At 64.3% G+C, this 54408-nt stretch carries 63 protein-coding genes (2 of these 63 cut by a window edge); 23 read left to right on the forward strand and 40 right to left on the reverse strand.

Translation table 11 applies throughout. The features are described 5' to 3' along the window. The 5 genes from gnd to LB566_RS15975 form a co-directional block, all read left to right on the forward strand. Window positions 1-657, forward strand: the 3' portion of a protein-coding gene (gnd, locus tag LB566_RS15955) for a phosphogluconate dehydrogenase (NAD(+)-dependent, decarboxylating) (RefSeq protein ID WP_224625099.1). 357 nt of this gene lie to the left of the window's left edge; only the last 657 of its 1014 coding nucleotides appear in the window; the start codon falls outside the window, past its left edge; it ends in the stop codon at window positions 655-657. Window positions 658-679: 22 nt separating this feature from the next. After that, window positions 680-2056, forward strand: coding sequence for a glucose-6-phosphate dehydrogenase (gene zwf, locus LB566_RS15960; RefSeq protein WP_140550673.1), 1377 nt, complete (start codon window positions 680-682; stop codon window positions 2054-2056). A gap of 16 nt (window positions 2057-2072) precedes the next feature. Continuing rightward, window positions 2073-2777, forward strand: a complete 705-nt coding sequence (locus tag LB566_RS15965) for an ROK family protein (protein WP_224625100.1) — start codon at window positions 2073-2075, stop codon at window positions 2775-2777. A gap of 216 nt (window positions 2778-2993) precedes the next feature. Then, complete coding sequence (locus LB566_RS15970; RefSeq protein ID WP_224625101.1) at window positions 2994-3455, forward strand: MucR family transcriptional regulator; 462 nt, start codon at window positions 2994-2996, stop codon at window positions 3453-3455. A 113-nt stretch (window positions 3456-3568) separates the two neighbouring features. Then, the gene (locus LB566_RS15975; protein ID WP_224625102.1) at window positions 3569-4669 is read left to right on the forward strand and encodes an aminotransferase class I/II-fold pyridoxal phosphate-dependent enzyme; all 1101 of its coding nucleotides are present in this window, start codon (window positions 3569-3571) and stop codon (window positions 4667-4669) included. A 33-nt stretch (window positions 4670-4702) separates the two neighbouring features. Here the strand turns inward: LB566_RS15975 and LB566_RS15980 are convergent, their stop codons facing one another. From LB566_RS15980 to LB566_RS15990, 3 genes are read right to left on the reverse strand one after another with little or no spacing between them, the layout of a single operon-like run. After that, entirely contained in the window at window positions 4703-5110 is a 408-nt protein-coding gene (locus tag LB566_RS15980) for a lysozyme inhibitor LprI family protein (protein ID WP_224625271.1), read from the reverse strand. A gap of 34 nt (window positions 5111-5144) precedes the next feature. After that, window positions 5145-5570 carry a hypothetical protein gene (locus LB566_RS15985; RefSeq protein ID WP_224625103.1) on the reverse strand — a complete coding sequence of 142 codons (426 nt, stop codon included), beginning with the start codon at window positions 5568-5570 and terminating at the stop codon, window positions 5145-5147. Window positions 5571-5604: 34 nt separating this feature from the next. Then, the gene (locus LB566_RS15990) at window positions 5605-5940 is read right to left on the reverse strand and encodes a YgdI/YgdR family lipoprotein (RefSeq protein WP_224625104.1); all 336 of its coding nucleotides are present in this window, start codon (window positions 5938-5940) and stop codon (window positions 5605-5607) included. Between the two features lie 836 nt (window positions 5941-6776). Here LB566_RS15990 and LB566_RS15995 point away from each other — a divergent pair. Then, the gene (locus LB566_RS15995) at window positions 6777-8015 is read left to right on the forward strand and encodes an MFS transporter (RefSeq protein ID WP_224625105.1); all 1239 of its coding nucleotides are present in this window, start codon (window positions 6777-6779) and stop codon (window positions 8013-8015) included. 85 nt (window positions 8016-8100) lie between these two features. Further along, the gene (locus LB566_RS16000) at window positions 8101-8331 is read left to right on the forward strand and encodes a hypothetical protein (protein ID WP_140492627.1); all 231 of its coding nucleotides are present in this window, start codon (window positions 8101-8103) and stop codon (window positions 8329-8331) included. Window positions 8332-8352: 21 nt separating this feature from the next. Here LB566_RS16000 and LB566_RS16005 read toward each other — a convergent pair whose 3' ends face one another. From LB566_RS16005 to hemC, 6 genes are all read right to left on the reverse strand, one after another. Then, window positions 8353-9090 carry a glutamine amidotransferase gene (locus tag LB566_RS16005; protein WP_224625106.1) on the reverse strand — a complete coding sequence of 246 codons (738 nt, stop codon included), beginning with the start codon at window positions 9088-9090 and terminating at the stop codon, window positions 8353-8355. 13 nt (window positions 9091-9103) lie between these two features. Continuing rightward, entirely contained in the window at window positions 9104-9583 is a 480-nt protein-coding gene (locus LB566_RS16010; RefSeq protein WP_140550682.1) for a TerB family tellurite resistance protein, read from the reverse strand. A gap of 36 nt (window positions 9584-9619) precedes the next feature. After that, complete coding sequence (locus LB566_RS16015; protein ID WP_140550683.1) at window positions 9620-11221, reverse strand: heme biosynthesis protein HemY; 1602 nt, start codon at window positions 11219-11221, stop codon at window positions 9620-9622. Window positions 11222-11231: 10 nt separating this feature from the next. Continuing rightward, the gene (locus LB566_RS16020; protein ID WP_224625107.1) at window positions 11232-12719 is read right to left on the reverse strand and encodes a COG4223 family protein; all 1488 of its coding nucleotides are present in this window, start codon (window positions 12717-12719) and stop codon (window positions 11232-11234) included. Between the two features lie 89 nt (window positions 12720-12808). Beyond that, entirely contained in the window at window positions 12809-13525 is a 717-nt protein-coding gene (locus tag LB566_RS16025; RefSeq protein WP_224625108.1) for a uroporphyrinogen-III synthase, read from the reverse strand. Between the two features lie 2 nt (window positions 13526-13527). After that, on the reverse strand, window positions 13528-14454 hold the full coding sequence (hemC, locus tag LB566_RS16030; protein ID WP_224625109.1) for a hydroxymethylbilane synthase: 927 nt from the start codon (window positions 14452-14454) through the stop codon (window positions 13528-13530). A 105-nt stretch (window positions 14455-14559) separates the two neighbouring features. Here hemC and tsaD point away from each other — a divergent pair, with 105 nt between their 5' ends. The 6 genes from tsaD to LB566_RS16060 are packed head-to-tail and all read left to right on the forward strand — an operon-like array spanning window position 14560 to window position 18614. After that, window positions 14560-15645, forward strand: coding sequence for a tRNA (adenosine(37)-N6)-threonylcarbamoyltransferase complex transferase subunit TsaD (tsaD, locus tag LB566_RS16035; protein WP_224625272.1), 1086 nt, complete (start codon window positions 14560-14562; stop codon window positions 15643-15645). Further along, the gene (locus LB566_RS16040; protein ID WP_224625110.1) at window positions 15642-16679 is read left to right on the forward strand and encodes an NAD(P)H-dependent glycerol-3-phosphate dehydrogenase; all 1038 of its coding nucleotides are present in this window, start codon (window positions 15642-15644) and stop codon (window positions 16677-16679) included. Before tsaD ends, LB566_RS16040 begins: the two co-directional genes overlap by 4 nt. A gap of 37 nt (window positions 16680-16716) precedes the next feature. Beyond that, window positions 16717-17013 carry a YciI-like protein gene (locus LB566_RS16045; protein WP_140550688.1) on the forward strand — a complete coding sequence of 99 codons (297 nt, stop codon included), beginning with the start codon at window positions 16717-16719 and terminating at the stop codon, window positions 17011-17013. A 39-nt stretch (window positions 17014-17052) separates the two neighbouring features. Then, window positions 17053-17478: an EVE domain-containing protein gene (locus LB566_RS16050; protein ID WP_140492656.1), complete on the forward strand. Its 426-nt coding sequence runs from the start codon at window positions 17053-17055 to the stop codon at window positions 17476-17478. Further along, entirely contained in the window at window positions 17433-18146 is a 714-nt protein-coding gene (locus LB566_RS16055) for a class I SAM-dependent methyltransferase (RefSeq protein WP_411910483.1), read from the forward strand. Before LB566_RS16050 ends, LB566_RS16055 begins: the two co-directional genes overlap by 46 nt. Before the next feature lie 51 nt (window positions 18147-18197). Beyond that, window positions 18198-18614, forward strand: a complete 417-nt coding sequence (locus LB566_RS16060) for a DUF1761 domain-containing protein (protein WP_140550689.1) — start codon at window positions 18198-18200, stop codon at window positions 18612-18614. A gap of 9 nt (window positions 18615-18623) precedes the next feature. On the opposite strand, the gene gcvA is transcribed toward LB566_RS16060, so the two are convergent. Further along, window positions 18624-19556 (reverse strand): transcriptional regulator GcvA, encoded by a 933-nt coding sequence (gene gcvA / locus LB566_RS16065; protein ID WP_224625112.1) that lies wholly within the window; start codon window positions 19554-19556, stop codon window positions 18624-18626. A gap of 164 nt (window positions 19557-19720) precedes the next feature. Here gcvA and LB566_RS16070 point away from each other — a divergent pair, with 164 nt between their 5' ends. After that, window positions 19721-19978: a hypothetical protein gene (locus tag LB566_RS16070; protein ID WP_224625113.1), complete on the forward strand. Its 258-nt coding sequence runs from the start codon at window positions 19721-19723 to the stop codon at window positions 19976-19978. A gap of 48 nt (window positions 19979-20026) precedes the next feature. On the opposite strand, the gene LB566_RS16075 is transcribed toward LB566_RS16070, so the two are convergent. Continuing rightward, window positions 20027-20542, reverse strand: coding sequence for a L,D-transpeptidase (locus LB566_RS16075; RefSeq protein WP_224625114.1), 516 nt, complete (start codon window positions 20540-20542; stop codon window positions 20027-20029). 165 nt (window positions 20543-20707) lie between these two features. On the opposite strand from LB566_RS16075, the gene LB566_RS16080 reads away from it, so the two are divergent. Both LB566_RS16080 and LB566_RS16085 read left to right on the forward strand, forming a co-directional pair. After that, window positions 20708-21391 carry a response regulator transcription factor gene (locus LB566_RS16080; protein ID WP_091576052.1) on the forward strand — a complete coding sequence of 228 codons (684 nt, stop codon included), beginning with the start codon at window positions 20708-20710 and terminating at the stop codon, window positions 21389-21391. 120 nt (window positions 21392-21511) lie between these two features. Next, entirely contained in the window at window positions 21512-21967 is a 456-nt protein-coding gene (locus tag LB566_RS16085; RefSeq protein WP_140550691.1) for a cyclic nucleotide-binding domain-containing protein, read from the forward strand. 122 nt (window positions 21968-22089) lie between these two features. Here LB566_RS16085 and LB566_RS16090 read toward each other — a convergent pair whose 3' ends face one another. The 7 genes from LB566_RS16090 to tesB form a co-directional block, all read right to left on the reverse strand. Beyond that, entirely contained in the window at window positions 22090-22896 is an 807-nt protein-coding gene (locus LB566_RS16090) for an exodeoxyribonuclease III (RefSeq protein ID WP_224625115.1), read from the reverse strand. 130 nt (window positions 22897-23026) lie between these two features. Then, window positions 23027-23707, reverse strand: a complete 681-nt coding sequence (locus LB566_RS16095) for an outer membrane lipoprotein carrier protein LolA (protein WP_140513951.1) — start codon at window positions 23705-23707, stop codon at window positions 23027-23029. A gap of 136 nt (window positions 23708-23843) precedes the next feature. Continuing rightward, complete coding sequence (locus LB566_RS16100; RefSeq protein WP_224625116.1) at window positions 23844-26513, reverse strand: DNA translocase FtsK; 2670 nt, start codon at window positions 26511-26513, stop codon at window positions 23844-23846. 201 nt (window positions 26514-26714) lie between these two features. Beyond that, on the reverse strand, window positions 26715-26993 hold the full coding sequence (locus tag LB566_RS16105) for a hypothetical protein (RefSeq protein WP_140550695.1): 279 nt from the start codon (window positions 26991-26993) through the stop codon (window positions 26715-26717). 310 nt (window positions 26994-27303) lie between these two features. Then, on the reverse strand, window positions 27304-28485 hold the full coding sequence (locus tag LB566_RS16110; RefSeq protein ID WP_411910484.1) for an ammonium transporter: 1182 nt from the start codon (window positions 28483-28485) through the stop codon (window positions 27304-27306). Window positions 28486-28688: 203 nt separating this feature from the next. Next, window positions 28689-29027: a P-II family nitrogen regulator gene (locus tag LB566_RS16115; RefSeq protein WP_013528889.1), complete on the reverse strand. Its 339-nt coding sequence runs from the start codon at window positions 29025-29027 to the stop codon at window positions 28689-28691. 249 nt (window positions 29028-29276) lie between these two features. Beyond that, window positions 29277-30137 carry an acyl-CoA thioesterase II gene (gene tesB, locus LB566_RS16120; RefSeq protein ID WP_224625118.1) on the reverse strand — a complete coding sequence of 287 codons (861 nt, stop codon included), beginning with the start codon at window positions 30135-30137 and terminating at the stop codon, window positions 29277-29279. A gap of 99 nt (window positions 30138-30236) precedes the next feature. Between tesB and LB566_RS16125 the strand changes: the two genes are divergently transcribed. Then, window positions 30237-31496, forward strand: a complete 1260-nt coding sequence (locus LB566_RS16125) for a ubiquinone biosynthesis hydroxylase (RefSeq protein ID WP_224625119.1) — start codon at window positions 30237-30239, stop codon at window positions 31494-31496. A gap of 13 nt (window positions 31497-31509) precedes the next feature. Here the strand turns inward: LB566_RS16125 and LB566_RS16130 are convergent, their stop codons facing one another. Both LB566_RS16130 and LB566_RS16135 read right to left on the reverse strand, forming a co-directional pair. After that, a complete protein-coding gene (locus tag LB566_RS16130; RefSeq protein ID WP_140550698.1) occupies window positions 31510-31866 on the reverse strand; it encodes a YciI family protein in 357 nt (118 codons plus the stop codon). Continuing rightward, window positions 31863-32090, reverse strand: coding sequence for a hypothetical protein (locus tag LB566_RS16135; RefSeq protein ID WP_224625120.1), 228 nt, complete (start codon window positions 32088-32090; stop codon window positions 31863-31865). Before LB566_RS16135 ends, LB566_RS16130 begins: the two co-directional genes overlap by 4 nt. A gap of 212 nt (window positions 32091-32302) precedes the next feature. Here LB566_RS16135 and LB566_RS16140 point away from each other — a divergent pair, with 212 nt between their 5' ends. Further along, window positions 32303-32728 (forward strand): OsmC family protein, encoded by a 426-nt coding sequence (locus LB566_RS16140; protein WP_140492697.1) that lies wholly within the window; start codon window positions 32303-32305, stop codon window positions 32726-32728. A 48-nt stretch (window positions 32729-32776) separates the two neighbouring features. On the opposite strand, the gene LB566_RS16145 is transcribed toward LB566_RS16140, so the two are convergent. The 6 genes from LB566_RS16145 to LB566_RS16170 all read right to left on the reverse strand — a co-directional run bounded on the left by LB566_RS16145 (window position 32777) and on the right by LB566_RS16170 (window position 37610). After that, window positions 32777-33403: a YceH family protein gene (locus tag LB566_RS16145; RefSeq protein ID WP_140559263.1), complete on the reverse strand. Its 627-nt coding sequence runs from the start codon at window positions 33401-33403 to the stop codon at window positions 32777-32779. A gap of 105 nt (window positions 33404-33508) precedes the next feature. Continuing rightward, window positions 33509-34288, reverse strand: a complete 780-nt coding sequence (locus LB566_RS16150; RefSeq protein WP_140518103.1) for a succinate dehydrogenase iron-sulfur subunit — start codon at window positions 34286-34288, stop codon at window positions 33509-33511. Window positions 34289-34327: 39 nt separating this feature from the next. After that, a complete protein-coding gene (gene sdhA, locus LB566_RS16155) occupies window positions 34328-36163 on the reverse strand; it encodes a succinate dehydrogenase flavoprotein subunit (RefSeq protein ID WP_140550702.1) in 1836 nt (611 codons plus the stop codon). A 4-nt stretch (window positions 36164-36167) separates the two neighbouring features. Beyond that, window positions 36168-36563 (reverse strand): succinate dehydrogenase, hydrophobic membrane anchor protein, encoded by a 396-nt coding sequence (gene sdhD, locus LB566_RS16160; RefSeq protein WP_140518101.1) that lies wholly within the window; start codon window positions 36561-36563, stop codon window positions 36168-36170. Window positions 36564-36565: 2 nt separating this feature from the next. Then, window positions 36566-36985: a succinate dehydrogenase, cytochrome b556 subunit gene (gene sdhC / locus LB566_RS16165; protein WP_140550703.1), complete on the reverse strand. Its 420-nt coding sequence runs from the start codon at window positions 36983-36985 to the stop codon at window positions 36566-36568. Window positions 36986-37232: 247 nt separating this feature from the next. Then, complete coding sequence (locus LB566_RS16170; RefSeq protein ID WP_224625121.1) at window positions 37233-37610, reverse strand: hypothetical protein; 378 nt, start codon at window positions 37608-37610, stop codon at window positions 37233-37235. Between the two features lie 231 nt (window positions 37611-37841). Here LB566_RS16170 and LB566_RS16175 point away from each other — a divergent pair, with 231 nt between their 5' ends. After that, window positions 37842-38204: a hypothetical protein gene (locus tag LB566_RS16175; RefSeq protein ID WP_224625122.1), complete on the forward strand. Its 363-nt coding sequence runs from the start codon at window positions 37842-37844 to the stop codon at window positions 38202-38204. Here the strand turns inward: LB566_RS16175 and LB566_RS16180 are convergent. Together LB566_RS16180 and LB566_RS16185 are read right to left on the reverse strand one after the other, a co-directional pair. Next, window positions 38188-39390 (reverse strand): sensor domain-containing diguanylate cyclase, encoded by a 1203-nt coding sequence (locus LB566_RS16180; RefSeq protein ID WP_224625123.1) that lies wholly within the window; start codon window positions 39388-39390, stop codon window positions 38188-38190. The genes LB566_RS16175 and LB566_RS16180 overlap by 17 nt on opposite strands. A 189-nt stretch (window positions 39391-39579) precedes the next feature. Then, on the reverse strand, window positions 39580-40776 hold the full coding sequence (locus LB566_RS16185; RefSeq protein WP_224625124.1) for a GGDEF domain-containing protein: 1197 nt from the start codon (window positions 40774-40776) through the stop codon (window positions 39580-39582). A 160-nt stretch (window positions 40777-40936) separates the two neighbouring features. Here LB566_RS16185 and LB566_RS16190 point away from each other — a divergent pair, with 160 nt between their 5' ends. Then, entirely contained in the window at window positions 40937-41251 is a 315-nt protein-coding gene (locus LB566_RS16190) for a hypothetical protein (RefSeq protein ID WP_140492726.1), read from the forward strand. 87 nt (window positions 41252-41338) lie between these two features. Here LB566_RS16190 and leuC read toward each other — a convergent pair whose 3' ends face one another. The 9 genes from leuC to rplS form a co-directional block, all read right to left on the reverse strand. After that, the gene (leuC, locus tag LB566_RS16195) at window positions 41339-42748 is read right to left on the reverse strand and encodes a 3-isopropylmalate dehydratase large subunit (RefSeq protein ID WP_224625125.1); all 1410 of its coding nucleotides are present in this window, start codon (window positions 42746-42748) and stop codon (window positions 41339-41341) included. 66 nt (window positions 42749-42814) lie between these two features. After that, complete coding sequence (locus tag LB566_RS16200) at window positions 42815-42976, reverse strand: hypothetical protein (protein WP_181172466.1); 162 nt, start codon at window positions 42974-42976, stop codon at window positions 42815-42817. A gap of 47 nt (window positions 42977-43023) precedes the next feature. Next, window positions 43024-43395 (reverse strand): VOC family protein, encoded by a 372-nt coding sequence (locus tag LB566_RS16205; RefSeq protein ID WP_140550707.1) that lies wholly within the window; start codon window positions 43393-43395, stop codon window positions 43024-43026. Window positions 43396-43555: 160 nt separating this feature from the next. Then, window positions 43556-44191, reverse strand: coding sequence for a class I SAM-dependent DNA methyltransferase (locus tag LB566_RS16210; RefSeq protein ID WP_224625126.1), 636 nt, complete (start codon window positions 44189-44191; stop codon window positions 43556-43558). A gap of 68 nt (window positions 44192-44259) precedes the next feature. After that, complete coding sequence (locus LB566_RS16215; RefSeq protein WP_224625127.1) at window positions 44260-45063, reverse strand: amino acid ABC transporter permease; 804 nt, start codon at window positions 45061-45063, stop codon at window positions 44260-44262. A gap of 116 nt (window positions 45064-45179) precedes the next feature. Next, window positions 45180-45977: a transporter substrate-binding domain-containing protein gene (locus LB566_RS16220; protein WP_224625128.1), complete on the reverse strand. Its 798-nt coding sequence runs from the start codon at window positions 45975-45977 to the stop codon at window positions 45180-45182. Window positions 45978-46154: 177 nt separating this feature from the next. After that, entirely contained in the window at window positions 46155-46664 is a 510-nt protein-coding gene (locus LB566_RS16225; RefSeq protein ID WP_140550711.1) for a MarR family winged helix-turn-helix transcriptional regulator, read from the reverse strand. Further along, window positions 46661-47077 carry an organic hydroperoxide resistance protein gene (locus tag LB566_RS16230; RefSeq protein ID WP_224625129.1) on the reverse strand — a complete coding sequence of 139 codons (417 nt, stop codon included), beginning with the start codon at window positions 47075-47077 and terminating at the stop codon, window positions 46661-46663. Before LB566_RS16230 ends, LB566_RS16225 begins: the two co-directional genes overlap by 4 nt. A 155-nt stretch (window positions 47078-47232) precedes the next feature. Then, window positions 47233-47772 carry a 50S ribosomal protein L19 gene (gene rplS, locus LB566_RS16235; protein ID WP_140492749.1) on the reverse strand — a complete coding sequence of 180 codons (540 nt, stop codon included), beginning with the start codon at window positions 47770-47772 and terminating at the stop codon, window positions 47233-47235. A 305-nt stretch (window positions 47773-48077) separates the two neighbouring features. On the opposite strand from rplS, the gene LB566_RS16240 reads away from it, so the two are divergent. Continuing rightward, window positions 48078-48830, forward strand: a complete 753-nt coding sequence (locus LB566_RS16240; protein WP_224625130.1) for a sulfite exporter TauE/SafE family protein — start codon at window positions 48078-48080, stop codon at window positions 48828-48830. Here LB566_RS16240 and trmD read toward each other — a convergent pair. Together trmD and rimM are read right to left on the reverse strand one after the other, a co-directional pair. Continuing rightward, window positions 48812-49513: a tRNA (guanosine(37)-N1)-methyltransferase TrmD gene (gene trmD / locus LB566_RS16245; RefSeq protein WP_140643305.1), complete on the reverse strand. Its 702-nt coding sequence runs from the start codon at window positions 49511-49513 to the stop codon at window positions 48812-48814. The two genes, LB566_RS16240 and trmD, sit on opposite strands and share 19 nt — an antisense overlap. Continuing rightward, entirely contained in the window at window positions 49510-50109 is a 600-nt protein-coding gene (gene rimM, locus LB566_RS16250; protein ID WP_224625131.1) for a ribosome maturation factor RimM, read from the reverse strand. The genes trmD and rimM overlap by 4 nt, the downstream gene beginning before the upstream one ends. A 314-nt stretch (window positions 50110-50423) precedes the next feature. Between rimM and LB566_RS16255 the strand changes: the two genes are divergently transcribed. Further along, entirely contained in the window at window positions 50424-51362 is a 939-nt protein-coding gene (locus tag LB566_RS16255; RefSeq protein WP_224625132.1) for a tyrosine recombinase XerC, read from the forward strand. 169 nt (window positions 51363-51531) lie between these two features. Beyond that, a complete protein-coding gene (locus LB566_RS16260; protein ID WP_224625133.1) occupies window positions 51532-52599 on the forward strand; it encodes a TraB/GumN family protein in 1068 nt (355 codons plus the stop codon). Window positions 52600-53129: 530 nt separating this feature from the next. Here the strand turns inward: LB566_RS16260 and lpdA are convergent. After that, a protein-coding gene (gene lpdA, locus LB566_RS16265) for a dihydrolipoyl dehydrogenase (RefSeq protein ID WP_224625134.1) crosses the window boundary here: on the reverse strand, window positions 53130-54408 show its 3' portion. It continues 125 nt past the right edge of the window; 1279 of the gene's 1404 nt are visible here — the last part of the coding sequence; the start codon falls outside the window, past its right edge — the gene reads right to left on this strand; its stop codon occupies window positions 53130-53132.

Consider the following 54408-nt stretch of genomic DNA (forward strand, 5'->3'; position numbering starts at 1 on the left):
AGCGGTGGCGTCTGGGGGCTGGAGCGCGGCTACTGCCTGATGATCGGCGGCCCAGACGAGGCAGTGCGGCATCTCGATCCGATCTTCGCCACGCTGGCGCCGGGCGCCGACGCCGGCGCCAATCCGGCCAAGGACGCCGGAACCGCGCCCTTCGGCTATCTCCACTGCGGGCCTAGCGGAGCCGGACATTTCGTCAAGATGGTCCATAACGGCATCGAATACGGCGTCATGGCGGCCTATGCGGAGGGCATGAACATCCTGAAGTCGGCCAATGCCGGCAAACGGCAACGTTCGGCCGACGCCGAGACCAGCCCGCTGGAAAACCCGCAATATTACCAGTTCGACATCGACCTCCCCCAGGTCGCCGAAGTCTGGCGGCACGGCAGCGTCATCGGCTCCTGGCTGCTCGACCTCACGGCCGGCGCGCTGAAAGCCGATTCGGCGCTGACCCAGTTCGGCGGCAGGGTCTCGGATTCGGGTGAGGGACGCTGGACGCTGAAGGCAGCCATCGACACCGGCGTGCCGGCCCCGGTGCTGTCCTCGGCCCTGTTCGACCGCTTCTCCTCGCAAGGCGAATCCGAATTCGCCGACAAGCTCCTGTCGGCCATGCGCTATGCCTTCGGCGGCCATGTCGAAAAACCGAAGGCCGGCTCGTGACGGCGACAGGAGAGACGCACTCATGAGCCAGGAACGGTCCGACACGCTGGTGCTCTTCGGGGCAACCGGCGACCTCGCCCACAAGAAGATATTTCCGTCCCTCTACGCCATGGTCGCCAAGGGGACGCTCAGCGAGCCGGTAATCGGCGTCGCCTTCGACGCCTGGGATTTGAAGAAATTGCAGGATCGCGCGCGTGACGGCATCGTCAATGCGCTCGGCAAGATCGACGAGAAAGTGTTCGCCAAGCTCGCTTCGCTGCTGCGCTATGTCAGCGGCGACTATCGCGATCCGGCGACGTTCGAGAAACTGAAGAGCGCGCTGGGCACCGCCCAGCGGCCGCTGCACTATATGGCGGTGCCGCCGACCATGTTCGAGACGGTGGTGCAGGGCCTGGAGCAATCGGGCACGGCGCGCGGCGCGCGGCTGATGGTGGAAAAGCCCTTCGGCCATGACCTGCAATCGGCACGCTGGCTGAACCGGGTGCTGCATCTGGTGTTCGACGAACAGTCGATCTTTCGCATCGACCACTATCTCGGCAAGGAAGCGATCCAGAACCTGCTCTATTTCCGCTTTGCCAATTCCTTCCTGGAACCGATCTGGAACCGCAATTTCGTGGAGAGCGTGCAGATCACCATGGCCGAGGATTTCGGCATCGACGGGCGCGGCCGCTTCTATGACGAGGTCGGCTGCGTCAGGGACGTGATCGAGAACCATCTGCTAAACATCCTCCTGCTGCTGGCGATGGAACCGCCTGTCGGCCGTTCCGCCGACGACCTGATCGATGAGAAGGTGCAGGTGCTGCGCGCGATCCGCACCTTGACCAAGGACGATATCGTGCGCGGCCAGTTCGACGGCTATCTCGCCGAGCCCGGCGTGGCGCCCAACTCGCCGGTCGAAACCTTCGCCGCGGTGCGCTTCCTCGTCGACACCTGGCGCTGGCGGGACGTGCCGTTCTTCATCCGCGCCGGCAAGAACATGCCGGTGCATGCCACGGAGGTGATCGTGCGGCTGAAGCGGCCGCCGCTCGATGTCTTCGACCCGATCAAGCCGAACGACGCCAATTATGTGCGCTTCCGCATCGACCCGCAGGTGGCGATCTCGATCGGCGCGCAGCGCAAGGCGGCGGGCGACGACATGATCGGCGAGCAGGTCGAACTGACGGCGCTCGACGACAGCAAGGGCGACATGCCGCCCTATGAACGGCTGATCGGCGATGCCATGAACGGCAATGGCCAGCTTTTCACCCGCCAGGACGCCAGCGAGCTCGCCTGGCGGATCGTCGGGCCGGTGCTCGGCGACACCACGCCGCCGCATCTTTATGAACCGAAGACCTGGGGGCCGGCCGAGGCGATGAACGGCTTCGGGCCGCCGAACGGCTGGATCAATCCATCGAAATAGGCTGGGAGACGGCAGCATGGCCAGGACGGCAAGGCCGAAAACGGCGAGCAGCGACCCGACCGTGCTGTCGATCGACATCGGCGGCTCGCACATCAAGATCCTTACCAGCGCAGGCGGCACTGAGCACCGCGCCGATTCCGGGCCGGATCTCACACCGCAGCAGATGATCGATGCGGTGAAGGTGCTGGCCGACGGGCTCTCCTACGACGTCGTCTCGATGGGCTATCCCGGCCCGGTGCATCACAACAGGCCGTTGCTCGATCCCGCCAATCTCGGCAAGGGCTGGGCCGGCTTCGACTTCGCCGCGCAGTTCGGCAAACCGGTGAAGGTGGTCAACGACGCGCTGATGCAGGCCATCGGCAGCTATGAGGGCGGTCGCATGCTGTTCCTGGGGCTGGGAACCGGCCTGGGTGCGGCGATGATCGTCGACAACGTCGCCCAACCGATGGAACTCGCCCATCTCCCCTACAAGAAGGGTAAGAGCTTCGAGGACTATGTCGGTGAACGCGGCCTGGTGAAACGCGGCAAGAAGAAGTGGCGCAAATCCGTTTTCGACGTCGTCGAGCGGCTGCGCGCCGCCATGCAGCCCGATTATGTCGTCATCGGCGGCGGCAATGTCGACAAGCTCGACGATTTGCCCGCCGACAGCAGGCGCGGCGACAACACACGCGCCTTCGAAGGCGGATTTCGTCTGTGGCGAGACAAGGCCCTGATCGTCTGATAGTATTACAGTTCAGTATAGTTATTCAAAATAATGTGCGACGCCGTGCCAAGTCGTTGCATTGTGCAGATTTGCCGACTAGGAATTCCGGCGCACTACATCGCGACGCACCGCGCGGGACGCGCAAAGACGCCGCCGCACTTTGACTTTGCGCATCATCCCATCCGAAACCGTGCCGATTTCGGGCCCCATACGCCATAGACGGAGGAAAATAGATTGACCGACGACAGCAACGACGCTCGCAAGGATATCGACCTTCTCGAGCTGACCGCCCATATCGTGTCGGCTTACGTCGAGAAGAACCGCCTGCCCGCCTCCGGCCTGGCAGACCTCATCGCCAGCGTCAGCGCGTCGATCAGCGGGCTCGGCCAGCCGGCCGCTCCCGTGACGGCGCCGCTCGTGCCGGCGGTCAACCCCAAGAAGTCGGTGACGCCGGATTTCATCATCTGCCTGGAGGACGGCAAGAAGTTCAAATCGCTGAAGCGTCATCTGGGCGTGCATTTCGGCCTGACGCCGGACGCCTACCGCGCCAAATGGGGCTTGCCGTCGGACTATCCGATGGTCGCTCCCAATTACGCGGCCTCGCGCTCGGAACTGGCGAAGTCGATCGGTCTCGGTCGCAAGGCCGCCGCCCCGAAAGCGCCTGCCAGGGGCAGGAAAACCAAGGTTTCGGCCTGAGCGCGCATTCCGGCGCTGAGCCAATTGGTTGATGGAGGCCTGCCGGCGATTTCGTCTTGGCAGGCTTCATGCTTTTGTGGCTTGGATGAGCCAGACAGGCCTCGGGGGAAGCCATGAACTATACCAGGATGGTGATCGAGAAAGAGGCGCCGGAGGAATACGGCTACGACCGCATCCGCTACAATCTCTCCGAAAGTTCGATCGCCGACCAGAAGCTCTCCGACCTCGGCCTGTCGCTGCCCGATCTTACGCTCTTCTATGGCGAGCATCGCGGGGACAGGGGATTGCGCGCGCTGATCGCGGCGCAGGATGCCGGCGTTTCGCCAGATGATGTGCTGATCACCGCGGGTGCGGCCGGCGCGCTGTTCATCGTCGCCACGTCGCTTCTGTCGGCAAGCGACCATCTCGTCGTCGTCCGCCCCAACTACGCCACCAACATCGAAACCCCGAGGGCGATCGGCTGTGCCATCAGCTTTGTCGACCTCGCCTTCGAGGACGGCTTCGCCATCGACGTCGAGCGCCTCAAGGCGGCGATCCAGCCCAACACCCGCCTGATCAGCGTCACCTGTCCGCACAATCCGACCGGAACCATGTTGTCTCGTGCCGATCTCGACACGTTGATAGCGCTCGCCGAAAGCCGCCGTTGCCATCTGCTGGTCGACGAGACCTACCGCGACCTCTCCTATGGGAGACGTCTGCCCCCGGCAGCTTCGCTGAGCCAGCGGGCGATCAGCGTCTCGTCGCTGTCGAAAGCCTTCGGCATTCCCGGCATCCGCATCGGCTGGCTGGTGACCAGGGATGCGGGCCTCCAGGAGAAATTCCTGGCCGCCAAGGAGCAGATCGGCATCTGCGGCAGCGTCATCGACGAGGGCATTGCGCGCGGCATGCTCGAACGTCGCGACGCCTTCCTCGCCAGGCTGTTGCCTGAGATGGCCAGGCGCCGCGACATCGTCCAGGCGTGGGTCGACGGTGAGCCGCTGGTCAGCTGGGTGCGGCCCGAGGGCGGTGTCGTCGGCTTCCCGCGTCTGAACGTCGAGCCCGGCTTCGACCTCGACCGGTTTTATGGCTCCCTGCTGGAGAGCCATGGCACCTATGTCGGGCCCGGCCACTGGTTCGAAATGCCGAAGCGCTTCTTCCGCATCGGTTTTGGTTGGCCGACGGAGGCACAATTGCAGGGCGGGCTCGATGCCATCTCCGCCGCGCTGAGGGCATGATTTTCCACCCGCCTTGGAGGCATGTCGAAAACCTCAGTTCGCTGCCGGAACGGAACAGCTCAGATCGCCTTCCTTGCAGTTCAGGTAACCCTCGAAATCCTTGACCCGGGATTGCGTCAGGCCATCCATGCACATCGAGAGGAGCATGGGGACCATGCTGCCTCCGGCCGCTCCCGCGGTCTGGAAATTGCACTCGGCGTCGCGGAACTTGATCCAATCCTGCTGCGCTTGAACAAGAAGCTTCTTGGTATCCGCGTCGTCCTTCAGGCGGGTTTCGATCTGCTTGTAAAGTTCGTTGAGCTTCTTGTCGGATCTCCTGAACGAAGCATCGGCGCACTGGTCCATGGTGGCCTGATCCTTGGCGTCGGCGCACTTGTCCTTTGCAAAAGCGAAAGCCGGCATGGCCAGAACCACGGCGGCGGTCAGAATTGCGGTTCTCATCGGTTCTCGTCCTCGTTGCAGATGAGCGGCATCGTCATTCCGTAACGGTTTCGGCGAAGCACCTGGCCAGCTTTTCCGGTGCTCCAAGCTTCTTCGCCCAGGATACCAGTTCAGGCTTTTCCGATGGATCGGCATAGCCGCCCCATACGTCACGAAACTGCTTCCTTCCGTCGACAGTCTGGAAGAACATCACGCCGTCATCACTAACAGGCGTGGAGACATACGCGGCGCTCCAGTTGCCGCTTTCCAAGATGGTGATGAACTTGGCGCGGGCGGGCTTGAACTTATTGTCCATCGCCGAAGCGACGAGCGGTGCATATTCCTGTTTGCGCGCCTTCGTCACTTCGACCTTGACGCCGTCGCAGGCATCGTTCGCGAAAGCAGATGCCGGTATCAACCCCGCCAGCCCGATCGTGAGGATTTTGGCGTGCCGTCGAACCAAGTCGCCGAGTTCAGACATAGGTGGTTTCCTCTTCCTTCACGGAGTGTGGCTGTCAGTCGGAATCGCCGTCATCCGACGAATCGTCATCGTCAGGCGCATCGACCTGGCAGCCAATGCCATTGCACCCCTGATAGTTGCCCTGCGTATCGAAATTTGGATTGCCTTGCCTGTCGTATTGCGGCCTGCCGTCGATGCTTTGATCCCCATCATCAGGGTCATCGACTTTGCATCCGATCCCATGGCAGCCAATGTATCTGCCTCGCGTATCGAAATTGGGATTACCTTGCTTGTCGTATTGCGGCCTGGTGTCGATGGTCTGATCGTCGGTGGTGCAGCCGGCGACCGCCAGTAAAACACTGGCGATAACCGAATAAACTATATGTTTCATGATTTATTCTCCTCGCTCCCCGGCGGCAGAGGTTCGTCCGTCGATCGGAGGACGATCCGAAGAGGACAAAAAGCTTCGCGGACCACGAAAGGCCCGGGCTGTGGCCCATGCATTCGACGACTTTGCGGCCGGCTGTCGCAATTGCCCAAGTCGAGGGAACGCTCCCAGCGGGAGCCGCCTTGGCGAATGTCCATTTCCCTCTCCATGCCTAGCGCCCATCCGCCCAAGCATGCCAACGATCCGCCGGCGCGGTTGATGTATCCATAGGTTGTAACCGATATAGCCGGCTAGCAAGGGGAAATTGCCAGATCTTGAGTTCTGTTTTGAAAATGCTTAATAATCCAGTAAGCACCCTCCTTGATTAGCAAGTACTTAAATGCAATTGGCAGAAAGGAGTCAGAAAAAGATTGCTGGTTACACCTACGCTTTTCGCGCTATTCCAAAATAAAATGGTCTATTTATTCCAGTTCTCACAAGGGGCGACGATATAAAGGGGTAAAATGACGCTCGGCATTATCGCCAGAACCCAATGTATTGGTAGGTTTCGGCCAGGCCAGTGGGCAGGCCGAAAGAATGCTGCTCATTGATCGGCTTTCAAGGCCATCGCGTGAACGACGGGGAAGGTCTTCGAGACACCCGATAGGCTTTCCTGTCCCGCTGGGTCTTGTGGGTGAGTTTCGTGTGCGTTCGATGGAACACATCAGAAAATCCTTGATCCAGAACCTTTTTTTTGCGCGCGTCATACGTCGAACTGGGCTAAAGGGTTCCCCGGCCGGACCAGCATCCATCGTGGAAGTGCCCCGCCGGCCTCCATCCTTCTAACGGGGCCTCGTTCCATGACCTCCGAACAGATATCACCGGACCAGCGCTATGCCGCGTTCCGCCATCGCTCCTTCCTGAGCTATTGGACGGCGCGCTTCCTCACCACATTCGCCACCATGATCGTGTCCGTCGCGGTCGGCTGGCAGATGTACGACCTGACCCGCGACCCGCTCGATCTCGGCCTTGTCGGCATCGTCCAGTTCTTGCCTTCGCTGCTCCTGGTGCTGGTCACCGGGGTCGTTGCCGATCGCTTCGGCCGCCGGGTGATCATGGCGCTGGCGGTGCTACTCGAGGCGATCTGCGCGCTCGCGCTGCTCATCCTGACCCTGCGCGGTATCAGCGGTCCGCTGCCAATCTTCATCGTGCTCGCCATGTTCGGCATCGCCCGCGCCTTCTTCGGACCGGCCTCGTCGTCGCTGTTCGCCAATCTGGTGCCGCCCCGGGATTTCGCCAACGCCATTGCCTGGAACTCGTCGGCCTGGCAGACGGCGACCATCGTCGGGCCGGTCGCCGGCGGCCTGCTCTACGGCGTATCGGCCGAGGTGGCCTATGGCACGGCCACGGCGCTGATGCTCGTCGCCGGGCTGCTGATCTTCACCATACCGAGGCCGGCCCAGCGCAGCGAGACCGACAAGCCGACCATGCAGACCCTGTTCGCCGGCTTCGGTTACATCTGGGGCGAGAAGATCGTGCTTGGCGCCATCTCGCTCGATCTCTTCGCCGTGCTCCTGTCCGGCGCCTCGGCGCTGCTGCCGATCTATGCCCGCGACATATTGCAACTCGGCCCCTGGGGGCTTGGTTTGCTGCGCTCGGCGCCAGGGGTGGGTGCCATCTGTGTCGCCATCTGGCTCGCTGGTCATCCTATCCGAAACCACGCGGGCCTGATCATGCTCGGCTTCGTGGCCGCGTTCGGCGCCTTTACGGTGCTGTTCGGCCTGTCGACCATCGCCTGGCTGTCGATCCTGGCATTGGCCTTCCTCGGCGCCACCGACATGTTCAGCGTCTACATCAGGGAAACCTTGATCCAGCTCTGGACCCCCGATCATGTCCGCGGCCGTGTCAACGCCGTCAATCAGGTCTTCGTCGGCGCCTCCAACGAGCTCGGCGAATTCCGCGCCGGCACCATGGCGGCGCTGATCGGCACGGTGCCGGCCGTCGTCATCGGCGGCGTCGGGGCCATCGCCGTTGCCGGCCTGTGGGCCTACCTGTTCCCGGCGCTCCGAAGGGTGCGGCACCTCAATGGACGAAACTGACGGGGCATCGAATTCAGGTCCACCGGTATCGGCGGGCTGCGAATCTGTGCTAAGCCGCCGCCCGACCAACCAAAGGACGATACCTGTGAGCGAACCGACCGTGGCCGAGGCAACCGAGAGTATCTATGTGTCGCTGCGAGCGGACAATGCCGATCTCGACGCCCATATCGCGACGCTTAAGGCAGCGCTGGCACGAGAGGGGATGAAGCAGGCGGTGTTCGATCCCACCAAACTGGCGCAGAACAACCGCTCGGGCCGCAAATTGATGCAGGCTTATTTTCGCCAGCGCGGCGTGAGCGTGACGTTTTCGAACTAGCAGGCGTTAAACGACCCGCCATCAGGGGATGGTTGTGCCGCCACCGCGCCGTCGGCCGCCGAAAATCAGCACCAGGAACTCGTCCAGCCAGCGCTTGAGGTGGATGTCCCAGATGAGCCGGCCGCCGAGATGGTCGCGGCCGGGCTGGGCGCCCGGCAGTTCGAAGCGGTGCGCGCCGCGCACCACCCAGCGCTGCATCATCAGCCTGGTCAATTCGCCATGGAACTGGATGCCCCAGGCATTGTCGCGGTAGCGGAAAGCCTGGTTGGGATAGGTCTCGGCGGTCGCCAGCAAGGTCGCGTCGCTCGGCAGCGAAAAACCTTCGCGGTGGAACTGATAGACCATTTCCGGCCAGCGCATCAGTTTCTGGCCCGCTTCCGTCGCCTTCAACGGATACCAGCCGATCTCGACCAGCCCTTCGCCATGCCCCTCGACCCTGCCGCCCAAATGGTTGACCAGCATCTGCGCACCAAGGCAGATGCCCAGCAGCGGCCGATTCTCCCGCAGCGGAACCTCAAGCCATTCGGTCTCGCGGCGGACGAACTCGTCCTCGTCATTGGCGCTCATGGGCCCGCCGAACACCACGGCCCCGGCATGGCCGTCGAGCGTCTCTGGCAAGGCATCGCCAAGCGGCGGACGGCGGATGTCGAGATCGAAACCCTCTTCGAGAAGCATGTGGCCGACGCGCCCGGGGCTCGAATTCTCCTGATGCAGCACGATCAGGATTCTTGGCTTCGAAGGCGGCGGCTTCGGCGGCATCGGCGGATGGACCCTATTCGTCGCTCGACGTTCCACGGGCGCCCGGCGCCTCGGCCGCCGCCTTGCGGCGCGCCTCGATGCGGTCCTGGCGTTCGACGCCGATCAGCTCGGCAACGCGCCAGACCGTGTTGTCTTCCAACTCGTGCAGCTCGCCATCGGCATAGACGATCTCCCACATCAGGCCGATGAAAGCCTTGCGGCCTTCGGCATCGAGGTGGCGCTTCAGCACGCTGGTGAAGGCATAGAGGTCGATCGCCTCGTTGTCGGCGCGCTCGCCGGCGGCGGCCAGCGCGTCGAGCTCGTTGCCGCTGACCGAATAGGCCTGCGCCAGCACTGCCTTGAACCGCTCCCACTCGACGTCCTGGCGCACGCCGTCGGCGCTCATCACGTGGTAGAGCAGCGCCGAAGCCGCTACGCGCGGGTCATCGGCGCTGGCGCGGGCGCCGGCGCCGGTCGGCAAATCCCTCAGAAACGACAGGACGCGTTCGAACATCGATCCATTCCCAAACGGCCGGACCATCCGGCCAACTCAAAACAACCGGAACCGGCGCGGCGACTTTTCCGCCGCATCGTCCGGGTCGACGCCGGGATCGTCCGGCAGGCGTGCCAGTTCCTGCGCCGGCTCGACGGCCTCGGCATCGGCGGGCACCGCGGCGAAAGCCTGCGCCGTCACCGGCCTGACGTGGTCCTGGTCGTTCTCGGCCTGCCTGCCCGCCGTCTCGCCGCCTGGGCCAGCATGATCGATCACCTCGACCGGTTCTTCCTGCGCCGACCTGCCCGGCGCCTCGATAGCCACCGCCGGGGCGCCCGGCGCATCGTCACGGCTGTCGATCAGCTGGCCGAGACGCTCCATCGGGGCGCGCCACTCGAAGGCGTCGAGCCGGCCGGTGACCGGCGATACCGGCGCCCAGCGCTCCGAGACGACGCCGTCGGCGACCCAGGCCGGATCGCGCGGCGCCCGCACCGCCTTGGACAGGAGCTGCCGCACCTTGCCCTGGTCGCCGGTCTCGGCTTCTTCGATGTCGGCCAGAAGCAGATAGGCGCCCTCGCGGCGGTCCATCCGGATCGCCGCCTCGGCCTCGCGGCGGGCGGTCGCAAAATCCTGTGCATCGAGCGCGGCGCGCGCCACCGTCATCGAGGATTCGGCGTGGTTCTTCCTCATCTCCTGCAATTTCTTCGCCCGGTTGAGGCGATCGAGCACGGCGTCACCTGGCCTTGCATGGGTATAGAGCTCCGCTATCTCCGGATGCGGTTCGGCCCTCCAGGCCGTCTCGAGTATCTTCGAGCCCTTGCGCACGTCGTTCTGGCGAAACAGCAGCGTCGCAGCCGCGACCGCGGCCGGCGCGAACTCCGGCTGCAGCCGATTGGCCTCTATCGCCGCCGTTCGGGCGGCCGCGGGATCGCTGTCGGCGAGTGACTGCGCCTTGGCGGTCAACAGCACGGCGCGTCGGCGGTTGGCGGCGTCGCGTTCGATCTGGCGGGTCGCCTTCTGCGCCTCGACCAACTTCAGCGCGCCGTCCCAGTCGCCGCGCCCGGTCAGCTCTTCAAGCGTCGATTCGGCCGCCCAGGCCAGTTGCGGCGCCATGCCGGCGGCGCGCCCGGCATAGTGCCTGGCGGCATTGCGGTCCCCCAGGCGCTCGGCTTCGAGATAAAGTCCGCGCAGGCCGAGCAACCGCATCTCGGGATCGTCGAGCATGCTCTCGAATTTCTGGCGCGCGCCTTCGTGGTCGCCTTCGAGGAGCGAAGCCTGGGCCTCGAGCAGATGGATCAATGGCTCCTGGTCGGAGCGAATCAGCTTGGCCGCTTCCTTGGTCTTCTTGCGGGCCAGCGCGCCGTCGCCGGCGCCGGCGGCGATCATGCCGGTCGACAGCGCCTGATAGCCGCGGTCGCGGCGCCGCACCCGGAAATAGCGCGAAATGGTGTAGGGGCTGTTCCAGACCGACTTGATCAGCCACCACAGGATCATCACCGCCGCGACGACAGCGACCACCGCCACCGCCGCCACCATCAGGCTGACCTGATACTGGTAGCCGTTGAAGGTTATGACCATGTCGCCCGGCCGGTCCGCCAGCCAGGCAAAGCCCAGGCCCAGCGCGAAGACGACGGCGAGGAAGAGCAGGATTCGGATCATCGCTGGTTCCTCACGCCTTCATCGCGCCTGATATGAGCGCATCGATCAGCGTTTCGACCTCGATGCGTGCCTTCAGCTTGCCGGCAAAATCGGCGCCGGCCGCCTTTGCAGGCGCGGGCAGCGTCTCATATTCGGTGAGCGCCTTGGCATAGTCGCCCTGATTGACCGCCACCTCCATGCGCGCAATGGTTTCCGGTGCGCCGGCGCCCTGGACAGCGCCGATCGGCCGGACCTTGACCAGCGATTCGGCGCTCGACAGAAGGTTCTGCAGCAGCCCGGCATTTTCGTCTACGGGCGTGGCCGCCGCGACCATGGCGTTGGCGGCGGCATCCATCTGCGATGCGATCTCGGTGCGGGTCTGGACGCCCTTTTTCGCGTAGGCACGCAGGGCCGCAAGCTGCGGCGCGTCCGGCGCGATCGCGGCGAAGGTCTCAAGCTCGGCACCGAACGGCGCGCCACGGTCGAGCGCCGCCTTCAATGCCGAAGCGGCGATGGCGAGCGCGACCTTCGGCTGTCCGGCCTGCGCCTCGACCTTGCCGGAAAGCTGCGCCACCGACTGCTCCAGCGCGGTGAGCCGGCCGTCCTGCTTCGTCACCGCCTCGCCGGCCGATTTCACCAGCGCATCGAGGCCGGCCAGCCTTTCATTGAGCGGACCGAGATCGACTGGGGCCGCGTTGCCGGCCTTGCCGAGCGCCGCGACCGCCGTCTCGATCTGCCTGACCTTGTCACCAAGCGCGGCCAGCCCGGCATTGTCGCCCGCTCCGCCTTGCTCGACCGCCGATTTGAGCGCTGCGACATCCGTCCTGACCTGATCCAACGCTGCGGACAACCCGTCGACCTTGGCCGCCGCCGCACCGCCATCGCCGCCAGCCTGCCTCAGATCCGCGATCTCGGTTCTGAGCGCGGCGATCTCGCCGTTGACGCCTTCGAGCGAGACGCTGGCACCGGAGCCCGGCGCGCCGAGCAGGCCGGCGAACTGCAATCCGCCGGCGCCGACCAGCGCGATGACACCGCCGATGATGCCTGCCGCGATGCCGTTGACCCGCTTCGGCGGTGGCGGTGCGGATACGGTTTTCCCGTTCCCTGCCGAGGCGCCGGTCGCCGGCCCGGTCGGCTTGGGTTCGGCGCGCTTTGCCGATGCATCCTCGAAACTGTAGTCGAAGGCGCCGGCCTTGCCAGCGGCGTCGTCCGAGGAACCGGGGTAGGCCGCCGTCGGTTCGTCCGCCTTGGCGGCGCTTTCCGCGGATCGTTCCGATCGGGGCGCTGTCGCCTCGGCGTGCTCCCAGGGTTCGAGATCGGTCTGGTCGGCGTGCACAGGTTCCTCGGGCGCTTCCGGCTGCGAGGCGTTCGCGGCTTCCTCCGCCTTGGCCTCGTCGGTTTGCGCCCCGGCCTTGGCGGCATTCTCGTCGGCGATGCGGGAAACGGCGCCGGGTTCGAGTTCGATGGTCACCGGCTCGCGGCGGCTTTTCGAATGTCGCATCTTCGGCGTCTTGACCATGCTTGGGCTCCGCGAATTCGCTTAGGGATGGTTCAAAGAGGGTCTAGCACATCACCAAGCGGTGAAAAGGGGCGGTGTGATGACGCGGCTCAGCGCCCGGGCCGCAAAAGCGAAAGCAGCGCATCCTCGTCGGGCCGTGCAGCTATGCGGATACGGTCGCCAGCGACGTCGCCAAGGACGGCGGCGATGCGATGTGACAGGGCAAAAACCCGCGTCTTGCCAAAAATTTCGTGCAGTGCAGGCCGCCTGACCAGGACCCGCAGCGCGTCAGCCGCCCTGGCGGAATAGAGCAGCACCGCATCCGCGGTTTGCCCCGACAGACGGGCAAGCACGGCCTCGTCCGAATAGGTCACGGCGAGCGTGTCGTATGTCTCGACGGGGCGGACCCCGACATCGGCAGCTTGCAGCCGCTGCTCGAATGCCGGGAAGCGCACACGTCCGCAGAGATAGACAACGGTCTTGCCCTGGAATTCGCCGGCAAGACTGCCGGCAAGACCCTCGGCATGGCCGGGACCTTCGCTGACGGACAAAAATCCTGCTTCACGCGCGGCTTGCGCGGTCCTCTTGCCGACGGCATGGCAAGGCAAGTGCGAAAGCCGGGCGACGACCTCCTTCGGCGCAAAGCGCACGGCATTGGCGCTGGTCACCGCAACGGCCACGGCATCGTCGATGACGAGGTCGGCATCGACCGGCAACGCCACCGTCTCGGTCAGTGGCAAAAGCACCGGTAGAAACCCCATGTCCTGCAGCAGTCGCGCGGTGCGGGAGGCGCCCGGTTCCGGCCGCGTCACCAGAACGCGCTGCACCGTCAGGCCCAGCCGTCGAAGAATGTCTCGCCGGCCCTGGCCCGCACCGTCCTTGCCGCCTCTTCGCCGACAAGGGCGGCATCCAGCGCCGGGCCTTTCATCTCGACCATGTGCGACTGCGTACCATCAGGCGAGATGATCAATCCCGCGAAAGAAAGGTCCGCTCCGTCTATCACGGCATGACCGGCAATCGGTGTGCGGCAGGAGCCGTCGAGGGCCGCCAGGAAAGCACGCTCGCAAGCCAGCGCCTGTCCGGTCGGCAGGTCATGGATGGCCGCCAGCATCTGTTCGACGTCGCCATCGCCGATGCGGGTTTCGATGCCGATCGCGCCTTGGCCCGGCGCCGGCGGAAAGATGTCGAGCGGGATCAGATCGGTGACCACATGGCCGAGCCCGAGCCGCTTCAGCCCGGCATGGGCGAGGATGGTGCCGGCGGCCACGCCTTCATCGAGCTTGCGCAGCCGCGTTTGCACATTGCCACGGAACATCACTACGTCGAGATCCGGCCGCATGCGCCGGATCAGCGCCTGCCGCCTTAGCGACGAGGAGCCGACTTTCGCCCCTTTGGGCAGGTCGGCGATTGTCTTCGCCGCCTTGCCGACAAAGGCGTCGCGTGCGTCCTCACGCGGCAAAAAGGCGGAGAGCTCCAGGCCGGCTGGCAATTGCGTCGGCATGTCCTTCGAGGAATGCACGGCAATGTCGATCGTGCGGGCGAGCAGCGCCTCCTCGATCTCCTTGGTGAACAGGCCCTTGCCGCCAGCTTCCGACAGCGGCCGGTCCTGGATGCGGTCGCCGCTGGTCGAGATGACGACGATTTCGAACGCTTCTTGCGGCAAACCATGCGCCGCCATCAGCCGCGCCTGCGTTTCCTGCGCCTGCGCCAGCGCCAGCGGGCTGCCGCGTGTTCCGATCTTCAAGATTGTTTGCATGGCGCGCGGTCCGTGATAACTGCCGGCAGGCGAAGTCGCCTTTTCCGGGCGTCTCCTACCGGGGAAAGCCTCGATATACAATCTCCAGGGGATAGCGACCAATTGATCCGCGTTCTGGGCATCGAGACGAGTTGTGACGAGACCGCCGCAAGCGTCGTGGCGTTGGAGGGCGATGCCGCGCCCAAAATCCTGTCCAATATCGTGCTGTCGCAAATCGAGGAGCATGCCGCCTTCGGCGGCGTGGTGCCGGAGATCGCCGCGCGCGCCCATGTCGAGGCGCTGGACGGCATTGTCGAGGCAGCCCTTGCCGATTCGGGCGTGGCGCTGGCCGACATCGACGCCATCGCCGCGACCGCAGGTCCGGGCCTCGTCGGCGGCCTCATCGTCGGGCTAATGACGGCCAAGGCGATCGCGGCCGCGGCCGGCAAGCCGCTGATCGCCGTCAACCATCTCGAAGGCCATGCCCTGACGGCACGGCTGACCGATGGGCTCGACTTTCCCTATCTGCTGCTGCTGGTTTCCGGCGGCCACACACAGATCCTCGCCGTGCGCGGCGTCGGCGACTACCAGCGCTGGGCGACGACCATCGATGACGCGCTGGGCGAAGCCTTCGACAAGACGGCCAAGATGCTCGGCTTGCCTTATCCCGGCGGCCCCAATGTCGAGAAGGCGGCGGCATCGGGCGATGCGGGCCGTTTTGCCTTCCCCCGACCCATGAAGGGATCGGCGCAGCCTGATTTTTCCTTCTCCGGCCTGAAGACCGCTGTGCGCCAGGCGGCGAGCGCGATCGAGCCCTTGAGCGACCGGGATGTCGCCGACATCTGCGCCTCGTTCCAGGCGGCGGTGGCCGACGCGCTGGGCGACCGTGTCGCGCGCGCGCTCGCCCGGTTCCGCCGGGAATTCCCCGGTACGGCAGCGCCGGTGCTGGTCGTCGCCGGTGGCGTCGCCGCCAACCACACGATCAAGGCGACGCTGGAACGGCTGTGCGCCGAGGCGGGCTTCGCCTTTGTCGCGCCACCGCTGAAACTTTGCACCGACAATGCGGCAATGATCGCCTGGGCCGGCATCGAGCGGATGCGCGAAGGCCTGGCGCAAGAAAACGGCTTCGATTTCGTGCCGCGCTCGCGCTGGCCGCTGGACAGCATCTCCGCGCCGATGATCGGTTCGGGCCGGCGCGGGGCCAAAGCATGAGCAAGGAGGGCATGAGCGAAGAAGGCACGAGCGGCATCGAGACCGCGCCAACCGGCTGGCGCGTTGCAGTGCTCGGTGGCGGGGCCTGGGGTACCGCTTTGGCGCTGGCCATGCTGCGCGCCGGCCATTTCGTCCGCCTTTATGCGCGCGACCCGGAGACCGTCGCCGCAATCGACCACGGCGAAAATCGACGCTATCTGCCTGGCATCGCGCTCCAGGCCGGCATCGTGGCGACGAGCAACATCCAAGCCGCGCTTGACGGCGCCGATTGCGTGCTGGCAGTGGCGCCTGCGCAATCGCTGCGCACCATGCTGACAGCCACCAAGCCGCATATGCCTTCCGGCATTCCGCTTGTCCTTTGCGCCAAGGGCATCGAACGCGACACCGGCGACTTGCTGTCGGCGATCGTCGGAGAAATCCTGCCTGGAAATCCGGTCGCCGCTCTGTCCGGCCCGAGCTTCGCCACCGACGTCGCCCGCGGCTTGCCGACGGCGGTGGTGGTTGCCGCCCGCGACGAGGCGCTGGCGGCCAAGCTTGCCGCGCGCTTCTCGGCGGAAAATCTGCGCTGCTATTCGAATGATGATTTGATCGGCGTCGAGATCGGCGGCGCCTTGAAGAACGTCTTCGCCATCGCCGCGGGTGCCGTCACCGGCGCCGGGCTTGGCGCCAGTGCCCAGGCTGCCATGGTGACGCGCGGCTTCGTCGAACTGCGGCGCATCGGTGCCGCCTTCGGCGCCAGGCCCGAGACGTTGATGGGGCTTTCCGGTCTTGGCGACCTGCTGCTCACCTGCTCGTCCACGCAATCGCGCAACTTCGCCTACGGACTGGCGCTCGGGCAAGGCAAGCCGCTTGGCAGGCTGCCGCTGGCGGAAGGCGTGCCGACGGCGGCGATCGCCGCCCGCATCGCCACCGAGCGCGGCATCGACGCGCCGATCATTGCCGCTGTCGCCGCCATACTTGAGGGCACCATCACCATCCGGCAGGCTGTGGCGGCGTTGATGACCCGGCCGCTGAAGACCGAAACCGACGATTAAATCCCCATGCCTTTGATCCACCGACCAGGAGAAGACCATGCTGTTTGCTTTGATCTGCAAGGATAAACCGGGAAGCCTGCAGGTGCGCCTCGACACACGGCCCGAGCATGTCGTCTTTCTTGAAGGCCTTGTTGGCGAAAAGAGACTTGCGTTCGCCGGCCCGTTCCTCGACGCCGACGGCAAGCCGAATGGCACCTTGGCGGTGATCGAGGCACCCGACATGGCTGCTGCACAAGCTTTGTCGGCGGCCGATCCCTACGCCAAGGCCGGCTTGTTCGAAAGCGTCGAAATCCGCCAGTGGAACTGGACGATCAACAAGCCGGCGGCTAGTTAATCCCGGTCGCCCGCAAATGGGCCGCAAGGAGGAGAAAAAATGAACTACTGGCTGTTTAAATCCGAACCCTCGGTTTTCTCCTTCGAGGCGTTGAAAGCCAAAGGCAAGGCCGGCACGCAATGGGACGGCGTGCGCAATTACGCGGCGCGCAACAACATGAAGGCCATGCAGATCGGCGATCTCGGCTTCTTCTATCATTCCAACGAGGGGCTGAACGTGGTCGGCATCGCCGAGGTCTGCGCGCTGGCTCATCCCGACACCACATCGGACGATCCGCGTTGGGAATGCGTCGACATCCGCGCCTTCAAGGATGTGCCGAACCCGCCGACGCTGGAGCAGGTCAAGGCCAATCCCAAGCTCGCCGACATGGCGCTGGTGCGGCTCGGCCGGCTTTCCGTGCAGCCGGTCACGCCGGCCGAATGGAAGGAAGTCTGCCGCATGGGTGGCCTGACGCCGGCTCCGTGACGGTTCTCACGAGCCATAGCGCGGAACGCTTCATCCTCGACAATACGGCGCTGATGGCGCCGCCGCACGTGCCGGAGATTGCGCTGTATCTTGCCGACGAGGCGCATGATCTGTGGCAGCGGACCGAGGACGAACTGGTCGAGATCGGGCTGCCGCCGCCTTTCTGGGCCTTTGCCTGGGCCGGCGGCCAGGGGCTTGCCCGTCATATCATCGACAATCCGGCCATGGTGCGGGGCAAGCGGGTGCTCGACTTCGCCTCCGGCTCCGGTCTCGTCGCTATCGCCGCGGCCAAAGCCGGCGCGGCAGGGGTGACCGCCGCCGACATCGACCCATTCTGCGCCACGGCGGTCCGCCTCAATGCGCAAGCCAATGGCGTCGCGGTCGAATTCATCCAGAATGACTGCGTCGGAAGGGATGCGGACTGGGACGTGGTTCTTGCCGGCGATGTCTTCTACGACAAGCCGTTCGCAGACCGGCTGACGCCCTGGTTCGCGGCTCTGAAGCGGCGCGGCGCCGATATCCTGATCGGCGATCCCGGCCGCTCCTATCTGCCGCGGTCGGGGTTGGAACCGCTTGGCGTCTACCAGGTGCCGGTGACGCGGGCGCTCGAGGATGCCGAAATAAAACGCACCACTGTCTGGCGGTGGAGCACCCCGCGCCCGGCTTGACGCCGCCACTGAACAGGCGTTTCCATGAGCTCCGTATCAGTGGGGGATATCATGGATTTTTCAGCGGTTAACTGGCTGGCGGTGATCGTCGCCGCAATCCTGGCGTGGTTGTTCGGCGCCGGCTGGTACACCGGGTTGAGCAAGCCATGGCTGAAGGCTGCAAAACTCGATCCGGCGACCATGAAGAAATCGTTGCTGCCATTCCTCATCTCTTTCATCGCCGAGTTGGTCATGGCGCTTGTGATGGCCCTGGTCGTCGGCGCGGTGACGGGCGGCGAGCCGACATTGCTGGCGGGACTGGTCTTCGGTTTCGTGCTTTGGCTCGGTTTCGTCGCAACCACGCTGTCGGTCAATCATCGCTACGAGAATTTCGGCTGGGACCTGACCGTCATTGACGGCGGCCACTGGCTTGGCGTGCTGCTGATCATCGGCGCCGTGGTCGGCTGGTTCGGCGCCGCGGCGAGCTGAAGGCCTCCGCTACACCCGGTCCGCGGTTTGGGATTTTGCCATTTCCTCCAGAATCCACGTGCGAAAGGCAACGATGCGTGGATCGTTCACCAGTTCCTTGGGATAGACCAGGAAATAGGCGAATTCCGGCGCGACCTTGATGCCGAGTTCGAACGGCCGCACCAACCTGCCTTCGGAAAGGTCGTTGGCCACCATGGCGAAATCGGCGAGCGCCACGGCGCTGCCTTCCATCGCCGCCTGGACGGCGTCGGCCGAGGTGCCGAAGACGATGGTGCGGCTGTCATCGAAATCGTCGACGCCGGCTGCGGCCATCCACATGCGCCAGTTCGGCCAGGTCACGCCCTGCCGCGCCCATTCGATATGGGCAAGCGTGTGATGGAAGAGATCGCGCGGTTCGCGCAGCGGCGGACCTGATGCCAGCAGGCTCGGGCTGCACACCGGAATGATGACGTTGTCGAATAGCCGGTGCGCGCAAAGTCCCGGATATCTGCCGGCGCCAAAGCGGATGCCGACATCGACATCGTCGAGGTCGAAGTCCCGCAACCCGTAGGCGATGTCGAACCTGAGTTCGATGCCTTCATGTTTTTTGCGGAAATCCTCCACCCGCCGCATCAGCCATTTCGTGGCGAATTGCGCGTCGAGCGTCACTTTCAGCAGCGTCGTGCCGCGCGCCATCTTCTGCGCCCGCGAGACGGCCTTGCCAAGCAGGTCGAGCGCATCGGCAGAGGCCTCGAACAGCACCGTTCCGGCCTCCGTCAGCCTGATGCTGCGGCTGGAGCGCGTGAACAGGACGATACCGAGCTGGTCTTCGATTTCCTTGATCTGGTGGCTGACGGCGGCTGGCGTCAGGCCGAGTTCGTCGGCGGCCCGGGTGAAATTGAGATGCCGGGCCGCTGCCTCCAGCGTCCTCAGCGCCCGGGTTCCCGGCACCAGGCGGGCCATCAGCTTGGTCCCCGAACAGACGCGGTCATGGCGCCCTGATCCTCAAAGAAAACTTGATAATCCGGAAAGAACTACTCGTTTCTCTCCAATCTTTCAATCAGGCATGATGCAACCATCGAACCAGTATCAAACCGGATTTTATGTCCGGATGGAAGGATTGCACCATGTCTCACATAGCTTTGAGAGCTCCCGCGAGCCGGCTGAATTGGCTGACCGCCGCGTTCGACTGGCTCCGCCAGGCCAAGGTCGCGGCCAGCCTGCCGCGGGACGATATCGAGGACCTGTCGGACCGCCAGTTGCGCGATGTCGGCGCCACGCGCAAAGACGTCTCCCGCGCCATGGACCGCGAACTCGGCCGGCTGGGCCTGCTCGACATCGGCTGGCAGCAGCCACGGAGCAAGGGAGCAGGCAGTAGGGAGTAGGCATTAGAAGGAGCCCTACTGCTATTGCCTACTGCCTAATCCCAATCCCTACCTTACCACCCTCACCACCGTCCGGTCCGACAGCAGCGGCAAGAGCCGCGCCATCGTGCGTGCCGTCACCGCGACGCAGCCTTGCGTGGGCGTGAAGCCCGGGCGCGCCAGGTGGAAGAAGATGGCGCTGCCGCGCCCGCGGCGGCGCGGCGTTATATTCCAGTCGAGCACCAGGCAGGCATCATAGAGCCTGTCGTCGCGCCGCATGCGTTCATGGCTGGCGCCGTAGGGGATCTTGACCGGCCTGTTATAGTTGCGGTCGTCGGGCACTTCGCACCAGCCGAGATCAGGCCCGATCGGTGTCATCGCCAGCCGGGTGATGCGGCCGCGGGAGAAGTGGTCTCCCCGGAAATAGCCCGACAGGATCCGCATTTGGCCAAGCGGCGTGGCGCCGTCGCCTTCGCGCTTGCCGGCCGAGATGCCGCCACGTCCCAGCGCGCAGGCAAACACCGTTCTGCCCGCCTGCAGCAGGCCCTGGCTGGGACGGCCGGGCCTTGCCCGCACGGTCAGCACCCGCAGTCCTTTTCGCAAAATTGCGCCGGCTGCATTGCGATCGTGTTTTTTCTTGTATGATCGTGCCACGGAACAAATCACTGTGATCGGCTGTTGTGCCGGTCAGCTTCCGCATAAACAGGCAGCGGTCAACTGAATTTTCTTTTCAAAACAACGGATTGATCCATGACTTCACGAACCATCCTGATCGTCGACGACGATGACGACCTGCGCGGCACGTTGGTCGAGCAATTGTCCCTCTACGAGGAATTCGACGTGCTGCAGGAGTCCACTGCGGCAAAAGGCGTCGCGGCGGCGCGCGGCGGCCTCATTGACCTGCTGATCATGGATGTCGGCCTGCCCGACATGGACGGCCGCGAAGCGGTGAAGATCCTGCGCAAGGGCGGCTACAAGGCGCCCATCATCATGCTGACCGGCCACGACACCGATTCGGACACGATCCTCGGCCTCGAAGCCGGCGCCAACGACTACGTGACGAAGCCGTTCCGCTTCGCGGTGCTGTTGGCGCGCATCCGCGCGCAGCTGCGCCAGCACGAGCAAAGCGAGGACGCCACCTTCTCGGTCGGCCCCTACACCTTCAAGCCAAGCCAGAAGCTGCTGATCGACCCGCGCGGCGCAAAGGTGCGGCTGACGGAGAAGGAAGCCTCGATCATCAAATATCTCTACCGCGCCGACCAGAAGGTGGTGACGCGCGACGTGCTGCTCGAGGAGGTGTGGGGCTACAATTCCGGCGTTACCACGCACACGCTGGAAACCCATGTCTATCGCCTGCGCCAGAAGATCGAGCGCGATCCTTCCAATGCGGAAATTCTTGTGACAGAAAGCGGTGGCTACAAGCTGGTTCCTTAAACATTTCATTATCCAATAAGCGGTCTGGGCGGGGCTGCTTTTGGGTGCGATCCTGTTGGAGGGGGATTCTGGATCGTACCGCGAAGGAGGATTGGACTGACCGTTCGGGGACACAGCTAGATGGCGCTGGATGACGACATCCGCATCCTGTCCGCCGTGAGGCTTTTCGAGGGCTTCACGCAGGAGCAGCTGCGCCTGCTCGCCTTCGGCGCCGAGACCATGCTCCTGCAGGCAGACCACAAGCTCTATCGCGAGGACGACATGGCTGATTCGGCCTATATCGTGGTCAGCGGAGAGATCGTGCTCTATCGCGAGCAGGCAGGCGAGCGCATTCCCATCGGTACGGTCGGCCCGGGCACGATGCTCAGCGAACTGGCGCTGATCGCCGACACCAACCGGCTGACCAGCGCATCGGCAGCGGTCGATTCGGAGGTGATCCGGCTCAGCCGCAAGATGTTCCGCCGCATCCTGGAGGAATATCCTGAGCTGGCGGCCCAGCTCCACCAGCGCATCCTGGAAGACTTTCAGGCACTGATTCACCGCATCGAGAAGCTGGCGCCACGCTTTTCGGGGTGAACGGGAGAGACAGGTGGACTTCCGGCTGGTTCGCGCCACCGAAAATGACCTGCCCTTCATCATGGCGACCGAGCGGCTTGACGCAATTGTCGCCGGAGCGGGAAAAGCGCCGGCCCGGCTGATCAGTCCAGGTTGAACCGCGCGATGACCGGAACATGGTCCGAGGGACGTTCCCAGCCACGCGCCGCCCGCAGGATTTCGTAGCCGGTGAAATCAGGCACCAGGTTCGGCGACGACCAGACATGGTCGAGCCGGCGGCCGCGGTTGGATGCCTCCCAGTCCTGCGCGCGGTAGCTCCACCAAGTGTAGAGCTTCTGGTCTGATGGCACGTTGAGCCGCATCAGGTCGACCCAGTCGCCGGCCAGCCGCATGGCCTCAAAACTCTCCGTCTCGACCGGTGTGTGGCTGACTACGTTGAGCAGTTGCTTATGGGACCAGACATCGTGTTCGAGCGGCGCGATGTTGAGGTCGCCGACCAGGACCGAGGCGGACACTTCGCTGTGTTCGGCGCGGATCGCGTTCATCTCGGCGACGAAATCGAGCTTGTGCCTGAACTTGCGGTTGACTTCCGGGTCCGGTTCGTCGCCGCCCGCCGGAACGTAGAAATTGTGCAGCAGGATCGTCTTGCCACCGGCCCGCACGGTTACCGACAAATGCCGGCTGTCGTCGATGTCGCAGAAGCGGCGCTTCTCGACCAGCGCGATCGGCCGGCGCGCGACCGTCGCCACGCCGTGATAGCCCTTCTGACCATGAAAGGCGATGTGCCCGTAGCCGAGCCTGCGGAAGGCCTTTTCGGGGAACAGCTCGTCGGGAACTTTTGTTTCCTGCAGGCAAAGCACATCGGGCGCGTATTCATCGAGCAGGCGCTCGATGATCGGCATGCGCAGCCGAACGGAATTTATGTTCCAGGTGGCGATGGAAAAGGGCATTTGGCGGGTCCGGCGAAAGATCGCCGAACTACTGCCAGCCCCGCGCCGTGAAGGCAAGCATTGCAGCAGTTGCGGAGGCCGGCGCCGTGCCGCCGAAACGGCACGAAAGGGTTCGCCAACTCGCGGAAAGCTATCTGGTCTTCGTATTCAGCTCGCGATTGGCCGTATAGTCGATGGCAAACGTGTCGGGAGCGAAGCTGACGCCTTCCTTGGTGTTGAAGATCATCACCGTGGTGTCCTTGCCCTGCGCATCGGTGATCGTCCACTGGCGCAGATCATAGGTCTTCGGATCGAACATCATGGTGATCCGCGCATTGCCGAACACCGACTTGTCCGATAGCTGGATGGTGGTGAGGTCGTCTTCTTCCTTGACGCTCTTGACGCGGTTGCCGGAGAGGTCGATCCGGTCGTCGAGCAGCAGTTTCAGCGGCGTCTTCGACAAGGGATAGAGATCGGACGTGTTCAGTTTCTTGTTGAGGATGACCACCGATTTGCCGTCCGAAATCACCCGGAAATTCGAGGATCCGTCGTAGTTGAAGCGAATCTTGCCCGGTCTTTCCAGGAAGAACTTGCCGCCGGTCTGCTCGCCCTTGGGGCCGAACTGCACGAATTCGCCGCTCATCGACTTAACCGAGGAAAAATGGTCGGCGATCTTCTGCGCGGCAGCCGGCACGGCCGCCTGCGCGGATGCCAGCAGCTCGAATCCGGGCACCACGTTGAGGGCGGCAGCGCCCGCGAGCACCAGGCCGAGGCCAAGCAGCTGACGGCGCGTCGGGGCAAGATCGCCGAGCGCGGAAAGATCGTTTTTCATGTCGGTCACTCTCATCTTGAATCCTGATTTGTTGCTGTCCTGAACCCCCAGTTGGGCTGAAGTTTGACGGCGCGAACGCTGCTTGACCGCTTGAACGCGCCAGAAGGTTCAAAGTTGCCGCCAGTATCTTTCGCGATCAGAATTTGTCCTCTTCGGTCGGCACCAGGATCTCGCGTTTTCCGGCATGGTTGGCGGGGCCGACAATGCCTTCTTTCTCCATCTTCTCGATGATCGAAGCGGCGCGGTTATAGCCGATGCCCAGACGCCGCTGGATGTAGCTGGTCGAGGCCTTGCCGTCGCGCAGCACCACGGATACCGCCTGGTCGTAAGGATCGTCGGAATCCTCGAAATTGCCGCCGCCACCGCCGCCCGAGCCGCCCTTGCCGGAGGGCTCGTCCTCGTCCTCATCATCGTCCTCGGTGATGGCGTCGAGATATTCCGGCACGCCCTGCAGCTTCAGATGCGCGACGATCTTCTCCACCTCGTCGTCGGAGACGAACGGGCCGTGCACGCGCTGGATGCGGCCGCCGCCGGCCATGTAGAGCATGTCGCCCATGCCGAGCAGCTGCTCGGCGCCTTGCTCGCCCAGGATGGTGCGGCTGTCGATCTTCGACGTTACCTGGAAGGAGATGCGGGTGGGGAAGTTGGCCTTGATGGTACCGGTGATCACGTCGACAGACGGACGTTGCGTCGCCATGATGACATGGATGCCGGCGGCGCGCGCCATCTGCGCCAGACGCTGGACGGCACCCTCGATGTCCTTGCCGGCAACCATCATCAGATCGGCCATTTCGTCGATGATGACGACGATGTAGGGCATCGGCTCGAGGTCGAGATTCTCGGTCTCGTAGATCGCCTCGCCGGTCTGGCGGTCGAAGCCGGTCTGCACCGTGCGCGAGATCTTTTCGCCCTTCTTCTCCGCCTGTTGGACGCGTGCGTTAAAACCGTCGATATTGCGCACGCCGACCTTGGACATCTTGCGGTAGCGGTCTTCCATCTCCCGCACGGTCCATTTCAGCGCGACCACCGCCTTCTTCGGGTCGGTGACAACGGGCGTCAAAAGGTGCGGGATGCCGTCATAGACCGAGAGCTCCAGCATCTTGGGATCGATCATGATCAGGCGGCATTCCTGCGGCGTCAGCCGGTAGAGCAGCGACAGGATCATGGTGTTGATGGCGACCGACTTGCCCGAGCCGGTGGTGCCGGCGACCAGAACGTGCGGCATCTTGGCGATATCGACGATGACCGCTTCGCCATTGATGGTCTTGCCCAGCGCCAACGCCAGCTTGGCCTTGGTGGTCTCGAAATCGCGGCTGGCCATGATTTCCCTGAGATACACCGTCTCACGCTTGGCGTTCGGCAATTCGATGCCGATGGCGTTGCGGCCCGGCACCACGGCGACGCGGCAGGCGATGGCGCTCATCGAGCGGGCGATGTCGTCGGAGAGGCCGATGACGCGCGATGATTTGATGCCCGGCGCCGGCTCCAGCTCATAGAGCGTGACGACGGGGCCGGGGCGGACATGGATGATCTCGCCCTTGACGCCGAAATCCTCCAGCACGCCTTCGAGCAGGCGGGCGTTCTGTTCCAACGCGTCTTTCGAGAGGCTCGGGTCGCGCGCGACGTTCTTCGGTTCGGACAGGAAATGCAGCGACGGCATCTCGAATTTTTCCGAGCCGATCAGCGACGTCTGCGCCTCGCGCTGGACGCGCGCACCCGGGGCCGGGCGTGGCGCCGGCGCTTCAACGCGCGTGGCTGCATCCGAGCGGAACGGCTGGACCTTGGCGGTGGGAGCCGCGCGACGCTGGACGAGGGGTTCATCGTCGAAATCGACATCGTCCTCGCCGGTGTCGAAGCGATCGTCGAAGACGTCGTCGTCCGGATCGACGGAAACGCTGCGATCGTTGACCATGGCGGCGAAGAATTCCGGTTCGACGCGGGCACGGCCATCCGGGCTCATCCGCTGCTCGGCGAACTCGGCCGATTCGACCCGTTCGGCGGCGCGCCGCCAGGCGCTGGCGCGCGGCTCCATTCCCGGCTCGAATTCGTCCCGCCGCTGCCTGCGGCGCACGGCGCGGCGGTGCATCCACGCGCGGAACGAAAGCCACCAATGGGTCATTGCGCCGAGCGCCAATATGCCTTCGTCGCCTTCATCCTCGTCATTGTCGAACAGCAGCTCATCCTCGCGCGGATCGGCGGCGGCCGGTTCCTCCATGACGGCGAAACCGTTCTTGCGCGCGATCAGCGCCGAACCGTAGGCGAACAGCCACAGCGCCGGCCCGGCCATCAGAATGGCGAGCACGCTGGCCACCAGCCCGGTCGGATAGCCACCGATGACGAGGCCCGGAATCTTCAGCACCATGTCGCCGAACACGCCGCCGAGCCCGGTCGGCAGGGGCCAGGTCTTGGGCGGCACCACGCAGCCGGCGATCGCGGCGGCCAGCAGGGCAAAGCCGAACCAGAACAGACCGCGCCTGGGCAGCCTGTCGACGCCACGCGCCGAAAACAGCAGATATCCCCAGATCACGGCCGGAACCAGCGCCGCCACGGCGGCAAGGCCGAAGAACTGCATGGCGATGTCGGAGAAGACCGCACCCGCATAGCCCATGGCATTGGTGACGGTGTTGGCCGTGGCGTGCGAGAAGCTCGGGTCGGCGACATTCCAGGTGGCAAGGCTGGCGACGCCAAAAGCGGTGAACGCGAACATGCCGGCGCCGACAAGCCGGCCGACCTGGCGTCGCGCGAATGCCTGGATGCCGTGCCCCGTATCGGTCAGCGCGAGCGGTGCTGAAGCCCCTGAACGCATGCTCTTCCCCGTCAGTGATTGCCTGGCCCGAGCGCATGACGCACTCCGGCAGATTCGAATGCCAGACTAGGCGTGGGAAGGTTAAGGGCGCATTAACTATAAGGCTGTCGGCGGCCAGTCATGCCCCATTTCGCGGCATCTTGCCCGCGTGAAAATGGCGGGCGCTGGGCCCGCCATCCATTCGTCGGGATCGACGGCGTCCTACTTGTTGGCGCCGCCGAGCATCTTCACATTGGCGCAGAATTCGGCGTGCGGCTTGCTCATCGCCGCGTCCTGGCATTCCTTCATCATGGCTTCCTGCTTCTCCTTCGGCATGGCCATGAAGGCAGCCTTGAATTCCGCCATCGGCTTCATGGTTTTCATGCTGGAATCGGTGAAGAACGGCGCCATGTTGTCCGGCTCATCGAGAGCTCCGGCAAATGCCATGCCGCCGACCATGGAAAGAGCGAGCGCGCCGAGGCAGATATTCTTGACGTTCATTGGATGGTTTCCTTCCCTATTGTTTGAAACGATCGCCGAGACAGCGGTCGCTCCCAGGAGTTCGGTACCAAGACCGTCGATGTTTCCTCGAAAATCTCGTTCACGCGAACGTGATTGCGTTCTTCCAGCCTAAATCGGTTCCAAAAAAGAGGCCCGGAGCGATCCGGGCCTCAAGGCGTGAGCACCTTGCGGGAGCGTCACGACGGGATTTCAAAGCAGTTGCGGGAAACGTGCAGCGGTTTCCGTACGGAATTGGAGAAAGGGATAGGACCGGCGGGAGGAGGTCCGCCGGTCCCATGGCTAAGAGGCCTTACGGCACCACTTCGCCGTGCTGGCTGATGTCGAGACCCTCGACCTCTTCCTGGGTCGACGGACGCAGGCCGACGAGCGCCTTGACGATGTAGAGGATGACGAAGGTGGCGATTGCGGTCCACAGGATGGTGAAGACGATGCCGTAGAGCTGCTTGCCGAGCGACGCGCCCGAGGACAGGCTGTTGATTGCCGGATCGGCGAGCACGCCGGTCAGCAATGCGCCGACCACGCCGCCGACGCCATGGACGCCGAAGGCATCGAGGGAGTCGTCATAGCCGAACATGTGCTTTACCTTGACCGCCGAGATGTAGCAGACAACGCCGGCGACGATGCCGACGATGAAGGCGCCGGTCGGGTTGACGAAGCCGGAAGCCGGCGTCACCGCGACAAGGCCGGCAACGGCGCCGGAGATGATGCCGAGCACCGAGGGCTTCTTGGCGATGATCCATTCGGCGAACATCCAGGCCAGCGCCGCTGCCGCGGTGGCAACCTGAGTGTTGAGCATCGCGGCACCGGCGAGGCCGTCGGCGGCGAGTTCCGAACCGGCATTGAAGCCGAACCAGCCGACCCACAGCAGCGAAGCGCCGATCACGGAATAGACCAGGTTATGCGGCGCCATGTTGGTGGTGCCGTAGCCTTCGCGCTTGCCCAGGACTAGGGCGCAGACGAGACCCGCGACACCGGCATTGATGTGGACGACCGTGCCGCCGGCGAAGTCGAGCACGCCGGCAGCGCCGAGGAAGCCGCCGCCCCAGACCCAATGCGCGATCGGCGCATAGACGACCAGCAGCCACAGCGCCATGAAGATCAGCAGGGCCGAGAACTTCATGCGCTCGGCAAAGGCGCCGGCGATCAGGGCCGGGGTGATGATGGCGAAGGTCATCTGGAACATCGAGAAGACGAACTCAGGAATGTTGGCCACGCCCGGCGCCCACAGCGTCGAGGTGGTGATGCCGTGATGGAAGAACTTCGAGAAGCCGCCGAGATAGGCATTCATGCCGCCGCCGTCGGAAAAGGCCAGCGAATAGCCGAACATGAACCACAGCACCGTCACCAGGCAGGTGATGGCGAAGCTCTGCATGACGGTGGCAAGCACGTTCTTCTTGCGCACCATGCCGCCGTAGAACAGCGCCAGGCCGGGGATGGTCATCATCAGCACCAGCGCCGTCGAAGTCAGCATCCAGGCGGTGTTGCCGGTGTCGAGCACCGGGGTGGGAGCGGCCGGCGCGGCGGCAGCCGCGGCCGGAGCCGCTTCCTGCGCGAAGGCGGCGACGCTGCCCAACGCTGCGAGAGCGAGCGAGCCAAAAAGGGCGGCGCGTCCCGTCTTCTTCAAGGTGGAAGGAATATTCATTGAACTCTCCATTGGAATACGTGTTCGCCGCTTCAGAGCGCGTCGGTGTCTGTTTCGCCGGTGCGGATGCGCACCGCTTGGTCGATGCCGAAAACGAAGATCTTGCCGTCGCCGATCTGACCGGTCTTGGCGGCTGCGGTGATGGCCTCCACGGCCTTGTCGACCATGTCGGCGCTGACCGCGACCTCGATCTTGATCTTCGGCAGGAAACTGACCGCGTATTCCGCCCCGCGATAGATTTCCGTGTGCCCCTTCTGACGCCCGTAGCCTTTGACTTCGGTGACGGTCAGGCCCTGGATGCCGACGGCGGTAAGCGCTTCGCGTACCTCGTCGAGCTTGAACGGCTTGATGATTGCCATCACGATTTTCATAAGGTTTCACCCTTTTGCTGTTGCGGTCCCCCGCGTTTGCACACCTTCACCGATCCCGAGGAGCCGGAGAGTGCCGACGAGGATTCAAGCTCCGTGCCAATTGCCGAAGCAGCGGGTTAACTTGTTGTAAAAAAAGGATTTGACGCGCCCGCAATCGCACCGTGCCGATGGGCGCGGCACAGCTTCTGCTTAATAATTAAGCAATTTTCGGAAAACGCCTATTTTGGCGGCTTTGGTTGAAAAGACTGCTCAACGCTTGAGCCGGATCAAGCCTTCCTGGGCCATCGAGGCGATCAGCGTGCCGTCGCGGGCATAAAGCGTGCCGCGGCTGAACCCGCGCGATCCCGAGCTCGAGGGGCTGTCCTGCGCGTAGAGCAGCCAGCCGTCGAGCGAATGCGGGCGGTGAAACCACATCGAATGGTCGAGGCTGGCCGCCTGGATGTCGGGATCGAACAGCCCGCGCCCATGCGCGAAGGTCGAGGTGTCGAGCAGCGTCATGTCGGAGAGATAGGCGAGCAGCACCGATTGCAGCGCGCGGTCGTCTGGGACGGGGCCGGCGAGGCGGATCCAGACATTCTGCCGGGGCGGCAGCTTGTCGCGGCTTTCATAGTGCTGGAGATTGACCGGCCTGAGCTCCAGCGGTCGCTCGCGCGCCCAGAAGCGTCGCACCGCTTCCGGAACCCGGTCGGCATTTTCGAGCAGTTGGCGCTGCGTCTTCAGCCCTTCCGGCGGCGGCACGTCGTCGGGCAAAGCGAACTGGTGCTCCAGCCCCTTCTCATCGACCTGGAACGAGGCTTCCAGCGAGAAGATCGCGTTCCCGTGCTGGATCGCCAGCACCCGGCGGGTGGTGAAGGAGCCGCCGTCGCGGATGCGGTCGACCTCGTAGATGATCGGCACCTTGATGTCGCCCGGCCGCATGAAATAGCCATGCAGCGAATGCACGTAGCGGTCGGGCTCGACGGTCCGCTGTGCCGCTACCAGCGCCTGGGCGATGGTCTGGCCGCCGAACACGCGCTGCCACTCCACTTGGGGGCTGCGACCACGATACAGATTGTGTTCCAGCCTCTCGAGGTCGAGAATGCGCAGAAGCTCGTCCATGGCCGCCGTCATGTGTCGTGACCTCGCCTCAAGATTTCCTTGGCGGGTTTCCGACAGGAAGGACGGGCCGTCAAGGGCGGAGGGCAGGCTGGCTTGCAAGGAGCGAAGACCATGGAAGGCAAGGCAGAGGCTAAAACCAGGTCCGGGCTCGATGTTCTGGTCGCCGGCGCCGGCTATGTCGGCCTGGCCGCCGCCGTGTCGCTGAAACAGGCGCAACCGGGGCTTGCCGTGGCCCTGGTCGATGCCGCGCCCGCCGGCTCCTGGCAAAGGGACGGCCGCGCCTCGGCCATCGCGGCGGCCGCCTGCCGCATGCTCGAGCGGCTCGGCGTCTGGGCCGAGATCGCGCCGGAAGCGCAGGCGATCACCGAGATGATCATCACCGATTCGCGTACCGCCGATCCGGTGCGCCCGGTCTTCCTCACTTTCGACGGCGAGGTGGCGCCGGGCGAGCCCTTCGCGCATATGGTGGCCAACCGGGTGCTGAACGGCGCCTTGCGCCGCAGCGCCGAAAAGCTAGGCGTCGACATCATCGAAGGCGTTGCCGTGCAAGGGTTCGAAACCAATGGTGCGGGCATCACCGTGCATCTGGCCGACAGCGCTACGCTGAAGGCGCGGCTGCTGGTCGCCGCCGACGGCGTCAACTCGAAGCTGCGTGACATGGCCGGCATCAAGACGGTGAAGTGGGAATACGGCCAGTCCGGCATCGTCTGCACCGTGGCGCATGAACGGCCCCACAACGGTCGTGCCGAAGAGCATTTCCTGCCCGCCGGCCCGTTCGCCACGCTGCCGCTGAAGCCGGGCGAGGACGGTTCCAACCGCTCGTCGATCGTCTGGGTCGAGCGGTCGGAGGATGCTCAGGCGCTGGTCGCCGGCGACGACCTCCTCTTCGAGCATGAGTTGGAACAGCGTTTCGGCCTCAAGCTTGGCGAGATCCGCGTCGCCGACAAGCCGCGCGCTTGGCCGCTGGGTCTTACCATCGCGCGCGCCTTCGTCGCGCCGCGCGTGGCGCTTGCCGGCGATGCCGCCCACGGCATCCACCCGATCGCCGGCCAGGGCCTCAATCTCGGCTTCAAGGATGTCGCCGCCCTGGCCGAGGTGATCGTCGAAGCCGACCGGCTCGGCCAGGATATCGGCGCGCTAGACGTGCTCGAGCGCTACCAGCAATGGCGCCGTTTCGACACGGTGCAGATGGGCGTCACGACAGATGTGCTGAACCGGCTGTTTTCCAACGACATCGGCCCGCTGCGCGCGGTGCGCGACATCGGCCTCGGCCTGGTCGAACGCATGCCGCGGCTGAAGGAATTCTTCATCCGCCAGGCGTCGGGGCTTTCAGCCGGCACGCCGCGTCTTTTGAAAGGCGAAGCGATCTGACCCGCCGCGCCGCCTATGACCCGGGCACGTCATAGATCGCCCGGACCTCGATCGTGCCGAGTTCGGCCAGCGGAATGCCGCCAGCGATGTCCAGCGCCTCCTGGAGGTCCTTCGCCTCGATCATGACGAAGCCGAGCAACTGCTCCTTGGTTTCGGCGAACGGGCCGTCGGTGACCAGCCGCTTGCCCTTGCGACGACGCACGGTCTTCGAGGTCTTCACCGATTGCAGCGCCTGCGCGACGATGAGCTTGCCTTGTTGGTCCAAGGACCGGTCATAGGCCAGCGAATCGGCGTCGAGCTTGGCCGAACCTTCCGGGGTGAGCGCATGGAGGTCTTTCTCCTCACCATAGACCAGGCAGACATATTTCATTTCGCGCTCCCTTGCTGCGAGGAATCATAGGATGCGGCGACGAGCGTGTCAGCCTTGCCTTCGACCGCTGCCGCATGGTCGAGAAGGCATGCCGCGACCGCGATGATGGCGACAGCAGCCAGCAGCCTGCGGACGCCGGACGGCGGCTGTTCCAGCCAGAAGTCTTGCCGTCGTTGAGCCTTGCGGCCTGGGATCTTCCATACTGCGAAAAACAGATTGTCCATGTGAACCTCCATCCGGCCACAATCCCGTGGTCGCCCGCAGGACGGTCGGGCCGAACGGAAGCCGACATTTTTGCACGCGGATTTTTTCGAAAGGAATGAACCGTCATCGCGCCGTGGTCCAAACAGCGCAGTGGTCTTCGCGCATGCCCGCGCTATAGTTGGCCGGACGCTGGGCTCACCTGGACAAGTTCACGACAACCAAGGAGGAATTCATGGACCGCACCGCAACCGCCGTCTGGAAGGGCAATCTGAAGGACGGCAAAGGCACGCTCGACAGCCAGAGCGGGACCCTGAACGGCACGCCCTATTCGTTCAAGGCACGCTTCGAGGACGAGAGCGGCAAATCCGGCACCAATCCGGAAGAGCTGATCGCGGCCGCGCACGCCGGCTGCTACGCCATGCAGCTGTCGCATTTCCTGGCCGAGAACGGCACCCCGGCGGCCGAACTCGACGCCAAGGCCGTGGTGACGCTGGTTCCCGGCACCGGCATCACGGGCAGCGCGATCACCCTTGTCGGCAAGGTGCCCGGCATCGACGCGGCGAAGTTCAAGGAATTGGCCGAGAAGGCCAAGGCCGAATGCCCTGTTTCCAAAGCTCTGGGCGCCATCAACGTATCGCTCGACGCCAGGCTCGGCTGAGACCCCGGCATCCCGGCGCGCATGGTCGCGCCGGGCACCCTCGAGCAATTAGGCACCCAGCGCGTCGAGCCGGGCGCGAAGGGCTGCGACTTCCTGCTCCAGCGCCTCCACTCTCGCTTCGAGGTCGGAAGCGGGCACGGCCGATGCAGTGCGCTGCGCCGACAGGGCGGCAACGTCCACCGGCCCGGCGAGGAGATGCACATAGCGATCCTCGCGTTGGCCTGGACCGCGCGGGATTTCCTGGACGAGCGGCGGTCGACGGCCGATCAGCATATCGAGCTCACCGCGCAAATCCTCGATCGATGAAAACCTTGCCATGCGCTCGCTGCGTGCCAGCAATTCATGCGCCGTCTGCGGCCCGCGCAGCAAAAGCAGGCCGACCAAGGCGGTCTGCGGCGTGGTCAGCGAGAAGCGCTGCGCCATCTGGTGCTCGTAGCGCTCGACGCGGGAGCCGAACATCTGCCGCACCAGCCCCTTCTGCTCAAGCAGCTTCAGCGCCCGGTGCACCTCTGTCTGCTCCAGCGCCATGACGGGCTCGCGCGCCGTCTTCTGGTTGGCGGCGGCAAGTGCTGCGTTCAGCGTCAGCGGATAGACGTCCGGCGTCAGCTCCTTCTTCTCGATGAGGCAGCCGAGCACACGCGCTTCGGGAGGAGACAGGATGGGAAGGTCCGTCATTGGATTGCAATCCTTTCTGAAGCTGGCAGGACAGCGCCCCTCTGTCCTGCCGGAGAAGAGGGGGCGCGAAGGATCGCTGCGTTCAAGACTGCCGCGAGCGAGCGCCTAAACCCTTCTCTCCACCATCATCTTCTTGATTTCCGCGATCGCCTTGGCCGGATTCAAGCCCTTGGGGCAGGTCTGCGCGCAGTTCATGATGGTGTGGCAGCGATAGAGCCGGAACGGGTCCTCGAGATTGTCGAGCCGCTCGCCCGTGGCCTCGTCGCGGCTGTCGATCAGCCAGCGATAGGCCTGCAGCAAGGTTGCCGGGCCGAGATAGCGGTCGCCGTTCCACCAGTAGCTCGGGCACGAGGTCGAGCAGCAGGCGCACAATATGCACTCGTAGAGCCCGTCGAGCTTCTCGCGCTCCTCATGGCTCTGCAGCCATTCCTTGGCAGGCTGCGGCGAGACCGTCTTCAGCCACGGTTCGATCGAGGCGTGCTGGGCGTAGAAATTGGTCAGGTCGGGCACCAGGTCCTTTATGACGGGCATATGCGGCAGCGGGTAGATCTTGACGGCGCCCGATATGTCGTCGCAGCCCTTGGTGCAGGCGAGCGTGTTGGAGCCGTCGATATTCATGGCGCACGAGCCGCAGATGCCCTCGCGGCAGGAGCGACGCAAGGTCAGCGTCGGGTCGATCTTGTTCTTGATCCAGAGCAGCGCATCCAGCACCATCGGCCCACAATCGTCCATGTCGACGAAATAGGTGTCCATGCGCGGGTTCTCGTCATCATCCGGCGACCAGCGGTAGATGCGATATTCCCTGAGATTGGTCGCGCCTTCCGGCTTCGGCCAGGTCTTGCCCTGCTGGATCTTCGAGTTCTTGGGGAGCGTGAGTTCGACCATTACCTCAGGTCCTTTCGGATGACGCGGCTGGACGTCATTTCAATACACCCTGGCCTTGGGCGCGATCTTGGCGAGACTGATGCCGCCGTCCTTTTCGGCCAGCAGCGGTTCGGTGTGCACCGGACGGTAGGAGAGCGTCACCTCACCGGTTTCGCTCAGATGGGCGAGCGTGTGCTTGCGCCAGTTGGCGTCGTCGCGGGCCGAGAAATCCTCCCGCGCGTGCGCGCCACGGCTCTCCTTGCGCGCCTCGGCGCCGTAGACCGTGGTGATGGCGTTGGCCATCAGGTTTTCCAGCTCCAGCGTCTCGACCAGGTCGGAGTTCCAGATCATCGAGCGATCGAAAACCTTTATGTCCTTGAGCTCGCCCCAGATCTGCGAAATGCGCTTGCAACCGTTCTCCAGCGATTCCTGCGTGCGGAACACCGCCGCGTCTTCCTGCATGGCGCGCTGCATCTTTTCGCGCAAAACCGCCGTCGGCGTCGAGCCGTTGGCGTGGCGCAGCCGATCGAAGCGGTCCATGATCTTGTCGACCGAGGCCTGGTTGGGCGACGGGATTGCCGACTTGCGATCGATGACCTGGCCAGCGCGGATCGCCGCCGCGCGTCCGAACACGACCAGGTCGATCAGCGAGTTCGATCCCAGCCGGTTGGCGCCGTGCACCGAGGCGCAACCGGCCTCGCCTACCGCCATCAGGCCGGGCGAGACCTGATCAGGATTAAGGATCGTCGGGTTGAGCACCTCGCCCCAGTAATTGGTCGGCACGCCGCCCATATTGTAGTGCACCGTCGGCAGCACCGGAATCGGCTCCTTGGTGAGATCGACGCCGGCGAAGATCTTTGCCGATTCCGAGATGCCGGGCAGCCGCTCATGCAGTACCGCCGGATCGAGATGGTCGAGGTGCAGGAAGATATGATCCTTGTTCTTGCCGACGCCGCGGCCTTCGCGGATTTCCAGCGTCATGCAGCGCGAGACGACGTCGCGCGAGGCAAGGTCCTTGGCCGACGGGGCGTAGCGCTCCATGAACCGCTCGCCCTCGGAGTTGACGAGATAGCCGCCCTCGCCGCGCGCGCCTTCGGTGATCAGGCAGCCGGCCCCGTAGATGCCGGTCGGGTGGAACTGCACGAACTCCATGTCCTGTAAGGGGAACCCCGCCCGCGCGGCCATGCCGCCGCCGTCGCCGGTGCAGGTGTGGGCCGAGGTCGCCGAGAAATAAGCGCGGCCATAGCCGCCTGTCGCCAGCACAACCATCTTGGCCGAGAAGCGGTGGATGGTGCCGTCGTCGAGGTTCCAGGCGACGACGCCGGTGCATGTGCCGTCCGGCTCCATGATCAGGTCGAGCGCGAAATACTCGATGAAGAACTGTGCGTTGTTCTTCAGCGACTGGCCGTAGAGCGTGTGCAGGATGGCGTGGCCGGTGCGGTCGGCGGCCGCACAGGTGCGCTGCACGGGCGGGCCGTCGCCGTAATTCATCATGTGGCCGCCGAACGGCCGCTGGTAGATCTTGCCCTCCTCGGTGCGCGAGAACGGCACGCCGTAATGCTCGAGCTCGTAGACGGCGGCCGGCGCTTCACGCACCAGATATTCCATGGCGTCCACATCGCCCAGCCAGTCCGAACCCTTGACGGTGTCGTACATGTGCCACTGCCAGGAGTCCGGGCCCATGTTTGAAAGCGAAGCGGCAATACCGCCCTGCGCCGCCACCGTGTGCGAGCGGGTCGGGAAAACCTTGGTGATACAGGCGGTGCGCAGGCCCTGTTCGGCCATGCCCAGCGTAGCGCGCAGCCCCGCGCCCCCGGCACCGACGACCACGACGTCGAATTTGTGGTCGACATAGGTATAGCCTGCCGTATTGGCTTGTTTCGCGTCCTTGGCCAAAACGTCAGCCTCCGAATGCCAGTTTGAGCAGGGCGAAGAGCGAAGCCACGCCGACCGCTACGGTGAAGAAAGTGTTGAGGGCGATCAGCGCCAGCTTCATGCCTTCGCCATGCACGTAATCCTCAATGATCACCTGCATGCCGATCCGCATGTGATAAAGCGGCGAGATGAGCACAAGGGCCATCATCAGCGCCACAAGCGGGTTGGCGAGCGCTGCCCGCACCTCCGCATAACCGGCGCCGTTGAGCGCGACCAGGAACCCGGTGAAGAACAGGATCAGCGGGATGTTGGCGATTGCCGTGAGGCGCTGGCGCCAGAAATGCCCGGTGCCTTCGCGGGCGGAGCCCAGGCCGCGGACTTTCGCCAGCGGCGTGCGCATGTCGGTCTTTCCAGTGCTCATGGTCAGGCTCCTCGCGCCATATAGCCGGCGATCCAGATCAGCAGCGTGAGCAGGATCGAGCCGGCCAGGGTCGCCCAGGCGATCTTGGAGGCGGTATGCTTTTCGAGGCCGGCGCCGGTGTCCCAGATCAGGTGACGCACGCCGCCCAGCATGTGATGCATGAGCGCCCAGGTGTAGCCGAACAGGATCAGCCGTCCGAGCCAGGTTCCGAAGGCCCAGCTCACCCAATCGAAAGTGGCTTGCGAGCTCGCCGCCGCCATCAGCCATATCGCGACCAGGAGCGTGCCGAAATAGAGCGCGCCGCCGGTGATGCGATGGATGATCGACATCGTCATGGTGATCGGCGGCCGGTACACGCTGAGGTGCGGCGAAAGCGGCCGTTCACGTCTGGCGAATTCGCGGGTGGCTGGTGATTTGCTCATGGCTCCCCCAGTTCGGCGTTCCTGGAGCCTCAGGTGGAAATGCGGCATTGCCGCTTCCGGTTGCGACTTCGGACAGCCGGTTTCTAATGCTCTTTTTGCACCGCGTCAAAGCCAGAAAACCGTTTCGAAAACGTAATTTAGTCTGATTAAAAGGCAGGTCTGGGCTTCAATCGATTAGGCGTCGACGATGCCAAGCCGGCCCGTTCTCGCTGCGGTGCAGCATATATGTGGCGGACGCGGGCTCGGCTCAGCGGGTGCAGGTCAGCGGCGCCGAGCCCGCCTTCATCACCAGCGCCTCGCGACCGTCGATCACGATCGCGTCATGTGTCTCGCCGTAACGGCTGTTCTGGTTTGCCGGCGCAGCCGGCAGGTCCTCGCTGGTACCGTCGGGACCCAACACCCGCACCGAGGAGCCGAGATTTTCGATGGTCATCCTGCCGCCGTCGGCGCAATTGTAGGTGGCGGTGCGCGGCTGCGGCGCGGTGACGTCAGCAACGGGGGCAAGCGACACGGAAGCGCCGCTTTTGTTGCCGCCTTTCGCAGCGTCGTTCTCCGACACGCAGGCCACCGCGACCAGCAACGGAAGCAGCGCGAACGCCACCCGTAGTATCCGGCGCAACACCATGGGCTGTCCTTCCGCGCGTTGGAATGCGCATGACCATGAAAACCGGAATCGGTTTGGCGACATGCGCGAGGGTGCGGGCAAGCGTGGCCGAATGATGACCGGCCGGCTTTCGCTCCTGCGTTAACCATGTTTATCAAGACATGGGTGAGAACCGCGCCAGCCCCTTAACAAAGGTTAAGAAAAGGTTAATTTCCGATTCGAGGAGGCTTTGTCTCCAACATGGAGGACGCCATGCGTTCGAATTCGGGCAGATCGCGCCTTGCGGCGCTCACAGTGGCGGTATTGGCCGTCGGCTCCGCCGCACCGGCGCTGGCGGACGGACGCCACCAGGATCGGGTCTACGCCGATTCCTTCGGCAATCTCGTCATCGACAGTGCCGCCGGCTACAAGCGTATCCTCGTCGGCGAAGGCAAGCTCGCCAAGCAACTGTCCGACTATACCAGCGCCGGCCAGCCCAAGGTAATCTACGAGAACGGGCCTGACGCGATATCGGGCTATGGCGATTGCTATCGGCCGCCGGTGTTCGTGAAGGGGCGCAGTTATATGTATGGCCTCTCCGACGGCGAGATGCCTGAACTCAGCCCCTGCCGCTGAACAGCGCCACGGCCTCTGGCCTGGCTGGCCCGGCGGAAACGCGCACGCAGTCGCGCCCGGCATCCTTCGCCTGATAGAGCGCTTCATCGGCACGTCGCATCAGGTCGGAAAAATGCTCGCCGGCATGAAGTTCGGCAACGCCGAAGCTCGCCGTGCAGCGATTGTCGGCTGGGAGCCCGTCGATGGGCAGCGTCCCGAAGGCGCTGCGCGCGCCTTCAGCGAACAGCCGCGCGGCGGCAAGATTGGTGCCGGGCAGGATGATGGCGAACTCCTCGCCGCCTATACGACCGGCGACATGGTGGTCGGCCGCGGCCTCGCGCAGGAAGCGGGCAAAGGCCTCGATGACCCGGTCGCCCGAGGCATGGCCGTAATTGTCGTTGATGGACTTGAAGTGATCGAGATCGGCGATGACCAGCGCGACTGGGACGCCGCGGCGCGCCGCGTCTCCCAGCGCCGTCTCGGCGTGACGCTCGAAGCCGCCGCGGTTGAGAAGCCGCGACAGCGTGTCCGTTTCCGATTTCGACGTCGCCTCGGCGAGCACGTCGCGCACCAGTATGGCCAGCGCCAGCAAGGCCAGCGCCACGCCGAACACGGTGCCGAGCGATTGCGACGCCAGGGCATAGCTGGTCTGCAGATAGGATTGCGGGGCGGCGCCGCGGCCACCAAGCGCATCGGCGATGAATGGCTTGCTGGCGAACTGCACGGCGCTGGCCGCCAGCACCGCCATCAGCATCCGGTCGAGCCGGTCACGCCTTTGCCTGGACGACCAGACGATGCCGAATCCGGTAAGCTGCATGACGGCGTAGGGCAGTTGGTAGGCCATGTTGCTGGCAAGGGACTGGCGCGGCAGATCCTGGGCGAAATAGACCGCGACAGAGGCAAAGGCCAGGACCAGGAGCATCGCCGACCAGGGCGGCGTCACGCCGTATCTATGCGCAAGCCCGCCGTTGAAGGCGATGGTGGCGCCAAGGAAAACGGCGAAGGCTGCGACGACCACCAGCCGCGCATTGTCGAAGGCGGGGATGCTGAATTCAACGACGAAATAGGCCATGCCCAGCACATAGCCGAACGCCAGCCAGCGTGCCGAGACACGTCCGATGTCATAGACGGCGATCGCCATGAAGGCCGCCGCCAGCAGCCCGGCAACGAACAGATTGATGACAAGGATGAAGTCCGCGCCGCCCATGATTTCCCAAGCCCCTGACGGCAGCAAACCATCGACGGGCGAAAAAGAAGTTAACGTGAGGTCCTACCGGGGCTCGCGCACGCCTCGGAGATTGGCCGGATGATGTTTGCCATCGCCCTTCACGGCGAAGCAAGGAACGAAGCGGTGCGGCGCGGGTCTTGGATGATAAAGGCGTCAGGCTGATCGCCTTCAGCCGGCTTTGAGCGGCTCCGGCACAAACAGCGTTTCAGGCCGCTCATAGGACAGGCGCACGCTGTCGCGCCCGTTTTTCTTGGCCTTGTAGAGGGCCTCGTCGGCGCGGCGCATCAACGGCTCCAGCGCTTCGTCGCCGCTGCGCGCCGCCACGCCGAAACTGGCGGTGACCTTGGTGCCAGGCGGAAGTCCGTCGACGCCGCCGGCCGAGTAGGCCACGCGCACGGCCTCTGCGAACAGCCGCGCGGCGGCAAGATCGGTCAAGGGCAGGAGCACCGCGAATTCCTCGCCGCCGATACGTCCGGCCTCACCGCGCGCACCGGCGGCGGCGCGAAGCCTGGCGGCGAAGTCAGCGATCACCCGGTCGCCCGCGGCATGCCCATGCAGGTCATTGAGCGCCTTGAAGTGGTCGAGGTCGGCGAGCACAAGGGCCACCGGCAATTTCGCCGCCGCGCAGCGTTGCAAGAGCAGGGCCGCCCGTTCCTCGAAGCCGCGCCGGTTGAGCAGGCCCGACAGCGGATCGGTGTAGGTCTCGACCTTCAGCGCCTTCATCACGTCGAGGGCTGCGGCGGAGAACAGGCAAAGCGCAATCAGCAGCGACAGCAGTGCGTGCGACAGCAAGGCTGTCGTCCAGTAGGATGATGTATAGAGCTCGTCATAGGTCGCGAAAGGCCCGTGCGCGACGATAACGGCAAGCGTGCGCACGAAGAAATTCAGCCCCGCGAGCAACGCCAGGACGAACAGGATTTTTTCCGTCGGGCCATTGTCACGCACCTTGCGCAATTCGGCGGCCGCCACCAGGCTGATGCCGCCGAGTGCGAAGTTGATGACGAGGACCCGCCATGTCAGGTCCGGCTGGACGAACAGGAACCAGCAAAAAGCGGCCATGCCGCCGCTCGCCAAGACGCAAAGCCCGGCATAGGGCACTCGCCGGCCATACCGCGCCACGATCGCGCCGGCCAGGCAGGATCCGGCAACGCAGAAGCATAGATTGGAGAGCAGCTTCGACGATGCCAGGCCAACGGGCAGCGTGAAATGCTGGAACAGGAACCCGGCCGCCGCGAGCGAATAGCTGACCGCCAGCACGGCCAGATAGGGACGGTGGCGCTGATAGAACCAAAGCACGAGGAACGCCGCGCCGAGGGCCAGCGCGATCGTCGGGTTTAACAACGCTATCAGCAGGCCGGTGTCCAAAGGACCGTGACTTCCCCTCGCTTGACGTCAGGGAAGACCTTAGGCCGCAAGCCCAAACAAGCGGTTAAGCGAAAGCGAATATGCGTCACGCTGGTGCGGAGCGTGACGTGGAACCGGCGCGCCGGACCTGCGTTTGTCCAGCGCAGAAGAGGAACCGATAATGGCCGATACAATCACCCTGACCGATCACGAGGCAATCCGTTCGTGGGCCGCGTCGCGCGCCGGCTTTCCGGCCATTGTCGATGTGTCGCCCGAAGCCGGCACGCAGGCGATGCTGCGGCTGGTGTTCGGCCAGCACGCCTATGAGGACGAAGACCAGCCGGAGCGTCCGATCAATGCCGGAGGTTATGAGCTGGTCGAGTGGGACGAATGGTTCAAACTCTTCGATGAACGCGGGCTGGCCCTGGTGGTCGCCGCTGAAGAACCCGGGCGCCGCGAGCAGTTCCACGAGATCATCCGCCGCGACGACCGGTGAAGCCGCAACATGTGCTGGACGCTCAAGCAGAAGGCCCGAATCGCATCGCGATCCGGGCCCTTGCGTTTCGATCGAACCAGCCGCGATTTACTTCCAGTCGCGAATATCGACGAAGTGGCCGGCGATCGCCGCCGCCGCAGCCATGGCCGGCGACACCAGATGGGTGCGTCCCTTGAAGCCCTGCCGGCCCTCGAAATTGCGGTTCGAGGTCGAGGCGCAGCGCTCATGCGGCTTCAGCCGGTCGTCGTTCATGGCAAGGCACATCGAGCAGCCCGGCTCGCGCCAGTCGAAGCCGGCGGCGAGGAAGATCTTGTCCAGCCCTTCGGCCTCGGCCTGTTCCTTGACCAGGCCGGAGCCCGGCACGATCATGGCATTGACGCGCGGATTGACTTTTCGGCCCTCGACCACCTTGGCGGCGGCGCGCAGATCCTCGATGCGGCCGTTGGTGCAGGAGCCGATGAAGACGCGGTCGAGGGCGATGTCGGTGATCTTCGTTCCCGGCGTGAGGCCCATATAGTCTAGCGCGCGCTGCTTTGAGGTGCGCTTGTTTTCGTCGGTGATGTCTTCCGGGTTCGGCACAATCCCTTGCACCGAGACAACATCCTCCGGGGAAGAGCCCCAGGAGACGATCGGCGGCAGTTTGGCCGCATCGAGCACGATCACCTTGTCGAAATGCGCGCCGTCGTCGGATTGCAGCGTCTTCCAGTAGGCGAGCGCGGCGTCCCAGGCGGCGCCCTTGGGCGCGCGCGGCTTGTCCTTGACATAGGCGAAGGTCGTCTCGTCGGGTGCAATCAGGCCGGCGCGCGCGCCGCCCTCGATCGACATGTTGCAGATCGTCATGCGGCCTTCCATCGACAGCGAGCGGATCGCCTCGCCGGCATATTCGATGACATAGCCGGTGCCGCCGGCGGTGCCGATCTCGCCGATGATGGCGAGGATGATGTCCTTGGCGGTGACGCCTTCCGGCAACTGGCCGTCGACGCGCACCAGCATGTTCTTGGCCTTACGCTGGATCAGCGTCTGCGTCGCCAGCACGTGCTCGACCTCCGACGTGCCGATACCGTGCGCCAGCGCGCCGAAGGCGCCGTGGGTGGAGGTGTGGCTGTCGCCGCAGACGATGGTCATGCCGGGCAAGGTGAAACCCTGTTCCGGCCCGATGATATGGACGATGCCCTGGCGGATGTCGTTCTCGGAATAATACTCGACGCCGAAATCCTTGGCGTTCCTGGCCAGAGCCTCGACCTGGATGCGGCTTTCCTCGTTCTTGATGCCGAACTTGCGCTCGGGCGAGGTTGAGACGTTGTGGTCGACCACGGCCAGCGTCTTTTCGGGATGACGGACTTTGCGGCCACTCATGCGCAGGCCCTCAAAAGCCTGCGGGCTGGTCACCTCGTGAACGAGGTGGCGGTCGATATAGAGCAGGCAGGTGCCGTCGTCCTGGCGGTCGACGACGTGGTCGTCGAAAATCTTGTCATAGAGGGTGCGCGGTGCGCTCATGTGCGTAAATCCGTCGATATGAGAATGGGAAGGGCAGACGCCGAGATGTCCGGCGGAACGACTGGATCAGTCGGCCCGTGTAAGTCGGCTGGTCGGCGCGCCACAGACGCGCGCGGAGAAGCGCGACGGCAGGCGTTTTCTGTCCTGCAGCACGAACCCCTTGTAGGCCGGATCGCCAAAAAGCTCTTCCATGGCGGGGTAGATAGCAATGTTTTGGGTTTTCGGCAATTGCGTGCCTTCGCGGAACCTGGTTCCTGGGTCACGAAATGGGGAGATTACTGTCTGTCCTTCTTGAATTCGAACAGCTCAATGACGTTGCCCGATGGATCTTCAAGCAGGATAGCCCGGCCCGCACCGCCATCGCTGATGTTCCCTCGGAACGTCACTCCGGCCGCGCGCAGCCGGTTGATCAGGTCGTCCAACCCCTTGGTTACGACCATGAACCTGTTCCACCCACCTGGCTTCGGATTACCTCCGGCCTGACCACCGCTTCCCGCACCGGGAGCGCTGAGATACAAGGTAAGGTCGTCGCGAAGCAGCGCTGCGAACTTGCCAGGATTGTGCATTTCGACCTTGAATTCGAGACTGTCCCGGTAAAATTCTACCGCCTTGTCTACGTCGGCGACGATATAACGGACGGACGCCATTCAAACCGTCTCCTCTCGTGAGGAATTACTAGGGCCGCGCCATAGCCGCTTTCGCCTGGCGCAGCCCACACTTTCGGAACGCACCTGGCTTTCGGAACGCACTTACTTGCACATAGTTCCGGCCACTGGCGTTTGGATGCTGAAGACAGCCATCACTGCTCTACAGGATTTCGAACACGAAGCTCTTCACCAGCGCATCCGGCTCGGCGATGGCGTAGCAGCGGAACCATGGGCTTTGCTCGACCGGGCGCCATTTGCCCGCCTGCTCCAATTCGTCGAACACGGCCTGAAACCGGCCGCTCTCAAACACTTGGTCGCGCACGGTGAAGATGGCGTGGCCGCCTTTCTTCGTGACGCGCACCAGTTCGTGCAGGCCCGAAGCCGGCGCATGGCTGATGGTGAACACGCCGGTCGAGAAGAAGGCGCGGAAATGCCCGTCGGACCAGGGCAGCGGGCCGCCCAGCATTGCCTGCTTCAGCTCGCCATAGGCGTTGCGGCTGCCGGCGATCTTCAGCATGTCGTCCGACAGGTCGAGCCCGGCGATATCGCCGTAGCCCAGCGCCTTCAGCGACGGCCCCGACAGGCCGGTGCCGCAGCCGGCGTCGAGCAGCGGCCCATCGCCGGCCGGCACATGGCGCGCCACCCAGGCGGTGATGAGGAACGGCAGGAGATAACCGAGCGAAGCGGTCTCGCTGTCATAGGTCGCGGCCCATGCGGCATAGGCCTGCGCCAGGGTTTCGGGCGTATCGGCCGTATAGACCGAGTCCAGCGCGACATTGGCCTTGTCGATGTTCATGGGCATGCTCCTCCTCCAGTGCGCAGTCGGAGCGTAACGCCGTCCTTGCCGAAAGACTATTCCTGATGCTAGCGGCGCAGCCGCCGTTCCAGCGCCCGGAGCGCCAAAGACAAACCGACGGTCAGGATGAGATAGATGTAGGCTGTTATCGAATAGGTCTCGAAGAAGCGGAAGGAGCCGGCGGCATAGACCTTGCCCATCTGCGTGATGTCGGCGACGCCGAGCACCGAAACCAGCGAGGAATCCTTGACCAGGGCGACGAAGTCATTGCCGAGCGGCGGCAGGATCGTGCGGATCGCCTGCGGAAAGACGATCAGCCGGAAGCGTTGCGTCCGCGTCAGCCCGAGCGCCTTGGCCGCTTCGATCTGGCCCTTCTCGACCGCCTGAATGCCGGCCCTGAACACCTCGGAGATGAAAGCGGAATAGCCGATGGTCAGCGCCATGATGGCGCGCCACAAGAGCGAGACGTCGCGCACCTGCAACTCGCCGAGATAGCCGGCGCTCTGCAGCGGCGCGGTCAGCGTGTTCCAGGCCGCGACGAAAGCCGGTGCGGCGGCAAACGCGATCCAGAACAAAAGCACCAGGATCGGCACGCCACGGATGATTTCGACATAGAAACGCGCGATCTGCCGCAGCCACTGCGAACCCGACAATCCCATCAGCGCGATGCCGAGGCCGATCATCGAGGCCAGCGCGAAGGCGACAATGGTGACGAAGATGGTGACGCCGATGCCCTTGGCGACAGTGGCGAAGACCTGGGCATAGAGATCGCTGGCGGCGATGGCGAGCGCGGCGACCAGGGCAAGGACAAGGGCGGCGGCCAGCCACCAGGGAAATTCAGGTCTGGCGGAGGAGGAAGTCGAGGACGGCATCAGATATTGCCGGTGACAAAGATACCAAGGCTGCGTTCTGTCACACCTCCCTCTGGACGCAGAGTCAGCGCAAGTTCCCGCGCATAACCATCACGCAATGCGCGTAACAACGAGGTTCACTGCCCCATCTTGTAATCAAGGAACCATTTTTTGTTCAGCGCGTCGAAGGTGCCGTCGGCCTTGAGCGCGGCGATCGCGGCGTTGACGGGCTTCACCAGATCGGAGCCCTTGGGGAAGATGAAGCCGAAATCCTCGGTGCCGAGCGGGCCGCCGATCAGCTTCAGCTTGCCCTCGGAAGCGTCGACATAGCCCTTGCCCGCGGTGCCGTCCGTGAGCACCACATCGACGTCGCCAGTCTTCAGCGCCTGCACGGTGGCACCGAACGTCTCGAACAGCTTTATGCGCGGGTTCTGCTCATTGCCGTCCAGTACGCTGTAGACGGCGGTGTAGAAGGGCGTCGTGCCGGCCTGCGCGCCGATCAGCCCGTCCTTGAAGGCGCCGAAGGTCTTGGCGTCGGTGAAGCGGTTCTCGTCGCCGCGCACCAGCATGAACTGTTCCGAGCGCATATAGGGGTCGGAGAAATCCACCTTCTGCTTGCGGTCGTCCTTGATGGTGATGCCGGTCATGCCGATGTTGTACTGGTTGTCGGAAACCGCCTGGATCATCGCGTCCCAGGAGGTGTTCTGGTACTCGACGGTGAAATTCAGCCGCTTGGCGATCTCGTTCATCGCGTCATATTCCCAGCCGATCTGTTTTCCGGTCTTGGCATCGATGAACTGCAGCGGCGGATAGGCGTTTTCCGTCACCACCACCACCTTCTTGCCGCCAAGATCGGGCAGCGCCTGGGCGAAGGCGGCAACGGGCGCAAGCATGACGGCAAGCAGGCCGGCCAGCAGCAGTAGCGATTTGGTCATGACACACTCCCCGGAAGTGAAAGTGCCCGGACATGGCCGGGCCTGCAAAGGAAATCCGGCGCCGACTTTAGCTCTCCGCAAGCGCCATGCAAGACGCTCCGCTACGCCACGGCTGGCGAAAAACGCAAATAGATACTTTCGGCCGGGATTTTGGGGAACGATCCTTGCCGTGGCCGATCAGCCGCGCTGCGGCGCTCCGGCATCGGCCTCGCGCAGCCCGGCGACAAAGCGGGTCAGCGTGCCATGTAGCGACTTCAGCTCGGCTGGGTCGAGAGGCAGGCTGCAGAGCATGGCGGCGGGGATGTCCCTGGCGCGCTCGCGCAGGGCCTGGCCCTTGGCGGTCGGCTCGACCAGCACGCGGCGCTCGTCGGCAGGATCGCGCCGGCGCGTAACCAGGCCGCCGGCCTCGAGCCGCTTGAGCAGCGGCGTCAGCGTCGCCGAATCGAGGCCCAGCGCCTCGCCGAGCTCGCCCACCGTGCTCGGCGCGCGCTCCCACAGCGCCAGCATGGCCAGATATTGCGGATAGGTTAGGCCAAGCGGATCGAGCAACGGCCGGTAGAGCTTCGTCATCAATCCGCTTGCCGAATAGAGCGCGAAGCAGAGTTGATCGCGGAGCCTTGGAACCGCGCTGGTCCCGGCGTCATCCGCCGGGACCAGGTCTGAACTGTCTTTGGTTTTCGCCGTCATGTCGCCTTTGCCGAAATCGCCACCTCGATATTGCCCCTGGTTGCGTTGGAGTAGGGGCAGATCTGGTGCGCCGCCGATACAAGCGCTTCTGCGGCCGCCTGATCAAGGCCTTTCGTCTCGGCCGCCAGGGAAACGCCGAGCTTGAAACCCTCGCCATTGGGAAGAAGGTCGACGGTCGCGGTTACCGCGGCGTCGGCAAGCGGAAGCTTCTGTTTGCGCGCGACGAAGCGGATGGCGCTTTCGAAGCAGGCGGCGTAGCCGATGGCGAAAAGCTGCTCGGGATTGGTGGCGCCGCCCGGCCCGCCGAGCTCCTTGGGCATCCCCAGATCGACCTTGAGCAGACCGTCGCTGGTCTCGCCATGACCGGCGCGGCCGCCGGTGACGCGAGCCTGTGTGGTATAAAGTGCCATCATACATCTCCAATTATATTGTACACGATTAGTTAGTGTACAAATTGCTGTTTCGTCAACACCCCGGATCCTGATCATGCGGAGGAAAAGCGATCACAGTCTGGTGAAACGAAAAAAGGCGGCCGAAGCCGCCTTTTCAAAATCCTTCGTCGAAAACCTTACTCGGCGGCTGCGGCTTCCGCAGCCTTGGCGGCCTCGTCGGCGGCCTTCTTCTCGGCGGCTTCCTTGGCGGCCGTCTCGGCGGCCAGCGCCTGCGCGGCGGCCACCTTCTCGGCCTCGATGCGCGCCTTCTCGGCGTTCAGCGCATCGCGCTCCTCATCGTTGAGCTTGCGGGCGCGCACGCCGGTGTTCTCGGAAATACGGGCCGACTTGCCGCGACGGTCGCGCAGGTAATAGAGCTTGGCACGACGCACCTTGCCGCGACGCACGATCTCGACGCCTTCGACCATTGGCGAAAACACCGGGAATACGCGCTCGACGCCTTCGCCGTAGGAGATCTTGCGGACGGTGAAATTTTCCTGGAAGCCGGAACCGGCGCGGGCGATGACAACGCCTTCATAGGCCTGGACGCGGGTGCGGGTGCCTTCGGTCACGCGGACCTGGACGCGCACGGTGTCGCCGGGCTGGAATTCGGGAAGCTTGCGCTTGGCTTCGATCTTGGCGGCCTGTTCGGCCTCGAGCTGACGGATGAGATCCATCTCAATAATCCACTTCTTGTTCTTCCGACAGTCAGAGCGCCCGGCGCTCGCCTTGCAGTTCCAATGACCGCTCGGCTATGCCCTTTGTTCGAAAACATCGGGCAGGGGCGACTACACCGCCATTGTTGACGGGTCCGGCAGATTTCTCCCGGTTCGGCGGGCACATACAGCTATTTCGACGCTTTGTCACGTCTTGGCCGCGTCTTTTTTGCTCGCGTGCACCATCGTATCCGTCCACTGCCGGGTTGCAAGGGCCCTTCAAGCTGCCTAAGGCGGGGCAACCATAGTTCTCCGGCGGCATCCTCATGTCCTTTTTCGACGCGGTCCTGCTATTCATGGCGGGTTTTCTTTCCGGCGCCGCCAATGCGGTCGCGGGCGGCGGCACCTTCATCACCTTCGGCGCCATGACCTTGGTCGGCCTGCCGCCGATCGTCGCCAACGCCACCTCCTCGGTGACGCAATTTCCCGGCTATATCACCTCGACGCTGGCCTACCGGGACGACATCCGTCATTTCTGGCGTGGCGCCCTGCTGCTCTGCCTGATATCGGCGCTCGGCGCACTGGCCGGCGCGCTCATCCTGTTGGCGCTGGACAATCCGTCATTTCGCGTCCTGGTGCCGTGGCTGCTGCTGGCCGCGACGGCGCTGTTCGCCGCCGGGCCGTGGCTGAAGCCCGCACCCAAGCCGGGGCATGAGGCTTCTGTGGGCTCCTTGGCCGGCTCGCTGGCGCAGTTCGTCACGGCCATCTATGGCGGCTTCTTCGGGGCCGGCATGGGCGTGATGATGCTGGCGACGCTCGGCCTCACCCAGGCCGGCGACTACCACCGCCTGAACGCGCTGAAAAACATGCTGGCCATCGTCATCGCGGCGGTCGCCATCGTCGTCTTCGTCTCGGGCGGGGTCGTCGCCTGGCCGCAGGCGATCATCATGATCCCCGGCGGCGCGCTGGGCGGCTATGCCGGCGTGTGGATCGCCAAGCGCGTGCCGCAGAACGTGGTGCGCGGCTTCGTCGTCGCGGTGGGGCTGTTCCTGGCTTTCTACTATTTCGCCAAGGGCTGAGGCGAGCCGAGCAAGTCCGGCCGCCGTTCTCGAGTCAGCTTCTCCGACTCTGCCCGCCGCCAAGCTGCGATCTTGCCGTGGTTGCCCGAGGTCAGCACCTCGGGAATGGGCCGGCCCTCGAAATCCTGTGGCCGTGTGTAATGCGGGTGCTCGAGCAGGCCGTTTTCAAAGCTCTCTTCTTCACCCGACACGGCATTGCCCATGACGCCGGGCAGCAGCCGCACCACCGCATCGAGCAGCACAAGCGCCGCCGGCTCGCCGCCGGAGAGGATGAAGTCGCCGATGGAGACTTCCTCCAAATTCCGCGCGTCGATCACCCGCTGGTCGATGCCTTCGAAGCGGCCGCACAGGATGACGGCGCCCGGCCCGGCGGCCAGTTCGCGCACGCGCGCCTGCGTCAGCGGCTTTCCACGCGGGCTCATCAGCAGCCGTGGCCGCAAATCGCCTTCGGGCGAGGCATGGTCGATCGCCCTGGCCAAGACATCGGCCCGCATGACCATGCCGGCGCCGCCGCCGGCCGGCGTGTCGTCGACAGTGCGGTGGCGGTCGGTTGCGAAGTCGCGGATCTGGATTGCCTGCAGCGACCATGTACCGGCCTCCAGCGCCCGCCCGGCCAGCGACAGGCCAAGCAGACCCGGAAACATTTCCGGGTAGAGCGTAAGCACGGAGGCGGAGAAGCTCACCGGTTGCCCCCGGCGTCCCTTGGGCCGCGCGGCCTGCCCTTCGGGTCGAAGCCTTCCTCGCGCGGCGCTTCGCCGTCCTCGTCCTCGACCAGCCCGGCCGCCGCCGGGTCGACGCGCACAAAACCCCCGGCGATCGACACTTCGGGCACAGCGGCCTGCGTGAACGGGATCAACACGCCCTTGCGCCCGGCCAGCGTCACATCGAGGATGTCTCCGCCGCCGAAATTGTGCACGGCGACGACCTTACCAAGGACGGCTCCCGTATCGTCCCGAACCTCCAGACCGATCAGGTCGGCATGATAGAATTCGTCCTCCTCGCCGTCATCGGGCAGCATGGAGCGATCGACGAACAGCTCCGTGCCGGCCAGCGCCTCGGCCGCGTTGCGGTCACCGACACCCTTGAAGCGCACCACAACCACGGTGTTGGCAGGCCTTATGTCGATGATCTGGAAGGCGCGGCCGTCCTTGGCATAAAGCGGCCCGTAATCGGCGAGCGCCAGTGGATCGCCGGTGAAGGTCTTGACGCGCAATTCGCCCTTGATGCCGTGGGCGGCGCCGATCACGGCCATCTGGACGGGGTTCTGGGGCTTGCTCATGGCGCGCTTTTACCTTCGTCCTCCACGGTCGGAGCAGGCGCGAAGCGACTGCGCAGACCCGAGGATCCATTCCGTTACTGTGATCAAAACCCACGGCAGTTCAGAAAGGCTCACGGGTCTCGTCCCTGCAACTCTCTATTGGCGGACATCCGGCGGTCTCCGCAGCAAAGAGGCACCGGGCTTTCAGCCAATCACCAAGGTTTTGACTTGCCGCCAATCGACTCCTAGCCCCACCGGGTTGTCATTTCAATGACGGCCTCTTCACCGCTTCCTAACCCGGCCGCCGGAAGATGAAGGCGAACCGGAACGACGCCATGCAGGAATTCCTTATCCCGGCAAAGCCCGACCTCCAGGCGGTGCGCGAAAGCTGGCTCAAGATGCTGGCGCGAGAACGTCGGCTGTCGCCCGAGACAGTGGAAGCCTATGAGCGCGACACCAGGCAGTTCCTGCATTTCCTGACGGGGCATAATGGCGGACCGCCCGGCATTGCCGACATCGCCGATCTGCGCCCGGCCGACCTGCGCGGTTTTCTCGCCGCCCGTCGCAATGAAGGCGCAGGCGCCCGCACGCTCGGCCGGGGGCTGGCCGGAATTCGCTCACTCTTGCGCTTTCTGGAACGGCGTGGTCTCGCCAACGCGGCCGGCGCGGCGGCCCTGCGTGCGCCTCGCCAACCCAAGTCGCTGCCGAAACCGCTGACGGCCAGTGATGCAAAACATGTCGTTTCCGTCGAAGGTCAATTGGCGGACGAATCCTGGATCGCCGCCCGCAACGCCGCCGTGCTGACGCTGCTCTACGGCTCGGGCCTGCGCATTTCCGAGGCGCTCGGCCTTGCCGGCGCCGACCTGGCGTCGGAGGCCGACACGGTGCTGCGCGTCACCGGCAAGGGTGGCAAGACGCGGTTGGTGCCGGTGCTGCCGGTGGCGCTCAAGGCGGTTGCCGAATACCGCCGGCTGTGCCCCTACCATCTCGACCCCAAGGGCCTGTTGTTTCGCGGCGCGCGGGGCGGCCCGCTCAACCCGGCCATCGTCCAGCGCGAGATGGCCAAGCTGCGCTCGGCGCTCAACCTGCCGGACACGGCAACGCCGCACGCCTTGCGCCATTCCTTTGCCACGCATCTGCTCGGCCGCGGCGGCGACCTGCGCACCATCCAGGAACTGCTCGGCCATGCCAGCCTGTCGACCACGCAGATTTACACCGGCGTCGACACGGCGAGGCTGTTGGAGATCTATGAATCGGCTCACCCGAGGGCGTGAAGTATTGGGGTGTGCGAGGCTTGCGGACTTCGCCGCGGGATGACGATGGGTGGCTCAACTAACCACAGGCCGTTCAGTAATTCGAGCGATCGTCAAAACTGATTGAACCGGAGACAATTTCATTCTCCCGGTTAACCGTTTTGCCGTTTTTCCAGCTTAGGAAAGCATCATGAAACGGGTCATCGTCATCGCCGACCGCGCTGCGCTCTTCTCGCTGAAGCTGCTCTTGGCGCTCCATGTGCTGTTTTTCCTGTCTCTGCTCGCCGTCCTGTTGTTCGCGGCCGGCAAGGCGCATGCCGAAATCCCGTCCTGCACTGGTGCCGACATGCTGTCGGCGTTGCAGAAGAGCGACCCGTCCACCTATCGCAAGATCGAGGCGGAAGCCGCCGCAACGCCGAACGGCAAGGGCCTGCTGTGGAAGCTGGAGAAGACGGGCGAACAGCCGTCCTTCCTGTTCGGCACCATGCACATGACCGATCCGCGCGTCACCGCGCTGCCGCCGGCGGCGCAGAGGGCCTATGACGGCGCCGGCACCGTCGTGATCGAGACCACCGAAGTGCTCGACCAGCAGAAGATGATGGCGGCCCTGCTCAAGGAGCCGGAGCTGATGATGTTCACCGACAGCACGACGCTGTCGTCGCTGCTGTCGCCCGACGATGCTGCGGTTGTCGATAAAGCGCTCGATGAACGCGGCATCCCGCCGGCAACCGTCGCCAAGATGAAGCCGTGGATGCTGTCGGCCATGGTGGCGCTTCCAGCCTGCGAGCTCGCCCGCAAGGCCGGCGGCGCGCCGGTGCTCGACGTCAAGCTTGCCGAGGATGCCAAGGCCTCCGGCAAATCCGTCGAAGGGCTGGAAACCGTTGCCGATCAGCTGCGCGCCATGGCCTCGCTGCCGATTGCGTTCCACATGAAGGGACTGGTCGACACGCTGAAGCTCGGCGACAGGATGAACGACGTCAACGAAACCATGATCGTGCTCTACCAGCGCGGCGAGACCGGCATGTTCTGGCCGCTGTTTCGCACCGTGCTGCCCGGCGAAACTGGCGACGCGACGGGCTATGCGGCATTCGAGCAGACCATGATCACCAGCCGCAACAAGGCGATGGTCGATCATGCCGGACCATTCCTCGCCAAAGGCAACGCCTTCATCGCCGTCGGCGCACTGCATCTGCCCGGTCCCGAGGGCCTGGTCGAGGATTTCCGCAAAGCCGGCTATACTGTCACCGCTGTCGATTGAGTCGCGTGGGCAGTGGAGGAACCAGGCGCCGCGTTTTCGGCGCTTTCCATCCCTAGCGTGAAACCCCTTCAACGGTTGCGCGTTGATGGCTGTTGATTGATCATTTTCATCCACGGAGGACACTTTTATGGCGAATCCATCAAATGACACGCCCAGGCCAGGTGGCGGTGGCAGCCCTTGGCTGATTGCATTGGTCGTCGTTATTCTGGCTGTAGTCGCGTATTATGTTTTCGGAAGAAGTGGTGAGCATCCGGCGACCGAACCGCCGGCCGCGAGCACACCGGCCCCGGCTCCCGCGCCCGCGGAACCGATGAAGCCCGCCGAACCGGCACCCGCGCCTGCCCCGGCACCCGCGCCGGCTCCTGCACCGGCGACACCGGCTCCCGCGCCGGCCCCAGCTCCCGCGCCCGCACCGGCCCAGTAATCCGGGCCACGGCTTTCAACGAAAGAACGGCCCGCCTTCCGGTGGGCCGTTCTGCTTTGGGGTAGTTCCTGACGAAAAGCCGTTTCACGGCTTTCCGGGGATAACTCTAAATATGGATCGGCTTGAAGAACGTCGCCAATGCCGCTTCCTTCACTGCTTCCGACATGGTCGGATGGGCATGGCAGGTGCGGGCGAGATCTTCCGACGAGCCGCCGAATTCCATCAGCACCGCCGCCTCGTGGATCATCTCGCCGGCGCCGAAGCCAACGATGTGAACTCCGAGCACGCGGTCGCTGGCCTTGTCGGCCAGAATCTTGACGAAGCCGTCAGTGTGCAGCATGGCGCGCGCCCGGCCATTGGCGGTGAACGGGAACTTTCCGACCTTGTAGTCGATGCCGGCCTTCTTCAATTCCTCCTCGGTCTTGCCGACCGAAGCGATCTCCGGGCTGGTGTAGACAACACTCGGAATGACGTCGTAGTTCACATGGCCGGCCTGGCCGGCAATCGTCTCGGCCACCGCCACGCCCTCATCCTCGGCCTTGTGCGCCAGCATCGGCCCGGCGATGACATCGCCGATGGCATAAATGCCTGATACGTTGGTCCTGAGGTGCGCGTCCGTCTTGACCCGCCCGCGCTCATCGACCTCGATGCCCGCTTCCTTCAGGCCGAGGCTGTCGGCGAAAGCGCGGCGGCCGGTGGCGATCAGCACCATGTCGGCCTCGATCGTCTCGGCCGCGCCGCCTTTCACAGGCTCGAAAGTGACGCTGGCGCCCTTCTTGGTCTTGGCGACCCCGGTGACCTTGGCGCCGAGCCTGAATTCGAAGCCCTGCTTGGAGAGCAGCCGCTGGAATTGCTTGGAGACTTCGCTGTCCATACCGCCGAGGATGGTGTCGAGGAATTCGACCACGGTGACCTTGGCGCCGAGCCGCGCCCAGACCGAGCCGAGCTCGAGCCCGATGACGCCGCCGCCGACCACGACGAGATGGCCGGGCACCTTGTCCAGCGACAGCGCGCCGGTCGAGGACACGATGACTTTCTCGTCAAAGTCGACCGTGACGCCAGGAATGCCGGCAACGTCCGAGCCGGTGGCGATGACGATGTTCTTCGTCTCGATTTCCTCGACCTTGCCATCCTCGCTGGTCACCGACACCTTGCCCGCAGCGACCACCGTGCCGATGCCGCGAAAGCTGTCGATCTTGTTCTTCTTGAACAGGAACGCGACGCCGTTGACGTTCGCCGTCACCGTCGCGTCCTTGTGCGCCATCATCTTCTTCAAATTGAGCTTCGGCGTCACTTCGACACCCAGCGTATCGAAGGAATGGCCGGCCTCGGCGAACATCTCGGAGGCATGCAGCAACGCCTTGGACGGGATGCAGCCGATGTTG

Origin of the sequence: Mesorhizobium sp. CA13 (assembly GCF_020165235.1) — a bacterium.
In the GTDB taxonomy this organism is placed as follows: Bacteria; Pseudomonadota; Alphaproteobacteria; order Rhizobiales; family Rhizobiaceae; genus Mesorhizobium.

Coding starts and splice junctions, on each gene's coding strand:
- LB566_RS16010 (WP_140550682.1), bottom strand. CDS start 9,583: ATGTTCGAACGCGTCCTGTCGTTTCTGAGGGATTTGCCGACCGGCGCC.
- LB566_RS16020 (WP_224625107.1), bottom strand. CDS start 12,719: ATGGTCAAGACGCCGAAGATGCGACATTCGAAAAGCCGCCGCGAGCCG.
- LB566_RS16145 (WP_140559263.1), bottom strand. CDS start 33,403: ATGACGGACCTTCCCATCCTGTCTCCTCCCGAAGCGCGTGTGCTCGGC.
- LB566_RS16180 (WP_224625123.1), bottom strand. CDS start 39,390: ATGGGCGGCGCGGACTTCATCCTTGTCATCAATCTGTTCGTTGCCGGG.
- LB566_RS16090 (WP_224625115.1), bottom strand. CDS start 22,896: ATGCCCTTTTCCATCGCCACCTGGAACATAAATTCCGTTCGGCTGCGC.
- LB566_RS16150 (WP_140518103.1), bottom strand. CDS start 34,288: ATGGTCGAACTCACGCTCCCCAAGAACTCGAAGATCCAGCAGGGCAAG.
- tesB (WP_224625118.1), bottom strand. CDS start 30,137: ATGACGGCGGCCATGGACGAGCTTCTGCGCATTCTCGACCTCGAGAGG.
- LB566_RS16005 (WP_224625106.1), bottom strand. CDS start 9,090: ATGCCGCCGAAGCCGCCGCCTTCGAAGCCAAGAATCCTGATCGTGCTG.
- LB566_RS16055 (WP_411910483.1), top strand. CDS start 17,433: ATGGAAGGAAGTCTGCCGCATGGGTGGCCTGACGCCGGCTCCGTGACG.
- LB566_RS16175 (WP_224625122.1), top strand. CDS start 37,842: ATGCGTTCGAATTCGGGCAGATCGCGCCTTGCGGCGCTCACAGTGGCG.
- LB566_RS16215 (WP_224625127.1), bottom strand. CDS start 45,063: ATGCCGTCCTCGACTTCCTCCTCCGCCAGACCTGAATTTCCCTGGTGG.
- LB566_RS16225 (WP_140550711.1), bottom strand. CDS start 46,664: ATGACGGCGAAAACCAAAGACAGTTCAGACCTGGTCCCGGCGGATGAC.
- LB566_RS16130 (WP_140550698.1), bottom strand. CDS start 31,866: ATGAAATATGTCTGCCTGGTCTATGGTGAGGAGAAAGACCTCCATGCG.
- sdhC (WP_140550703.1), bottom strand. CDS start 36,985: ATGAGCAAATCACCAGCCACCCGCGAATTCGCCAGACGTGAACGGCCG.
- LB566_RS15985 (WP_224625103.1), bottom strand. CDS start 5,570: ATGTCTGAACTCGGCGACTTGGTTCGACGGCACGCCAAAATCCTCACG.
- LB566_RS16220 (WP_224625128.1), bottom strand. CDS start 45,977: ATGACCAAATCGCTACTGCTGCTGGCCGGCCTGCTTGCCGTCATGCTT.
- gcvA (WP_224625112.1), bottom strand. CDS start 19,556: ATGGCCCGCCTGGTGCCGGGAACCCGGGCGCTGAGGACGCTGGAGGCA.
- LB566_RS16050 (WP_140492656.1), top strand. CDS start 17,053: ATGAACTACTGGCTGTTTAAATCCGAACCCTCGGTTTTCTCCTTCGAG.
- LB566_RS16210 (WP_224625126.1), bottom strand. CDS start 44,191: ATGAACATCGACAAGGCCAATGTCGCGCTGGACTCGGTCTATACGGCC.
- LB566_RS16170 (WP_224625121.1), bottom strand. CDS start 37,610: ATGGTGTTGCGCCGGATACTACGGGTGGCGTTCGCGCTGCTTCCGTTG.
- LB566_RS16015 (WP_140550683.1), bottom strand. CDS start 11,221: ATGATCCGAATCCTGCTCTTCCTCGCCGTCGTCTTCGCGCTGGGCCTG.
- rplS (WP_140492749.1), bottom strand. CDS start 47,772: ATGGATCTCATCCGTCAGCTCGAGGCCGAACAGGCCGCCAAGATCGAA.
- LB566_RS15995 (WP_224625105.1), top strand. CDS start 6,777: ATGACCTCCGAACAGATATCACCGGACCAGCGCTATGCCGCGTTCCGC.
- rimM (WP_224625131.1), bottom strand. CDS start 50,109: ATGAGCAAGCCCCAGAACCCCGTCCAGATGGCCGTGATCGGCGCCGCC.
- LB566_RS16140 (WP_140492697.1), top strand. CDS start 32,303: ATGGACCGCACCGCAACCGCCGTCTGGAAGGGCAATCTGAAGGACGGC.
- LB566_RS16260 (WP_224625133.1), top strand. CDS start 51,532: ATGAAACGGGTCATCGTCATCGCCGACCGCGCTGCGCTCTTCTCGCTG.
- LB566_RS16230 (WP_224625129.1), bottom strand. CDS start 47,077: ATGATGGCACTTTATACCACACAGGCTCGCGTCACCGGCGGCCGCGCC.
- leuC (WP_224625125.1), bottom strand. CDS start 42,748: ATGAGCGCACCGCGCACCCTCTATGACAAGATTTTCGACGACCACGTC.
- LB566_RS16070 (WP_224625113.1), top strand. CDS start 19,721: ATGTCTCACATAGCTTTGAGAGCTCCCGCGAGCCGGCTGAATTGGCTG.
- LB566_RS16115 (WP_013528889.1), bottom strand. CDS start 29,027: ATGAAAATCGTGATGGCAATCATCAAGCCGTTCAAGCTCGACGAGGTA.
- sdhD (WP_140518101.1), bottom strand. CDS start 36,563: ATGAGCACTGGAAAGACCGACATGCGCACGCCGCTGGCGAAAGTCCGC.
- LB566_RS16060 (WP_140550689.1), top strand. CDS start 18,198: ATGGATTTTTCAGCGGTTAACTGGCTGGCGGTGATCGTCGCCGCAATC.
- LB566_RS15980 (WP_224625271.1), bottom strand. CDS start 5,110: ATGAGAACCGCAATTCTGACCGCCGCCGTGGTTCTGGCCATGCCGGCT.
- LB566_RS16080 (WP_091576052.1), top strand. CDS start 20,708: ATGACTTCACGAACCATCCTGATCGTCGACGACGATGACGACCTGCGC.
- LB566_RS15965 (WP_224625100.1), top strand. CDS start 2,073: ATGGCCAGGACGGCAAGGCCGAAAACGGCGAGCAGCGACCCGACCGTG.
- LB566_RS16205 (WP_140550707.1), bottom strand. CDS start 43,395: ATGGCGTCCGTCCGTTATATCGTCGCCGACGTAGACAAGGCGGTAGAA.
- LB566_RS16125 (WP_224625119.1), top strand. CDS start 30,237: ATGGAAGGCAAGGCAGAGGCTAAAACCAGGTCCGGGCTCGATGTTCTG.
- hemC (WP_224625109.1), bottom strand. CDS start 14,454: ATGCAAACAATCTTGAAGATCGGAACACGCGGCAGCCCGCTGGCGCTG.
- LB566_RS15975 (WP_224625102.1), top strand. CDS start 3,569: ATGAACTATACCAGGATGGTGATCGAGAAAGAGGCGCCGGAGGAATAC.
- LB566_RS16110 (WP_411910484.1), bottom strand. CDS start 28,485: ATGCTGACTTCGACGGCGCTGGTGCTGATGATGACCATCCCCGGCCTG.
- zwf (WP_140550673.1), top strand. CDS start 680: ATGAGCCAGGAACGGTCCGACACGCTGGTGCTCTTCGGGGCAACCGGC.
- LB566_RS16100 (WP_224625116.1), bottom strand. CDS start 26,513: ATGCGTTCAGGGGCTTCAGCACCGCTCGCGCTGACCGATACGGGGCAC.
- LB566_RS16040 (WP_224625110.1), top strand. CDS start 15,642: ATGAGCAAGGAGGGCATGAGCGAAGAAGGCACGAGCGGCATCGAGACC.
- LB566_RS16255 (WP_224625132.1), top strand. CDS start 50,424: ATGCAGGAATTCCTTATCCCGGCAAAGCCCGACCTCCAGGCGGTGCGC.
- LB566_RS16135 (WP_224625120.1), bottom strand. CDS start 32,090: ATGGACAATCTGTTTTTCGCAGTATGGAAGATCCCAGGCCGCAAGGCT.
- LB566_RS15990 (WP_224625104.1), bottom strand. CDS start 5,940: ATGAAACATATAGTTTATTCGGTTATCGCCAGTGTTTTACTGGCGGTC.
- LB566_RS16105 (WP_140550695.1), bottom strand. CDS start 26,993: ATGAACGTCAAGAATATCTGCCTCGGCGCGCTCGCTCTTTCCATGGTC.
- LB566_RS16095 (WP_140513951.1), bottom strand. CDS start 23,707: ATGAAAAACGATCTTTCCGCGCTCGGCGATCTTGCCCCGACGCGCCGT.
- LB566_RS16085 (WP_140550691.1), top strand. CDS start 21,512: ATGGCGCTGGATGACGACATCCGCATCCTGTCCGCCGTGAGGCTTTTC.
- LB566_RS16240 (WP_224625130.1), top strand. CDS start 48,078: ATGTCCTTTTTCGACGCGGTCCTGCTATTCATGGCGGGTTTTCTTTCC.
- LB566_RS16045 (WP_140550688.1), top strand. CDS start 16,717: ATGCTGTTTGCTTTGATCTGCAAGGATAAACCGGGAAGCCTGCAGGTG.
- LB566_RS16190 (WP_140492726.1), top strand. CDS start 40,937: ATGGCCGATACAATCACCCTGACCGATCACGAGGCAATCCGTTCGTGG.